Source organism: Verrucomicrobiia bacterium, assembly GCA_019634635.1.
GTDB lineage: Bacteria > Verrucomicrobiota > Verrucomicrobiia > Limisphaerales > UBA9464 > UBA9464.
In genome coordinates, this window is sequence record JAHCBB010000002.1 from 1 (window position 1) to 56,745 (window position 56,745).

At 66.1% G+C, this 56,745-nt stretch carries 51 protein-coding genes (1 of these 51 only partly in view); 20 read left to right on the forward strand and 31 right to left on the reverse strand.

The window, feature by feature from the left end; all coding sequences use genetic code 11:
• The 3 genes from KF791_01360 to KF791_01370 form a co-directional block, all read right to left on the reverse strand.
• The coding region (locus KF791_01360; GenBank protein MBX3731221.1) for a hypothetical protein at positions 1-296 on the reverse strand (296 nt) is incomplete at its 3' end.
• A gap of 16 nt (positions 297-312) precedes the next feature.
• A complete protein-coding gene (locus KF791_01365) occupies positions 313-2,316 on the reverse strand; it encodes a DUF2075 domain-containing protein (GenBank protein ID MBX3731222.1) in 2,004 nt (667 codons plus the stop codon).
• A 3-nt stretch (positions 2,317-2,319) separates the two neighbouring features.
• Entirely contained in the window at positions 2,320-2,553 is a 234-nt protein-coding gene (locus tag KF791_01370; protein MBX3731223.1) for a helix-turn-helix transcriptional regulator, read from the reverse strand.
• A 291-nt stretch (positions 2,554-2,844) separates the two neighbouring features.
• Here KF791_01370 and KF791_01375 point away from each other — a divergent pair, with 291 nt between their 5' ends.
• Genes KF791_01375 through KF791_01385 form a run of 3 tightly spaced genes read left to right on the forward strand, consistent with a single transcriptional unit; the run spans position 2,845 to position 4,582 of the window.
• On the forward strand, positions 2,845-3,156 hold the full coding sequence (locus KF791_01375) for a hypothetical protein (protein ID MBX3731224.1): 312 nt from the start codon (positions 2,845-2,847) through the stop codon (positions 3,154-3,156).
• Positions 3,126-3,449 (forward strand): DUF87 domain-containing protein, encoded by a 324-nt coding sequence (locus KF791_01380; GenBank protein ID MBX3731225.1) that lies wholly within the window; start codon positions 3,126-3,128, stop codon positions 3,447-3,449. The genes KF791_01375 and KF791_01380 overlap by 31 nt, the downstream gene beginning before the upstream one ends.
• A complete protein-coding gene (locus tag KF791_01385) occupies positions 3,446-4,582 on the forward strand; it encodes an AIPR family protein (GenBank protein ID MBX3731226.1) in 1,137 nt (378 codons plus the stop codon). The genes KF791_01380 and KF791_01385 overlap by 4 nt, the downstream gene beginning before the upstream one ends.
• Before the next feature lie 188 nt (positions 4,583-4,770).
• On the opposite strand, the gene KF791_01390 is transcribed toward KF791_01385, so the two are convergent.
• Both KF791_01390 and KF791_01395 read right to left on the reverse strand, forming a co-directional pair.
• Positions 4,771-4,968 (reverse strand): type II toxin-antitoxin system HicA family toxin, encoded by a 198-nt coding sequence (locus tag KF791_01390; protein MBX3731227.1) that lies wholly within the window; start codon positions 4,966-4,968, stop codon positions 4,771-4,773.
• A gap of 4 nt (positions 4,969-4,972) precedes the next feature.
• On the reverse strand, positions 4,973-5,182 hold the full coding sequence (locus tag KF791_01395; protein ID MBX3731228.1) for a type II toxin-antitoxin system HicB family antitoxin: 210 nt from the start codon (positions 5,180-5,182) through the stop codon (positions 4,973-4,975).
• Between the two features lie 298 nt (positions 5,183-5,480).
• Between KF791_01395 and KF791_01400 the strand changes: the two genes are divergently transcribed.
• Positions 5,481-6,131 carry a hypothetical protein gene (locus KF791_01400; protein ID MBX3731229.1) on the forward strand — a complete coding sequence of 217 codons (651 nt, stop codon included), beginning with the start codon at positions 5,481-5,483 and terminating at the stop codon, positions 6,129-6,131.
• A gap of 1,023 nt (positions 6,132-7,154) precedes the next feature.
• On the opposite strand, the gene KF791_01405 is transcribed toward KF791_01400, so the two are convergent.
• Together KF791_01405 and KF791_01410 are read right to left on the reverse strand one after the other, a co-directional pair.
• A complete protein-coding gene (locus tag KF791_01405) occupies positions 7,155-7,955 on the reverse strand; it encodes a prepilin-type N-terminal cleavage/methylation domain-containing protein (protein MBX3731230.1) in 801 nt (266 codons plus the stop codon).
• Between the two features lie 425 nt (positions 7,956-8,380).
• Positions 8,381-9,475, reverse strand: a complete 1,095-nt coding sequence (locus KF791_01410; protein MBX3731231.1) for a family 20 glycosylhydrolase — start codon at positions 9,473-9,475, stop codon at positions 8,381-8,383.
• A 335-nt stretch (positions 9,476-9,810) separates the two neighbouring features.
• Here KF791_01410 and tig point away from each other — a divergent pair, with 335 nt between their 5' ends.
• The 6 genes from tig (at position 9,811) to KF791_01440 (ending at position 17,656) form a co-directional block, all read left to right on the forward strand.
• Positions 9,811-11,124: a trigger factor gene (gene tig, locus KF791_01415; protein MBX3731232.1), complete on the forward strand. Its 1,314-nt coding sequence runs from the start codon at positions 9,811-9,813 to the stop codon at positions 11,122-11,124.
• A 183-nt stretch (positions 11,125-11,307) separates the two neighbouring features.
• Entirely contained in the window at positions 11,308-14,772 is a 3,465-nt protein-coding gene (locus KF791_01420; GenBank protein MBX3731233.1) for a DUF1553 domain-containing protein, read from the forward strand.
• A gap of 26 nt (positions 14,773-14,798) precedes the next feature.
• A complete protein-coding gene (locus KF791_01425; protein MBX3731234.1) occupies positions 14,799-16,259 on the forward strand; it encodes a DUF1501 domain-containing protein in 1,461 nt (486 codons plus the stop codon).
• Positions 16,260-16,266: 7 nt separating this feature from the next.
• Positions 16,267-16,500 carry a DUF2905 domain-containing protein gene (locus KF791_01430; protein ID MBX3731235.1) on the forward strand — a complete coding sequence of 78 codons (234 nt, stop codon included), beginning with the start codon at positions 16,267-16,269 and terminating at the stop codon, positions 16,498-16,500.
• Positions 16,497-16,721 carry a DNA gyrase inhibitor YacG gene (yacG, locus tag KF791_01435; protein MBX3731236.1) on the forward strand — a complete coding sequence of 75 codons (225 nt, stop codon included), beginning with the start codon at positions 16,497-16,499 and terminating at the stop codon, positions 16,719-16,721. Before KF791_01430 ends, yacG begins: the two co-directional genes overlap by 4 nt.
• Before the next feature lie 131 nt (positions 16,722-16,852).
• A complete protein-coding gene (locus tag KF791_01440) occupies positions 16,853-17,656 on the forward strand; it encodes a PhzF family phenazine biosynthesis protein (protein MBX3731237.1) in 804 nt (267 codons plus the stop codon).
• A gap of 41 nt (positions 17,657-17,697) precedes the next feature.
• Here KF791_01440 and KF791_01445 read toward each other — a convergent pair whose 3' ends face one another.
• The 4 genes from KF791_01445 to KF791_01460 form a co-directional block, all read right to left on the reverse strand.
• The gene (locus KF791_01445; GenBank protein MBX3731238.1) at positions 17,698-18,393 is read right to left on the reverse strand and encodes a GNAT family N-acetyltransferase; all 696 of its coding nucleotides are present in this window, start codon (positions 18,391-18,393) and stop codon (positions 17,698-17,700) included.
• Between the two features lie 210 nt (positions 18,394-18,603).
• A complete protein-coding gene (locus KF791_01450) occupies positions 18,604-21,132 on the reverse strand; it encodes an ATP-dependent Clp protease ATP-binding subunit (protein MBX3731239.1) in 2,529 nt (842 codons plus the stop codon).
• Between the two features lie 128 nt (positions 21,133-21,260).
• The gene (locus KF791_01455) at positions 21,261-22,355 is read right to left on the reverse strand and encodes a protein arginine kinase (GenBank protein MBX3731240.1); all 1,095 of its coding nucleotides are present in this window, start codon (positions 22,353-22,355) and stop codon (positions 21,261-21,263) included.
• Positions 22,352-22,882 (reverse strand): UvrB/UvrC motif-containing protein, encoded by a 531-nt coding sequence (locus KF791_01460; protein ID MBX3731241.1) that lies wholly within the window; start codon positions 22,880-22,882, stop codon positions 22,352-22,354. The genes KF791_01455 and KF791_01460 overlap by 4 nt, the downstream gene beginning before the upstream one ends.
• Positions 22,883-22,945: 63 nt before the next feature.
• Between KF791_01460 and KF791_01465 the strand changes: the two genes are divergently transcribed.
• Together KF791_01465 and KF791_01470 are read left to right on the forward strand one after the other, a co-directional pair.
• Positions 22,946-23,821, forward strand: a complete 876-nt coding sequence (locus KF791_01465; GenBank protein ID MBX3731242.1) for an SDR family oxidoreductase — start codon at positions 22,946-22,948, stop codon at positions 23,819-23,821.
• A gap of 22 nt (positions 23,822-23,843) precedes the next feature.
• Complete coding sequence (locus tag KF791_01470; GenBank protein MBX3731243.1) at positions 23,844-24,746, forward strand: ROK family protein; 903 nt, start codon at positions 23,844-23,846, stop codon at positions 24,744-24,746.
• On the opposite strand, the gene KF791_01475 is transcribed toward KF791_01470, so the two are convergent.
• The gene (locus tag KF791_01475) at positions 24,701-25,369 is read right to left on the reverse strand and encodes a hypothetical protein (protein MBX3731244.1); all 669 of its coding nucleotides are present in this window, start codon (positions 25,367-25,369) and stop codon (positions 24,701-24,703) included. The genes KF791_01470 and KF791_01475 overlap by 46 nt on opposite strands.
• Before the next feature lie 10 nt (positions 25,370-25,379).
• Positions 25,380-26,675: a Gfo/Idh/MocA family oxidoreductase gene (locus KF791_01480; GenBank protein ID MBX3731245.1), complete on the reverse strand. Its 1,296-nt coding sequence runs from the start codon at positions 26,673-26,675 to the stop codon at positions 25,380-25,382.
• A 246-nt stretch (positions 26,676-26,921) separates the two neighbouring features.
• On the opposite strand from KF791_01480, the gene KF791_01485 reads away from it, so the two are divergent.
• Together KF791_01485 and KF791_01490 are read left to right on the forward strand one after the other, a co-directional pair.
• Entirely contained in the window at positions 26,922-27,419 is a 498-nt protein-coding gene (locus tag KF791_01485) for a hypothetical protein (protein MBX3731246.1), read from the forward strand.
• A gap of 17 nt (positions 27,420-27,436) precedes the next feature.
• Positions 27,437-28,381: a proline racemase family protein gene (locus KF791_01490; protein ID MBX3731247.1), complete on the forward strand. Its 945-nt coding sequence runs from the start codon at positions 27,437-27,439 to the stop codon at positions 28,379-28,381.
• Between the two features lie 613 nt (positions 28,382-28,994).
• On the opposite strand, the gene KF791_01495 is transcribed toward KF791_01490, so the two are convergent.
• Positions 28,995-29,516, reverse strand: coding sequence for a hypothetical protein (locus KF791_01495; GenBank protein MBX3731248.1), 522 nt, complete (start codon positions 29,514-29,516; stop codon positions 28,995-28,997).
• Between the two features lie 796 nt (positions 29,517-30,312).
• Between KF791_01495 and KF791_01500 the strand changes: the two genes are divergently transcribed.
• Complete coding sequence (locus KF791_01500) at positions 30,313-31,932, forward strand: NPCBM/NEW2 domain-containing protein (GenBank protein ID MBX3731249.1); 1,620 nt, start codon at positions 30,313-30,315, stop codon at positions 31,930-31,932.
• A gap of 83 nt (positions 31,933-32,015) precedes the next feature.
• Complete coding sequence (locus tag KF791_01505; GenBank protein MBX3731250.1) at positions 32,016-33,239, forward strand: PD40 domain-containing protein; 1,224 nt, start codon at positions 32,016-32,018, stop codon at positions 33,237-33,239.
• A gap of 109 nt (positions 33,240-33,348) precedes the next feature.
• Here the strand turns inward: KF791_01505 and KF791_01510 are convergent, their stop codons facing one another.
• The 4 genes from KF791_01510 to KF791_01525 form a co-directional block, all read right to left on the reverse strand.
• Positions 33,349-34,557: a fuconate dehydratase gene (locus tag KF791_01510; GenBank protein ID MBX3731251.1), complete on the reverse strand. Its 1,209-nt coding sequence runs from the start codon at positions 34,555-34,557 to the stop codon at positions 33,349-33,351.
• A gap of 194 nt (positions 34,558-34,751) precedes the next feature.
• The gene (locus tag KF791_01515) at positions 34,752-37,901 is read right to left on the reverse strand and encodes a vitamin B12-dependent ribonucleotide reductase (GenBank protein MBX3731252.1); all 3,150 of its coding nucleotides are present in this window, start codon (positions 37,899-37,901) and stop codon (positions 34,752-34,754) included.
• A gap of 620 nt (positions 37,902-38,521) precedes the next feature.
• A complete protein-coding gene (larA, locus tag KF791_01520; protein ID MBX3731253.1) occupies positions 38,522-39,790 on the reverse strand; it encodes a nickel-dependent lactate racemase in 1,269 nt (422 codons plus the stop codon).
• Positions 39,791-39,847: 57 nt separating this feature from the next.
• A complete protein-coding gene (locus tag KF791_01525; GenBank protein MBX3731254.1) occupies positions 39,848-40,951 on the reverse strand; it encodes an SMP-30/gluconolactonase/LRE family protein in 1,104 nt (367 codons plus the stop codon).
• Between the two features lie 179 nt (positions 40,952-41,130).
• Between KF791_01525 and KF791_01530 the strand changes: the two genes are divergently transcribed.
• Together KF791_01530 and KF791_01535 are read left to right on the forward strand one after the other, a co-directional pair.
• Positions 41,131-44,091, forward strand: a complete 2,961-nt coding sequence (locus KF791_01530) for a c-type cytochrome (protein ID MBX3731255.1) — start codon at positions 41,131-41,133, stop codon at positions 44,089-44,091.
• A gap of 34 nt (positions 44,092-44,125) precedes the next feature.
• Entirely contained in the window at positions 44,126-45,058 is a 933-nt protein-coding gene (locus tag KF791_01535; GenBank protein MBX3731256.1) for an NAD-dependent epimerase/dehydratase family protein, read from the forward strand.
• A gap of 31 nt (positions 45,059-45,089) precedes the next feature.
• Here KF791_01535 and KF791_01540 read toward each other — a convergent pair whose 3' ends face one another.
• From KF791_01540 to KF791_01600, 13 genes are all read right to left on the reverse strand, one after another.
• Positions 45,090-45,836, reverse strand: coding sequence for a polyprenol monophosphomannose synthase (locus tag KF791_01540; protein MBX3731257.1), 747 nt, complete (start codon positions 45,834-45,836; stop codon positions 45,090-45,092).
• 245 nt (positions 45,837-46,081) lie between these two features.
• A complete protein-coding gene (locus KF791_01545) occupies positions 46,082-47,137 on the reverse strand; it encodes a PilT/PilU family type 4a pilus ATPase (protein MBX3731258.1) in 1,056 nt (351 codons plus the stop codon).
• Between the two features lie 113 nt (positions 47,138-47,250).
• Positions 47,251-48,024 carry a tetratricopeptide repeat protein gene (locus KF791_01550; protein ID MBX3731259.1) on the reverse strand — a complete coding sequence of 258 codons (774 nt, stop codon included), beginning with the start codon at positions 48,022-48,024 and terminating at the stop codon, positions 47,251-47,253.
• On the reverse strand, positions 48,021-48,929 hold the full coding sequence (locus KF791_01555; protein ID MBX3731260.1) for a hypothetical protein: 909 nt from the start codon (positions 48,927-48,929) through the stop codon (positions 48,021-48,023). Before KF791_01555 ends, KF791_01550 begins: the two co-directional genes overlap by 4 nt.
• Positions 48,930-48,939: 10 nt before the next feature.
• Positions 48,940-49,140 (reverse strand): DUF2997 domain-containing protein, encoded by a 201-nt coding sequence (locus tag KF791_01560; GenBank protein MBX3731261.1) that lies wholly within the window; start codon positions 49,138-49,140, stop codon positions 48,940-48,942.
• A gap of 109 nt (positions 49,141-49,249) precedes the next feature.
• Entirely contained in the window at positions 49,250-49,717 is a 468-nt protein-coding gene (locus KF791_01565) for a hypothetical protein (protein MBX3731262.1), read from the reverse strand.
• A 284-nt stretch (positions 49,718-50,001) separates the two neighbouring features.
• Positions 50,002-51,567, reverse strand: a complete 1,566-nt coding sequence (locus KF791_01570) for an AAA family ATPase (protein MBX3731263.1) — start codon at positions 51,565-51,567, stop codon at positions 50,002-50,004.
• A 19-nt stretch (positions 51,568-51,586) separates the two neighbouring features.
• Positions 51,587-51,784, reverse strand: a complete 198-nt coding sequence (locus KF791_01575; GenBank protein MBX3731264.1) for a hypothetical protein — start codon at positions 51,782-51,784, stop codon at positions 51,587-51,589.
• On the reverse strand, positions 51,781-52,761 hold the full coding sequence (locus KF791_01580) for a radical SAM protein (protein ID MBX3731265.1): 981 nt from the start codon (positions 52,759-52,761) through the stop codon (positions 51,781-51,783). The genes KF791_01575 and KF791_01580 overlap by 4 nt, the downstream gene beginning before the upstream one ends.
• A 54-nt stretch (positions 52,762-52,815) precedes the next feature.
• Positions 52,816-53,052, reverse strand: a complete 237-nt coding sequence (locus KF791_01585; GenBank protein ID MBX3731266.1) for a hypothetical protein — start codon at positions 53,050-53,052, stop codon at positions 52,816-52,818.
• 3 nt (positions 53,053-53,055) lie between these two features.
• Positions 53,056-53,643 (reverse strand): RNA polymerase sigma factor, encoded by a 588-nt coding sequence (locus KF791_01590; protein ID MBX3731267.1) that lies wholly within the window; start codon positions 53,641-53,643, stop codon positions 53,056-53,058.
• A gap of 209 nt (positions 53,644-53,852) precedes the next feature.
• Positions 53,853-54,287, reverse strand: a complete 435-nt coding sequence (locus KF791_01595; protein ID MBX3731268.1) for a PIN domain-containing protein — start codon at positions 54,285-54,287, stop codon at positions 53,853-53,855.
• Positions 54,284-54,532, reverse strand: a complete 249-nt coding sequence (locus KF791_01600; GenBank protein MBX3731269.1) for a ribbon-helix-helix protein, CopG family — start codon at positions 54,530-54,532, stop codon at positions 54,284-54,286. The genes KF791_01595 and KF791_01600 overlap by 4 nt, the downstream gene beginning before the upstream one ends.
• A gap of 146 nt (positions 54,533-54,678) precedes the next feature.
• On the opposite strand from KF791_01600, the gene KF791_01605 reads away from it, so the two are divergent.
• Both KF791_01605 and ubiA read left to right on the forward strand, forming a co-directional pair.
• Complete coding sequence (locus tag KF791_01605; GenBank protein ID MBX3731270.1) at positions 54,679-56,319, forward strand: RNA polymerase sigma factor; 1,641 nt, start codon at positions 54,679-54,681, stop codon at positions 56,317-56,319.
• A gap of 117 nt (positions 56,320-56,436) precedes the next feature.
• A protein-coding gene (ubiA, locus tag KF791_01610; protein ID MBX3731271.1) for a putative 4-hydroxybenzoate polyprenyltransferase crosses the window boundary here: on the forward strand, positions 56,437-56,745 show its 5' portion. The gene runs 630 nt beyond the window's last position; only the first 309 of its 939 coding nucleotides appear in the window; it begins with the start codon at positions 56,437-56,439; its stop codon lies off the right edge, out of view.

Consider the following 56,745-nt stretch of genomic DNA (forward strand, 5'->3'; position numbering starts at 1 on the left):
CTGGCGTGCCGTTCGCGGCGTTGCGCCGCGAACAGAGCCACACGCACGATTCCGTCCGGCGGGACGCGTGCGCTCTGCAGTCCCGCCTCGCCGCCGCCTGCGAGCTGAAGCGTCTGGCCCGGCTGGACCGCAGCGCCCTGCCAGACGCGGAATTCCTCCCCGGGTGGCACGCCCTGCTGTTCCTCTTTCCGGGTCTGCACCCTGACAACGCCCTCGACCACGGCCACGGCATCGAGCAGGTGCCCACGGAGCAACTGGGACTGCCCGGTTTCGCCGAACTCCTGTCCCGCCGCCACACTCGCAGCGGCTCGTTCAAACCTCGCAGAGTCCGCAGGTTCGGAGGTGATCGGCAATTCTGTCAAACCGTGGCGCGTCGCGAGTGCGGTCGTCGGCGTCGCCGTGGGGAATCCAAACGATGCTCCCTTCACGTGCTCGCGTGAGGAGGACGCGGTAGGTGTTGAGCAGATACGCGCGGTCAACCGGCGAAACCACATCCTGCCACTTTGAGCCTGCAAAATGTCGGAACTCCCAGCCGGACACGGCTGGATCGAGAGACAGATCTCCGCCCCAACAAACTCCCACCCAATCCAGTTCGAGGCCCTGGCACTCGAATTCGGACGCCGCCACTTCGAGTTGGTTCGACGAACGAACATCCGGCGGATGGTTCAGGAACCAATGCACATACAGATCACGGTTCCCTTGGCGAAATCCCGACGAAAGCTCCAAGCCGTGAGCGCGAAGTCGGATGGCACCTGAACTCGCAACCAAGCCGCATCGCCGTAAACCTCGCGTCCGCTCGCGAAGCCAATTGCGCGCGACCGCCAGTTCCCTGGTCATTGTTAACGGGAAGTCTTCCAGTTGCCCCATCAAGGACTTCGCTCGCCCGGTGTCTGCTGCCAGCACAGCGTTCACCCACTCCGTCAGTTTCTGGACACGAAAAGCGCGAAGGTTCACGTCCAGATGCAGCGACGGTTCTTCGCGCACCGCAACGCTCCCGCGCTGGTTGTCTGCAAACAACTGGTGGCCGGCCACGCTGGCATCTCCAACGAGCGCGCCGGGAGAGACAGCCACCTGCCAGTGTGGGAAATGGTCCCGGATCGTTCGCCCCCATTCGGAAAGGCCGGCCTCGCCAACATTGATTTCCTGTCCACCGCCAACGAGGGCAACCACCGCCGCCCAGTCCTCGTGGCGGTCCATGATGCCCAAAACCGTCGCGGGCTCTGACTCGCTCCTCCCGGTATTCTTTTCGTTCTGCTTCGCGTTCCACGCCCGCTGCGCCTCATCAAACACAACCATGTTCTCGGCCGGGGGTTCTCCCGGTTTGGCAAGGCCATCGCGCACGAACTCATGCACGTTTTGGATGAAGGTGCCGCTTGTTCTGTCTTCTCCCCCTTGCTTTGAGCGGCGCTTGAAGTCCCGCTCAATGGCCGCCCGCACAATCTTGACGAGAGGACCGTTGCCGGAGAGGAACACGCCCGGCGTACGTCCACCTGCCCGCAGGGCTGGGTTGTGAACCACATTGAGACCAGCGAGTGTCTTGCCTGCCCCTGGGATGCCGGTAACAAAGCAAACGAGCTTTTGCCGGTGAGCTTGCGCGTCCCGGATGATTTCGAGAAGCCGCGCCGACGTTGCGGTGAGATTCGTTGCTCCCGCGTGCGAGTGGGCTATCTCCCGAACATCGTGACCGGCAAAGAGCGCCTCGGCGGCTTCGATGATCGTCGGGACTGGCCGGTAAGCGGAGCTATCCCAGCGGGCAACATCAAGCTGCGACCCGCCGGAAGTTTCCGCTGCGAGCCCCACCTCGATCACATGAGCCAGTTGGCTCTCATTCGCAGAAACGACTGGCCGCACGACTTCCGTGCTTGCCGCACTCCTGCCTACTGGCGCCGCGCCAGCGCGCAGTGCGATGGCCACGGGGATGATACGCCGGTTCCGGCTTTCCTCGTGAAAGTCCCGAAGGTCCAGCGCGTAGTCTTCTGCCTGCTGGCGAGCGTCGGCCTTGTGTTCCCGCTCCTCCGTCTTGAACTCCAGGCAAAAGATCACGTCAGCCGCGAGGATTACCGCGTCAATCCGCTTCTGCCGCCTTGGGATCGGATACTCCAAGAGCACGCCCCACCGGGCGCTGGTTGGGACGCTGACCGCGAGTGCCGCCGTTGTCGCGCGGAGGGCCGCAATTTGCTTTTCCCAAGCACGCGTTTGCCGCTGCTTCAAATTGGTGAAGCCCTGCTGGGCACTTCTTGACGCCAGCACGCCCAAGACTCGCGAAGGCTCATCCGCGAGAAATTCGGCAAAGGTCGCGCGGTAGAATGCCGGCATACCTCACTTCTCCATGCCCAGCAGCCACGCCGGAGAAACCCCGAGAACCTTGGAGAACGCACGGACCTCGAAGTCGGACACGTAGCGGCTGCCACCTTCGATTTTTGAAATGGCGACGCGGTCAAGCTGGATTCCGTACGCGGCGAGTTGGCCCGAAAGCTCGTCTTGAGTAAGCGGTGGATTCCGGCGGCGACGTGCTAGTTTAACACGTTCACCGACTAAATTGACTAGCTGCATTCGAGGCATCTTTCAGCCACTTTGCGTGACTGCGCCCTGAAAAGTGTTCTAGATTGGAACATCGCCTGTGACCCAGGAAACATGGCAAAACGTTGGCTTCGTTCTTTGGAGCCAAGACTTCCGGTTCGGCTTCAACACGGATGGATTCAAGTCCCGTGTCGGCGACTTGGTGGCGGTGCAGATGGAAGTGCCGGATGAGGCACGGACGGGGACGCAAGGGATTTATGTCTGGGGCCGGGTGGTCAGCATCAGCCGCTACAACCCGTTTTCCCCTACGAAGCGGCGCAAGAGTTGTCGAACGAAGGTCTTTCCCTGCAGGACACGATCCTCTCCAACAGCCGGGACCAGTTGGAGGCGGGGGTGCTGATTCTCGGCAGCACGCCGGCGGACGGCGGGTTCAAGAACCTCTTCCCGCTGACGTATCCGGTGCAGCCGACGGCGGAGGTGCTGCATCCGCCAGCGGCGGCGATCAAGGAGTTGCTGGCGGGCGGGATTCCCGGCCACACGCCGCTGCATATCGGCACGCTGATCGCGCGGCGGGACGTGGCCTCGCCTTTTCCGCCGACCGCGTCGTGGCCCGAAAATTCGCCATCCTCGCCATGACTGATGGCGGCAAGACGGTGGCAGCCCGGCGGATTCTGCGGGAGTTGATTGACCGGGGTTACCCGCTGCTGATCCTGGACCCGCACGGCGACTATCTCGGGCTTTGGCAGAAGCGTGAGGTCTTCCAAGGCACGACGGTACGACTGCTTTATCCGCATATCGCGATGACGGAGCAGAACCGGCACATCGTGGAGATTCTGATCAACAAGATGACGGAGGGACTGACGGAGCCGCAACGGGAGGTGCTGGGGGAGTCGCTGTCGGAGGTGGCCAGAGCGCCTTGGCCTGGATGAGAAATTTCCAGATTGGCAACGGCGGGCAAACCACGGCCAGCGTCTATCATGCGAAGAAGAAGGAGCGGTTGGACATCGCGCAAGTGGTGGTCCAGGTGAAGCTGACCGTGTTGAATGAGCCGCAGCGGATTGGCGAACTGGTCCCGCAGATCGCCCGCTACGCCAACCGCCAGAACAAGGTCAACGCGGCAGACTTGGCGGCCAACGGGCCGTTTCACCACAACTTGGAGAAGCTGTCCCGCAGTGTCTGGGCGCCGGCCATCGGTGGCCTAGCCAGCGGAACACACTGGCATTACGAGCGGGCGCGCGGCTCGTATCTGGACGACAAGGCGCGCCAGGGCACCCCGGCGCGGCGTCGGGACTGGGAGAAGCAGAACCCGAACCACCAGAAGTTCACCAAGACGGACCTCGCCAAATATGAACACTCTTGGCTGGGACTGCCGCATTTGGTGTGTCTGGGCGCGGAAAAGAATTTCAACCGGATGGCCGAACGGATGGAGGAGGATGGCGAGCCGGTGGTGGACCAGAACTATTTCAAACATGCCGTGGCCAAGGCCATCCTCTGGCGGGCGGCGGAGAAGTTGTTCGACACGCTGGAACTCGAGGGTTACCGCGCCAACAGTGTGGCCTACGCGGTGGCATTGCTGGCGGAACGTTCCGGGCGGCGCATCAATCTGGATCAAATCTGGAATGAACAACGGTGCTCGACCGCCTTGTGCGAGACGCTGAAGGAAGCGGCCAAGGCGACCCATGAACATATCACGCGTCAGGAAGGCAACCCCGGGGAGGCGTCCAAACGTGAAGCCTGCTGGCGGGAGCTCAGTTCGCGGGAGATCGAGCTGCCGACGGAATGGGAGGCGGAACTGGCGGAGGCCGCGTTTGTGCCCGCGAATTCCGAGGAGGAAGCCCTGGCCGCCGAGTGGGAGCGGGTGCGCCACGATTTCGTCAACGACGCGCGGACCTTGGGGGAGTTGGAGGCCGTCACCGGGAAGGCGTGGGTGGTCACGCGCCGCGGTGATCCGGTCTATTTCTACGCCGAGAAGCCGTGGGAGCAGTTGCGCAACTCGCGCGGCATGGGGCTGAAGAAGTTGCGCGGGCTGGTGGAGATTTATGCCGCCGCCGCCCGGCGGTGAGTTCCAATGCCTCTGCGTTCAGTGCGTTCTTTTGCGGCCAGTGGATTTCGTCTGGTTCGCGGTCAACCCACCCCTGACCCCTCCCGGGAGGGGAACTTCGGCTTTCGTGTGGTTCGTGGTTAAATTGTTCCCATGCCTGACCTGTTCAGCAAAGCCGGGCAAACACAGAACGGGGCCGCGGTGCGAGATCAGATACCAAAGTCCTTCGGCGTGAGGCCGGATTGCCGGATGATGGAACGGGTGGTGCCGATGGGCAGTTCCTTCTTCGGGTGGGGAACGATGGTGATGCGCCCGGTGGCGTTGCGGTATTTGGCGTGGCTGCCTTTCTGGGCGACAAAGGCGAAGCCGTGCTGTTGCAGCACGCGGATGACGTCCGTTGAGCCCAGCCGTCTAGGCATTCACCGGCTCCTGGCCGACGTTGAGATCGGTGACGGGCGTGTAGGCGGATTCGGGTTCGCCCTCGAAGTAAAGTTCGACGGCTTCCTTGAGGTTGGCCACGGCCTCCTCACGAGTGGCCCCGAAGCTGGAAACGTCCACATTGAGGCACTGGCTGACGAAGAACTCGTCCTCGCGGTAAACGACATAGGCCATTTGTTTCATGCGACGAATCTACCAGCGGCAAGGTGGAGTGGCAACCGGGTGGATGTGGCGTTCGCGGGGTGGAAACAATCCAGGCAAACGGGCAACGACTGATGGACGCTTATCAGCGCGGATGAGCGGAGATGAGCGGTCCAGATCCTCTGCGTTCTTTGTGTTCTCTTGCGGCCATCAAATCCGTGTTCATCGGTGTGCATGCGTGGTTGAAATGCAGCCTTCCCCAACCCACCCCCGGCCCCTCCCAGGAGGGGAACTTCAGCTTTCGTGTGGTTCGCTAGGGTTTCGTGGTTAAGCTGCTCCCATGCCTGATGTCTTCACCCAAGCCAGGCGGTCCGAGGTCATGGCGCGCATCCGGTCGCACGGGAATGCGGACACGGAGCTGGCGCTGGCGAAGCTGCTGCTGGCGAATGGAATCAGCGGGTGGAGGAGGCAGCTTCAAGTGCGGATTGTGGAACGCGGAACGCGGAGTAGCAGCCGAGGCAATGAAGCCCAAACTGCGAACCGGAAATCAGTCAGAGCCTCTTCACGTCGGCTGCTGCGAGTGAGGCCGGATTTCGTCTTTCGGCAGGTGCGGCTGGCGGTGTTCGTGGACGGCTGTTTCTGGCACGGATGTCCCAAGCACGCGACGCAGCCGAAGGGCAACGCGGCGTTCTGGCGGAGGAAGCTGGCGGCGAACCGGGCGCGGGATCGCCGGGTGAACCGCGTCCTCCGCGCCGCCGGCTGGTGCGTGCTGCGGATTTGGGAACACGAGTTGAGGCAAAGCGAAATCCTCCTTCGCGCAAGGCTTCGGAGGACCGGGCGGAAAGCGGGAATGCGCGGACGGGGAAACTTTCAACCTTCAACTCTCAACCTTCAACCTCGAACGAAATCGGAACGCGGAACCTCGCCTGTCATCCGGCGGATTCAGCGGGCGATTGCAGAAAACCAGCAGGGACAGGACAGCTATCCGTAGATCTGGCGATGGCGGGTGGCTGATGGATCCGGGGATGCTGTCTTCATGCGCCAGCGTCGTCTGAAGGCTCCCGCCTCATTTCCGGTCGCCCATTGTCACTGCATGTCGCGGGTGGTGAAGCGGCGTACATTGACCTCAATCCGGTGCGGGCCGGATTGGTGGAGGATCCCAAGGACTGTCGCTGGTGCGGGTACAGGGCGGCGGCCGCCGGGGATGCCACGGCCCGTGCGGCCCTGGCCGCGGTGGTGGCGATGGCCCAACGACGGCCGGAGGTCGCTCAAGAACCCGGGCAGGCGTTGGCGACGTATCGGATGTGGCTCTTCGGACAGGGGGAGGGGAGCAAGGAAGAGCTCCGGACGGTGGATCGGCGGGGAAGGGATTCTCGCGGGAGGCGGTGCTGGCGGTGTTGGCGGCGCGGGGGAAGGTCTCTTTGCCGGAGTACCTGCAACTGCGGGTGCGGTACTTCGCCGACGGGGCGGTGTTGGGAACGCGGGAGTATGTGGACGGGATGTTCCACGCCCTGCGGTAGCGCTGGGGCACTCACCGCCGCAACGGCGCCCGGCCGATGCAGGGCCTGGCCGGCGACCTGTGCGTGCTGCGGGATCTGCGAAAGCAGGTCTTTGGCTGAGGGGCGATCGGATGCGGACTCAAAAGCCCCATCAAGTCGCAAGGTGAGCTGACTCTGGAAATGCCTCAAGCACTCCAGCCTGTCCCTTGCCCGTCCCCGGGGAACCTTCCTCCGACACCACCTCCAAGGGCGCCATCCAGATTCCGTGGGACCGCCCCCTGCCCTCGGCCCTGATCACGACAAGGGTTCGGTTTCGCGTGGCGGCGTCCCGATTGGTCGCGGAACGGAAACCATCCGCAAGGCGGTGCTCCGCGGCTCCGAAGATCCGACGTGCTGGTCCCATCAAGTCGTCCCCGGGGCTCGCCAACAACTGCCCTGTCCCTTGGCCCTGAATTCTGGTCTTCGCCGGGAGCGGGTGAAGCCCGTGGAGCTGCGGGGAATTCGCTGGCTTGGTTTCAGGACCCGTTGTCGATGCGCCAGCGTCGGCGGTGATCCGGAGCCGTGCCGTAGAATTCGTTGGTTCGAACCGTCTCAACGTGCTGGTCCACGAACAGCATGTTGAACCGGGCGCGAGGGTGGGAAAGTGGAAGGAGGGGGCCGTAAATGGCAGCGATGGTCCTGCTGCCACCGCTGAATGCAAACACCCCGGCGGTCCTCCCGCTTCCCTGCCACCTTTGCAGCTCCGCATCGCCCAGGGCATACATGTCTGCTGGCGCGACCACATCGGTGTCCTTCACCCACCGGCTCGGACTTTCGGGAACATGGGCGTCTCCAAGGCCTCCCCTCCCGTGGTTCCCCGGGTTCGCACGCGTGTAGGCGTAACTTCCACCGGCGACCACGATGCTCGGTCCGACGCTTGGAAAGGGGTGGGAGCCATCGAAGTAAACTCCCTTGTAGCTTGGACACCGGAAGATCATTTCACCCCATCCGGCGTTTCCGGCATTTGGCGCCAACGCATCGAACCAATAGAGGCAGTTCTTCGCATTGCCGGCCGGTTTCACTGCCATCGCCGGGAAATAGCCGAAGTCGTTCACGTAAAGCTGAAGGGCCAACCCCTGCTGCCGGAGGTTGTTCCAGCATTGGGCCGAATGTGCCCTGGCTTTGGCCCAAAGCAGGGCCGGCAGTAGCATCGCTGCCAAGATGGCGATGATGGCGATGACCACGAGCAATTCGACGAGCGTGAAAGCGTGTACCCGGGAACCTCGTATAGCCGGGAAGCTCGGAGTCCTCCGGTCCAGGACAAAATGTGAGTGCATCACGAGAAGGGAAGAGTTCACATTGGGAGTCGAATGACGCCTGGGCTCTGTCAAGCGCATTCCGGATTTCGTCGCGACTTGTTGAATTGTTCCACGACGCCTCGCGCATGCCAGCGCGGGGCGGCTCCCTCAGCGTTGGCTGTTGCCTGTGGTGTGCAGGCAGGGATCTTGCTGGTCATTCGCGGTGATTTTGGCGTCGTGGGACGTGCGGCGACCTCCAGCGTCTGGAGGGACCGTCCGGAGCCTTTGCCCCCGAGGGGCATTGTGTTCGCGGCGGGGTCGCATCCCCTCCCGCGTTACGTGTTCACGCAGGCGGCGCAGGCTTTGAGTTAACCGAGCCCCCCGTGACCGGTCCCTCGGTCACCCTCCCCGGCGGCACGCCTTCAATTCCGTGACAGGCGGATGCTGCCGTTCCATGGGTCGCGTTATCGGAATTGGGCCACTTCCTCGAACATCCGCACAAAGCACGCGGACTCCGTCCTGCCGGCACCAGAGCCGGGCGAGGCCGGCGCATGGGTGCGGCTGTTGAACTGGTTGAGGAATCCTCCGGATCCCGACCAGATGGTCTGCGCCACTCCCCGGAGATGAGACCGCATCTCCGGCGTGGACACCTCCCGGAACCGCACCATGTCCCGAACCTGGGCGGCGGCGGCATCCGGATTCCTCCAGGAACAGCTCACCACATCGAGCCCCTTCATGGCGAAATACACCGGCGTCGGGTCGGCGCGCTCGTAATGCCAGTCGCAGATGACCACGTCCTTGGGAATCAGATCCACCGCGGCATGGGTGTCGTTGAGGCTCGCCTCCCATTCACCCAGCCCGGTGAGCTGGCCATCCAGCAACCGGTCGCCCCACAGCCAGAGCTGCCGCCTAGACCCCCGGAGGTGGTCGCGAATGGCCCGGACTTCGTCGGCAAAGAGTTCCGCCTTGTTGCGTCCCCGGCAGCGCGGGCATTGGTCCTCGCCGATGTAGAACACCTCGTCGAGCCCGGCGTGGAAGGCGTCGCTCCCGAAGGCATCGCAAACCTCGTCCACCAGCGGAAACACCACCTCGTGCACCTGCGGATGCCGCGGGCAGTAGCTCTTGCAGTAGAGCCGGTCGGGATTGGGCCACACGTACGTTTCGGGAAGCTTCACCAGCGGCGTCTCGTCCAACTCGGGATGCACCCGCAGCAGCGTTCCGCAGCGCGACTGCCAGGACTGGTGTCCCAGCAGGTTGACCAGGGGAATGATGCGGATCCCGTGCGTGCGGCAGGCGGCGGCGATCTGTTGCGCCTGCTCCCTGGAAAGCCCGTCGGGATCCGCCATCTCCGGGCGGCTGGTGAACTGGAATCCGTAGTCCACCCGCAGGATCAGCGTGTTGACCGAGCGCGGTGCCAGTTCCTCCTCGATGAACCGGTTGAAGTCGCCGATGCGAGTGCCCGAAGGCGCGGCGATGCAGAAGCCGCGGACCGGCAGTTTGGCATCCAGGGCCGATTCCTCCGCAGCCATTCCGGAAAACACCGTGGAAAGCACCGCCATCCACAGCACCCAGCCCGGCCTCATCGCCCATGACGTGTTCTTCATGCGGAGAGCCTCGCCAAGGAGTCCCCGGTTCGTCCACGGTCCCGTTGCTTTCCCGTCCGGCCTGGGATGGGATGGGATGGGATGATGGCGATGAGGGACGGGGAATTGTTGCGGGCCTGTGCGCTCTCGCCCAACTCCAGCCCGAAGCGACTCCCTCAAAATGAGAACTGTACTTGAGGCAACCCCGTTCTTGACCGGGGTTCCCGGGCGTTCCTAGAGTCCAAGTTCTTTGCTGTCGGCGGTCCAAAGGATCCCCGCGGTCGTCCATGTCTGTCGAAAAAATCAAATCCGTGAACGTTTCCGTTGAGAATCTGGGTTCCTGCAAAAAGTTGCTCCGTGTCGAGGTGCCCGTCGAGAAGGTCATGCAGGTGTTCGAGGACATCACCCGGCAGGTCTCCCGCATGGCCCAGCTGCCGGGATTTCGCCCGGGCAAGGCGCCGGCCCACCTGGTGGCCAGGAATTTTGAGTCGCGGATTCGCGAGGACACCCGCCGCCGGCTCTTCGACGAGAGCTTCAAGGAAGCGACCAAGGAGCAGAACCTGCGCGTGGTCACCACCCTCAACGTCGAGGAACAGTCGTTCGGACGCGGGCAACCCTTCGGCTACACGGTCACGCTGGAGCACGCGCCGGAGTTTGAACTGCCGGAGTACAAGGGCCTGTCCGTCCGCCGCGAGGTGGCCGCCGTCACCGACGCCGACGTGGAACGCGCCCTGGAGACGTTGCGCGAGCAGCAGGTGCGGTACAATGAGGTGGCCCGCCCCGCACAGTCGGGGGATGTCGTCGTGGTGAATTACGCCGGCACCTGCGATGGCAAGCCGCTCACCGAGTTCAATTCGACGGCCAGGGGTCTCACCGAGAAGAAGGACACCTGGATGCTGATTTCAGACTCGTTCTTCATTCCCGGGTTTACGGTCCAGCTGATCGGCACCGTTGCCGGTGACCGGCGCGAGGTCCGGGTGACCTTTCCGCCGGATTTCGTCATCGCCGAGCTGGTGGGCCGGGAGGGCGTTTACGACGTCACGGTCAACAGCGTCCGGGAAAAGGAACTGCCGGCGCTGGACGACGAGTTTGCCAGGGCCCTCGGGGCTCCGGACTTCGCGCAATTGCGGCACGGCGTGCAGCGGGACCTTGAGAACGAGGCGCGGTTCCGGGCGAAGCAGGCGGTCCGTGACGAAGTTCTCACGCAGTTGGTGGAACCGCTGACCTTTGAACTGCCCGAGAGCCTCGTGTCCACACAAACGCGTCAGCTGGTCTACAACATCGTCAACGAGAACCAGCGGCGGGGCGTACCGAAGGAGGCCATCGAGGAGAAGAAGAACGAGATCTTCCGGAACGCGCAGATCTCCGCCCAGGGCAGGGTCAAGGCGGCATTCGTGCTGGGCCGCATCGCCGAACTTGAAAAGATCAAGGTTTCCCGTGAGGAACTCGGGCAGCGGATTGCCCGGCTGGCGGAGCAGAATGAGACGACCCCGGAGAAGATGGTGAAGATCCTCGAGGAACGTAACGGGCTGCCGGATCTTCATCAGGAGATCCTCACCGGCAAGGTGCTCGACTTCCTGGAGTTGAACGCCCGGGCGGTTGAACCGGCCCCGCCGGCCTCCTGACCGGGACCATCGCTCCACGGGTTCGAAGACCCGGCGCCGTTGAGACGTCCCATCCGCGCCGGGGCCGCGGTCATCCAGTTGACGTGGCAACCGGTGTTTGAGAGTTGGCTGTGACCGGGGTATTCTTCCCGGGCAGGCACGCTCCGCCATCACGTCGTCATGATCCGCTCACTCCCCCTCCGGATGGCCTTCGTCGCCGCGATTGGAACGGCCGGGCTCTTCGGAGTCCCCGCGAATGCGGCCGGCGGGTCTGACCCCGTGGAGTTCAACCGGGACATCCGGCGAATCCTCTCCGAAAATTGTTTCCAGTGTCACGGACCCGACGCCGCGCAGACGGGCGGACGCCGGGCGCTACGCCTGGACCTGCCGGAAGCCGCCCTGGCCCGCAAGGGGGATCGGGCTGCCATTGTCCCGGGCAATCCTGGAGCCAGCGAAATGCTCCGCCGGATCCGGTCCGCAGATCCGGACGACCGGATGCCGCCGCCCGAGTCCGGAAAAATTCTGGAGCCTGCCGAGGTGGCCCTGATCGAACAGTGGATCCGGGAGGGCGCGGTCTATTCCGCCCACTGGTCGTACGTTCCCCCAAGGCGCCCGGTTCCCCCGCCGGTCGGGGCGGCCGGATGGGTGCGAAATCCCGTGGACCGCTTCATTCTTGCCAGAATGGAGCGGGAAGGGTTTGCCCCTGCGCCCGAGGCGGATGCCCTCACGTTGGTGCGTCGCGCCGCGCTCGATCTGACCGGGCTGCCGCCGACGCTGGATGAGGTGGACCTGGTGGTCGCGGACCACGAACCGGAGGCCTACGAACGCTGGGTGGACCGGTTGTTGAAGAAGGAGGCCTATGGGGAGCACTGGGCGCGCCTCTGGCTGGACCTGGCGCGGTACGCGGATTCCAGCGGGTATGCCGATGATCCCCCGAGGACCATCTGGGCGTTCCGGGACTACGTGATCCGCTCGTTCAACGCCAACAAGCCCTTCGACCAGTTCACCCTGGAGCAACTCGCCGGCGATCTGTTGCCGGATGCCGGAGACGAGGAGTTCATCGCGACCGCCTTCCACCGCAACACGCTGACCAACAACGAAGGCGGCACCAACGACGAGGAGTATCGCAACGTCGCCGTTGTGGACCGGGTCAACACCACCATGGCCGTGTGGATGGGCACCACCATGGCCTGCGCCCAATGCCACAACCACAAGTACGATCCCGTGACTCAGGAGGAGTACTTCCGGCTGTTCGCCATTCTGAACAACACCGAGGATGCCGACCGCGGCGACGAGAGCCCGGTGCACCCCCTGTTCACGCCGGAGCAGCAACAGCAGCGCCAGGCCTGGGAGGCGGAGATCGCGTCCATCGAGCGCGAGTTGACCACCCGGACCCCTGAACTGGACCGCGACCAGGCTGCCTGGGAGGGGCAGTTCGAGTCTCCGATTTCCTGGGAGCCGTTGCGGCCGGAGCGCGTCGTGAGCGAGGCCGGAGCCCTCGTCACGCTGGAGGAGGAGGGCACAGCCAGGTTCGCCCGCGGGGGAACGAAGGACACGTACACCCTGGAGTTCCCGTCATCCGAGGGCGGGCCGATCACCGGGATTCGTCTGCATGTCCTGCCTGACCCCGGACCTCCCGGCCAGGGTGTCGGCCATGCGGGCGGCAACTTCGTGTTGAGCCGCGTTCAGGCCGCGGTGGCGTCCGCGATCTCCAACCCGGCCAGCGGCCGCTTCCTGCGCATTGAGCTGCCCGGCCGCGACCGCATTCTTTCCCTTGCCGAGGTGCAGGTATTTTCCGGAACCGACAACGTGGCGCCCGGCGGCCAGGCCCGGCAGAGCAGCACCGCCTTCGATGGCCCGGCCCGCCTGGCCATTGACGGCAACACCGACGGCAATTTCGGCGGCGCGCGATCCACGACGCATACCGAGACGAGCGCGGATCCCTGGTGGGAGGTGGACCTGACCACCGGGCGCATGGTGGACCGTGTGGTGGTCTGGAACCGGTCCGACGGGTTTTCCGACCGGCTGGCGGGGTTTCGGGTGCTGCTGCTTGATGAACACCGGCAGACGGTCTGGGAGTCCACCGAAACGGCTGCGCCGGAACCGCAGGTGGTGCTGCATCCCAACGAGACCGTGCGTCAGATCCTGTTTCAGGCGGCGGCGGCCGACTACTCCGAAGACGGGTTTGATGCCGGGTTGGTGGTCAACAATCCGGATCCTGCGGTGCGCGGCTGGGCCGTGGCTCCGCGGTTGGGGGAGCCTCACTGGCTGCACCTGGTCCCGGCGGCACCGGTGATCGTCGGTCCCGGATCCAAATGGGTGCTACGGCTGGAGCACCAGTCCCGCGTGGATCACGCGACGCTGGCCGGGATCCGGCTGGAGCGCACCTCGGACGACCGGTCCCTGGCATTTGCCCGGACGCCGCCGGCGGTCTTTGCGGCCTTGAAGGTTCCTTCAGAATCCCGGACCGCGGAACAACGCGAGGCCATCGGACGCCATTTCCTCTCGATCGCCCCCGCACTCGAGGACCGGCGGTTGCAATTGGCGGAACGACGGCGGCAGTTGGCGGCACTCAAGCCGTATACGACCGTCCCGATCTTTCGCGAGCTCCGGGGTGAACAGCGACGAAGCACCCGGTTGCAGCGGCGCGGCAACTTTCTCGACCTTGGTCCCGAGGTCGTTGCCGCGTTGCCGTCTGCTTGGGCCCCTGAAACAGGCACGAACGCGGTGGACCGTCTCACGCTGGCCCGCTGGCTTGTGGACGCCGGCAATCCCCTGACGGCCCGTGTCGTCGCCAACCGCCTCTGGGAGGCGGTGTTCGGGCTCGGGCTGGTCCGGACCAGCGAGGAGTTTGGATCGCAGGGCGAACCGCCCTCGCATCCGGAGCTGCTGGACTGGCTGGCCGTGGAACTGATGGAGACCGGCTGGGATCTCAAGCAGATGCTGCGATTGCTCGTGACCTCGGCGACCTACCGGCAGTCTTCACGGGTGACGCCGGAGCTCGAAGCGCGGGATCCCGACAACCGGCTGCTGGCCCGCGGGCCGCGGAACCGGCTCTCCGCTGAAATGATCCGGGACCAGGCCCTGGCGGTGGGTGGTCTGCTCAGCCCCCGGATGTACGGGCCGCCCGTCAAACCGCCGCAACCCCGGCTGGGGCTGAGCGCAGCGTTTGGCAGCGGCACCGACTGGGAGCCCAGCATGGGCGAGGACCGGTATCGTCGGGCACTCTACACCACCTGGCGGCGGTCGAATCCGTACCCGTCCATGGCCACCTTTGACGCCCCGAACCGGGAGGTCTGCCTCGTGCGCCGCGAACGGTCGAACACCCCGCTGCAGGCCCTCGTGACGCTCAATGACCCGGTGTACCTGGAGGCGGCCCAGGCATTGGCCCGGCGGATGGCCTCGGCCGGCGGGTCGGCAGCGGACAAGGCCCGGCATGGGTTCCAGCTTTGTCTGGCCCGGCCACCGGGCGACGGGGAGCTTGCCGGCCTGCTCGCGCTTCATGAGCGCACTCGGGAGCGGTTCGAATCGGCTCCGGACCAGGCGAAGACTCTGGCCACCCGCCCGCTCGGTGACGCCCCGGAGGGCGCGGACCTTGCCGACCTCGCGGCGTGGACCGTCGTGGGCAATGTGCTGTTGAACCTCGACGAAACGCTGATGCCCCGCTGACTTCGGCCGTGCGGGGTCCAACGATCATGAATCCGAAACTCGAACGACTCCAAGCCCTCACCCGGCGCCACTTCCTCGGCCGTTCAGCCCACGGACTCGGGGCCCTGGCCCTGGGGTCGCTGCTCCGTCAACATCTCCCCGCAGCGCCAGCCGCCGGTGCCATCCCCGCCGACCTCCTGACCTCGCGGGCACCCCAGCATGCCGCCCGTGCCCGCCGGGTGATCTACCTGCACCTCACCGGCTCCCCGCCGCACCTGGACCTGTTTGACTACAAGCCGGAGCTGGTGAAGCGCGACGGACAGGATTGTCCGGACGCCTTCCTCAAGGGCCGGCGGTTCGCCTTCACCTCGGGCACACCCAAATTGCTGGGAACCCCGCGAACCTTCACACGGCACGGTCACGGGGGCGTGTGGCTTTCGGACGCCATCCCGCATCTGCACCGGGTTGCGGACGATCTGTGCGTCATCAACTCCATGAACACCGACCAGTTCAACCACGCCCCGGCGGAACTGCTCGTGTACACCGGGTCTCCGCGGCCCGGCCGCCCGTCCATTGGCGCGTGGGTGACCTACGGCCTCGGGACCGAAAACCAGAATCTTCCCGGCTTCGTGGTGCTGATCTCCAGCGGGGTCCAGCCCAACGGGGGCAGGAATTCCTTCGGCAGCGGCTTCCTGCCCTCGGTGTATCAGGGCGTGCAGTGCCGTTCGAAGGGGGAGCCCGTGCTGTTTGCTTCCGATCCCGAAGGCATGGACCGCGATCTGCGCCGGGACAGTCTCGACACCCTCCGCGATCTCAACGAGATCCAGTCACGGGAGCTGGGGCATCCGGAAACGCGCACGCGGATCGCCCAGTATGAACTGGCGTTTCGCATGCAGATGTCGGTGCCGGAGGTGATGGACATCGCCCGTGAAAGTCCGGCGACGCTTGAGGCCTACGGGGCCCGGCCCGGGGAGGCCACCTTCGCGAACAACTGTCTGCTCGCCCGACGGCTCGTCGAGCAGGGCGTCCGTTACGTCCAGCTTTTTGACTGGGGCTGGGACTTCCACGGCACAGGACCGGGGGAGGACATCCGGGATGGCCTTACCGCCAAGTGTGCCACGATGGACCGCCCGGTGGCCGCCCTGTTGACCGACCTCCGCCAGCGCGGGCTGCTCGACGAGACGCTGGTGGTGTTGGGCGGCGAGTTTGGCCGCACGCCCTTCCGTGAGGGGCGCACGGCCAAGGGCAGCATTCTTGGCCGCGACCATTACCCGGACTGCTATACCATGGTGCTGGCGGGTGGCGGCGTGCGGGGGGGGATGACGTACGGGGAATCCGACGAGCTCGGGTTCAGCGTCGCGCGTGACAAGGTCAGTGTGCATGATCTCCAGGCCACCATGCTGCACCTGCTCGGCTTCAACCACGAGCGGCTCACCTTTCGGTTCCAGGGACGCGATTACCGCCTCACCGACGTCGAGGGAGAGGTCGTGCAGGGAATCCTCTCCTGAGGTGCCGATGGTCCATTTCTCCATGGAACCCCTCGGAAAATGGCCGATGCTTTCCGGCGCGTCGCTGGTGGTTCTCGGCGCCCTCTTCTGGTGGCTGGGACCTCGGTTGGGCCATGCGATCGGCTGGCTCCCGGGAGATCTCAGCTGGCGACGGGGCAACGTGTCCATCCACGTCCCCATCGTCACCAGCCTTGTCCTCAGTGTGGTGCTCACCCTGTTGCTCCGCCTGTTCCAGCGATGAGCGACGATTCCGCACTTCGGATTCGGTGCCCCCAATGCCGCCGGCAGGGGACCTGGTTTGCGGGACGCTGGGGCCCGTTTTGCAGTGAACGGTGCCGGTTGCTGGATTTGGGCCGCTGGTTCGACGAGGAGCAACGGATCTCGCGTGAATTGAGGCCCGGAGATTTTGAGGGATTCGACGAACTGCCCCCCGGACCGGATCTGGACCGCAGGGAAGAGTAGCCCGACGGCCCGTTTCCTGACGCCCCCGCCGCAACGACCACCGGAATGGACCGCGAACCGGAAGCGGCGTCAGAATGGGCTGGCGCGATCGTCGGGAGTGCCGGGGCTCCCGGGGTCGGACAGATTCCTCGATGACGATTCCGTATTTTCATGTGGATGCGTTTGCTCGTCGGGCCTTCTCCGGTAACGCGGCGGGAGTGTGCTGGCTTGCGGAATGGCTTCCGGACGCATTGATGCAGTCCATCGCCGCCGAGAATTCACTTTCGGAGACCGCCTTCATGGTGCCCCGCGGTCCGGTGTTTGACCTGCGCTGGTTCACGCCGGCGGTCGAGGTGGATCTTTGCGGACACGCAACCCTTGCGGCGGCGCATGTGCTGTTCGAGCACCTCGGCTGGCGCGATCCGTGGGTCCGGTTTCAGACCCGGTCGGGGGTGCTGGGCGTTTCGCGGGAGAACGACCGGCTCACACTCGATTTTCCCGCGCGGCCTGCGACGCCCTGCGAGGCGCCGGAAATGCTGGTCGCAGGACTGGGAGTGCGCCCAATGGTCACCGCCAGGGCGCGCGACTATCTGGCCGTGCTCACGTCGGAGCAGGCCGTGCGCGCGCTCCGGCCGGACCTGGCGAAACTGGGGCATCTGGACTGCCTGGGGATTATCGCGACCGCACCGGGGGAGGATTGCGACTTCGTCTCAAGATTCTTCGCCCCGGGCGCCGGGATTTCCGAGGATCCCGTCACCGGCTCGGCCCACTGCACGCTGATCCCGTATTGGTCCCGGCAGTTGGGACGTCCCAAGCTCCGGGCGCTTCAGGTCTCTTCCCGGGGCGGGGAACTGTTCTGCGAGGATCGTGGAGAACGGGTCGGCATCGGCGGCCACGCGGTCACCTACGCCCACGGTCTGATTCAAGTGCCGGACCCCGGTCGCTCGGCTGCCTGAAGGGAGCGCCACGGTTCCGTCGGGACCGGAGGCGCACGCCGTCATTCCGCAAGCAGGCGCCGGGCTGCCGGGGGGAACCGGTCCATGTCCACAAGGGTCAGGAAGTCAATCGTTCCGAATTCCCGGTCAATTGCGGGTGGGCCGCAGATCTTGGATCCGAAGGAAAGATAGGCGCGGAGCAGCTTCGGAATCTTGGGCGGACTGGGCGCGACCACGTCGAGGGGGCAGCGGAAACGCTCCGTGGGGAGGGTTCGGAACCCGGGTTCCACCAGATGCTCTTGCCGCAGATTTTCGTAGGCCGCCGCGCCGACGGCCGGGTCAAGAGACGTCAGCGAACTGCAACCCACGAAGTAGCGCGTCCCGTGCCGGCGTCCGTACCGCGCAATCCCCTGCCACAGCAGTCCGAGGACCGGCAGGTTTCGATGCTCGCTGTGCACGCAGGCGCGCCCCAGTTCGACGATCCGGTCCCGATGAGGCAGGAACGGCGTGAAATCAAATTCCTGCTCCGAGTAGAATCCCAGGTTGCGCGCCGCGCTCGCCCCGCTCTGGAGCCGGTAGGTGCCGACGACTTCGCCGGTGGCCTTGTTCTCCACCAGCAGGTGGTCGCAGACGGCGTCGAAGGGATCCTCGTCCCGGAGGGTGGTGTAGGAGTGTTCGAGCCCTTCGTTCAGCTCGAGGTTGAAAACGATGAAGCGGAGCGTCTGGGCCGCGCGAATGTCTTCGGCGGACTCGGCCATGCGCATCCGGTACGGAGTCTCGGCGGCCGAGCGCGCCAGCATCCGGGAGCCCAATTCACCCCGCTCTGGGGGGAACGGCGAAGTCTCCGGAGACGGCGTCATCCTGCGCATGGATGCAGGTTGCCGGTCCGATTGGCAAGCCTGCACGTGAAATCTGGGAAACGATCCCGGGAAGGCCGGCTCACGGGCTCCCCGGGGGGATCTCCGGAGTCAGGATGCCAGGGCGCCTTCCGCCGCCCCCTCGGTGGTCGGTTTCTCCTGGGTGAACAGGAGCTTTTCCTTGTCGGCCGACACATACACCGGCTCCCCCTCGGTCAGGGTGCCCCGGAGGATCTCCTCGGCGAGCGGGTCCTCGAGATACTTCTCCACCGCGCGTCGCATCGGCCGGGCGCCATACTGCGGGTCGAAGCCCTTCTCGATCAGGAATTCGCGGGCCTTGTCGTCGAGTCGCACCGGCACGTTCCGGCGGGCGATGCGCTCGAGGATCTTCTTCACCTCGAGCTCGAGGATTTGGATCAGTTCCGGCTTGCCGAGGGTCCGGAACACGATGATGTCGTCGAGGCGGTTGAGGAACTCCGGACGGAAGAACTTCTTGGCCTCATCGAGGATCCGTCCCCGCATGACGTCGTAATCGTGGCCCTCGCTTTGCTTCACGAAGCCCATCGTCGCCGTTTTGCGGAGCACGTCGGATCCCACGTTCGAGGTGAGCAGAATGATCGTGTTCCGGAAATCCACCTGACGGCCCAGGGAGTCGGTGAGTTTGCCCTCCTCGAGGATCTGGAGGAGCATGTTCATCACGTCGGGGTGGGCCTTTTCAATTTCGTCGAAGAGCACCACGGAGTACGGCTGCCGCCGCACCTTCTCGGTCAGCTGGCCGCCCTCCTCGTAGCCGACATATCCGGGCGGCGAGCCGATGAGGCGGCTGACGCTGTACTTCTCCATGTACTCGCTCATGTCGAGCTGGATGAAGCTCTGGGCCGATCCGAACATCTGTTCAGCCAGCGTCCGGGCCAGCAGGGTCTTGCCCACACCGGTCGGCCCCAGCAGGGCGAAGCAGCCAATCGGGCGCTTGGGATCCTTGAGGTCGGCCCGGGCGCGCCGGAGGGATCGTGCCAGCGCGTTGACCGCGTCCTTCTGGCCGATGACCGCCTTTTCCAGCTCCAGTTCCACGGTGAGCAGCTTCTGGGTCTCCGACTGGCCCATGCGCTGGAGCGGGATGCCCGTCCACTTGGCGACGACCTGGAGGATGTCGTCCTCGCTGACCTTGACCCGCCGCTCCTCCTTCTGGGTCTTCCAGTCGCCGAGGATCCGGTCGAGCTGTTCCTTGGTGGCCTTTTCGCGGTCGCGGAGCTGGGCGGCGCCCTCGAAATCCTGGTCCTTGATGGCCTGTTCCTTCTGCTGCTTCAGGGCCTCGATTTCCGCCTCGATGTCCTTGACGTTGGGCGGCCGTTGCATTGCGCCGATGCGGGCCCGAGCCCCGGCCTCATCCATCACGTCAATCGCCTTGTCCGGCAGGTAGCGCGCGGTGATGTAGCGGTCGGACAACCGCACGCAGGCGGTGATGGCGTCCACAGAGAACTCCGCCTTGTGATGGTCCTCATACTTCGTCTTGAGGCCGTTGAGGATCGTGATGGCGTCGTCCACGCTGGGCGGCTCGACCTTCACGGTCTGGAAGCGCCGCTCAAGGGCGGAGTCCTTTTCAATGTACTTGCGGTACTCGTTGAGCGTCGTGGCCCCGACGATCTGGAGCTCACCGCGGCTCAGCGCGGGCTTGAAGATGTTGGAGGCATCCATCGTGCCCTCCGCCGAACCGGCGCCGACGATGGTGTGGAGCTCGTCAATGAAGAGGATGATGTTCCGGGCCTTGCGGATCTCGTCCATGACCGCCTTGATGCGTTCCTCGAACTGGCCCCGGTATTTGGTGCCGGCGACCATGAGGGCGAGGTCCAGCGTGATGACCCGGCGGTCGGCCAGCAACTCCGGCACGTTGCCGCGGGCGATCTCCTGGGCGAGCCCTTCGACGATCGCCGTCTTGCCCACCCCGGCCTCGCCAAGGAGGACCGGATTATTCTTGGTCCGGCGGCAAAGGATCTGGATCACCCGCTCGATCTCGGGCTGCCGACCGATCACCGGATCCATCTCACCTTTGCGCGCCAGTTCGGTGAGGTCGCGTCCAAAAGCCTTCAAGGCCGGCGTTTTCACCGCCTTGCGGCCCTCCTCCGACTTCCCCGCCTTGACCGGTTCCGACGGCGCCTCGCCGCCCTCGTCGCCCTCGCCGGGCTGGAAGCCGGGGTCGAGCTCCTTCAGGATTTCCTGCCGGCATGCCTCGATGTCCACGTCGAGGTTCTTCAGCACGCGCGCGGCGACGCCATCCCCTTCCCTCAGGAGGCCCAGCAAAATGTGTTCGGTGCCGACGTACGTGTGGTTGAGCGCCTTGGCTTCCTTGGCGGCGAGGGCGAGCACCTTTTTGACCCGGGGCGTGTAGGGGATGTTGCCCGAGGACTTCGTCTGTTCGCCGCTGGTGCGGACCTCCTTCTCCACCTCCTGGCGCACGTTTTCGAGGTCGAGCCCCATGCGCTGCAGCACGTTGACCGCCACACCCTGGCCCAGCTTGATCAGCCCGAGCAGCAGGTGTTCCGTGCCCACGAAATTGTGGCTGAACCTGTCGGCCTCCTTGCGGGCCAGTGCGAGCACCTGCTGGGCGCGGGGCGTGAAATTATTCAAGTTCTCATCACTCATGGCATCGAGGGGACCGGCCGCCGGATGGGCCGGCGTCCATTGTGGGGGGCAAGTTGGGGATTTGCGGGCGGAAGGTCAAAAGTTCTTCGGAATCCATCGGCAGATGCCAGGGGTCCGGCTTCACCTGGTCACTCGGGTTTGGCCCCGATCACGGGCGGCCCGGGGAGCGGCACGGACTCCATCCGCTCCCGGAGCATCGTGGCGCGGACGGTGTCGCGCTGTTCGGCGTCGAGCTTGGACGGATGAGCGGTCTGGAGATGGGCCGGCTGGCTCATCAGGAAGAGCTCGTCCACAAACGCCCGCTCGACCGCGCCGAACATGCCGAGGTCGGCGCCCAGGCGGAGCAGGCTGAGCAGATTCATGGTCTCCTTGGAGGAAATGCTGTGGGCATGCCGCAGATTGCCGTACGCGCGGCCGATGTGGTTCAACAGCACGGTGGGCTTCTTCTCGAGCTGCGCCAGGCGCGCATTGCCCTCGTGTTCGATGATCTGGAGCACCACCTTGTTGAGGCGTTCGACGATTTCGGCCTCCGATTCACCCAGCGTCTGCTGGTTGGAGACCTGGAAGATGTTGCCCAGGGCTTCGGTGCCCTCGCCGTAGAGCCCGCGGACCGCAAGGCCCAGCTTGTTGACCGCCTGGATGATCTGATTGATCTGCTCCGCAAGCACCAGGCCGGGCAGATGGAGCATCGCGCTCACCCGGATGCCTGTGCCGAGGTTGGTGGGGCAGGCGGTCAGGTAGCCGTAGGTGGGTGAGAACGCGAATTCGAGCTGTTCCTGAAGGGCGTCATCCACGGCGTCGAGCGCCACCCAGGCCTGCCGAAGCTGCAACCCGGGACGCAGCGCCTGCATGCGCATGTGATCCTCTTCATTGACCATCACCGAGAGGCTCTCCTCGCGGTTGAGCACCAGGCCGCTGCCCCCGCTCTTGAGCGCGTGTTCGCGGCTGATGATGTGTCGTTCCACCAGGAGTTGCTTGTCAGAAGCGGTCAGCTTGTCCATGCCCTCGGCAAAGGGCGCCGGGTCCATCTGGGGAAGCGCGGCCACCACGGGCATCAGCAGTTCGAGGGCCTTCATCCGCTCGGCCTTCCGGGCGTGGCCCGGGAATGGGACCTGGGTGAGATTGCGGGCGAGCCGGACCCGGGACGACAGCACGATTTTGTCGTGCGGACCCCTACGCCGGCAGGCGTCGGCTGCGGGGGTGAGGAAGTCCTGAATTTTCATGGCTGGCCGGCGGATTCGCTGGAGCGCGCCTCCTGCGCCTCCCGGTACTGCTTGATCTGGTCGCGAAGCGTCGCCGCCGACTCGAAGTCCTCGCGGCGGATCGCCGCCTGGAGGTTGGTTTCGAGGTGGGTGAGTTCGGCCTGTCGGACCGCCGCGCGCTTCAGCGAGGGAGGCACCTTGCCCCGGTGTTCGGTGCCCTTGTGCATGCCCTTGAGCAGCGCCCCAAGCCCCTCGGCGAACACCTCATAACAGTGCGCACAACCCAGCCGCCCGGTCTTTTTGAAATCAGCTTGTGCGAACCCGCAGGCGCTGCAGACCACCTCCGCGCCGGCCGCGGCAGAGGCTTCCTCCATCTTTTGGGTGGCTCCCAAGCCCAGCAAAAGGTCGGCAATCGAAAACGTCGTGGGGTCGTTGACCCCCCGCTCCTTTGCGCACGGCTCACAGAGATCCACCTTCTTCACCTCGTTCTCGACGATCTGGGTGAGATGGACGGAGGCCGGATTTTTCTTGCAGAACTGGCATTGCATACCGTTGTGCACGAACACTCCGGGCGAAGGCCGGTGAAGTCAAGGTGACCGCCCGGCGGCCGCATGCCGCGCGGCTTGAATCGGGGGCGGCGTCTGCGGGAGGCTGTGCCCGTGGACGGACGTCTGGAGGGCAGGGTCGTGGTGGTGGTGGGCGGCACCGGCGGCCTGGGCCGCTCCGCGGTCCTCGCCTGCCTTCGCGAGGGCGCCAGGGTTCTGGCCGTCGGACGCAACCCCGACCGAAGTGCGTCGCTGGCTGCATCGGGTCCGGCGGTGCGGATCCTGGTCGGTGACGCCACGGATCCCTCGGTCGCGACGGAGGCCGTGAGGCTTGCCCGGGAGTCCTGGGGCCGGCTGGATGCGCTGTACCACGTGGCCGGAGGCAGCGGGCGCCGCTACGGGGACGGCCCGCTGCATGAGATCAGCGATGGTGGCTGGGACGACACCCTGCGCCTCAACCTGACCTCGGTGTTCTACTCCAACCGGGCCGCAGTGCTGGCCTTTCGTGAGCAGGGCTCCGGAGGCAGTGTGGTCAACTGCAGTTCCGTGCTGGGATTCTCCCCGTCGCCCCGCTTCTTCGCGACCCACGCCTACGCCGCAGCCAAGGCCGCCATCATCGGGTTGACCCGTGCGGCGGCGGCACAGTATGCGGCGGAGGACATTCGCTTCAATGTGGTCGCACCCGCCCTGGTCGCGACCTTGATGTCGCAACGCGCCCAGGCCGACGAAGGCATCCTGCGCTTCATCCGTCACAAGCAACCCCTCGACGGCGGTCGCATCGGAGAGGCATCCGACCTGGACGGCGCGGTGATCTGGCTGCTTTCGGATGAGAGCCGGTTTGTCACCGGACAGGTCCTTGCGGTGGATGGCGGCTGGGGTGTTTCCGACGGCAGCGGCATGGATGCTGCCGCGCCAAATCCTTCGTTGGTAGGACCGGATTAAACCCGGCCGCGAACCTCCTCCGATGACTCCCGCGTACCTCCTCGGGCTCGATCTGGGTGGCACCAGTGTGAAGGCCGTCGCGGTGACCCCGGCCGGGCAGACGCTGGATCAGTGGCAGGAGACCTTCGATCTGGCGTCGCCGATGGCCTTCGCGACCGCCGTTCGCACGGCACAAGCGCGCGCGACGGGCACGCTGGGATCTGCTGCAGCGGTCGGGGTGTCCGCCCCCGGGATTGCCGCCACGAACCGCCGGTGCATCGCGGTGATGCCCGGGCGTTTTGATGGCTTGGAAGGGTTGGTGTGGGGGGAGTATCTTGGGCGGTCTGACGCGGTTCCCGTGGTGAACGATGCCCAGGCTGCCCTGCTGGGCGAGGTCTGGTGCGGCGCGGCGCGCGGTGCCCGCGATGTCGTGCTGATCACCCTGGGGACCGGAGTGGGCGGCGCGGCTTTGGTGGACGGACGGATCCTGAGGGGCCATTCCGGCAAGGCGGGACACCTCGGGCACATGTCGCTTGACCCCGACGGCTCGCCCGATATCTGCGGCACCCCGGGCAGTCTCGAAGACGCCATCGGCAACCACAATATCGCGAAGCGTTCCGGCGGCCGCTTTGGAACCACGCATGAACTCGTGCGGGCGGTTCAGGCCGGGGATCCGCTTGCCATTGAGGTCTGGGACCGATCCGTCCGGGCTCTGGCGGCTGCGGTGGTGTCCATCGGCAATGTGCTGGATCCCGAGGTGGTCCTCATCGGAGGCGGCGTGGCGCGCAGCCGGCATCACCTCATGGAACCGCTGGCAGCATGGCTTCGGGAGTGGGAGTGGCGTCCGGGGGGACGCGGGATGCGCCTGGCGGTGGCCACTCTGGGCGAGTGGGCGGGCGCTTATGGGGCCGCCTGGGCGGCGGGCCCGGGTTCCGAGCGTGCCTGAAGCCGTAGTCGCACCCCCTCCTGCACCCGGTGCAGGCTGGCACCGATCCCGGCGCCGAACCCGATTCCGTACAGGGCGCCCCATGCCAGTTTCCCGGCAGTCCCTCCCAGGGAATCGTACGCGGCGCTTCCGGTGAAATAGCCAACGGTGTTGCCGATAAAGAGGTGGAGGGCGACGTCCGGCCACGCCCGTGCCGTCCCGAATGTCCGACAAAGCACCAGCGCGAACGCCGCAGTTCCTCCCACGGCGCCGGCCACTTCTCCGGTCCGGTTGCGCAGCGCAAACCAACCGGCCATCCACACCGCCGCATAGGCGGAAAAGGCGATCGCAAACGCCGCCAGGAACCGCATCCGGTTGCCGTGGCCCACCACGAGTCCGGACAGCCCGGCGCCGGACAGCAGGATGAAGGCGGCTGCCCAAACCAGATAGGCCCCGGCCTCACCGCCCATCCGGTACAGTGCCGGCCCGGCGACCGCCCAACTCCCAAACACCAAAAGGCTCGCGACACCGAATCCCAAGGCGCCAAGCAGTGTGGACCTGGCGGCCGACGCCTGTGTTGCGTTGACCGTTGCCCCGGCGCTGCGCGCCACCACCGCATCCGGCTCGAGCCCGAGGAATCTCATGGCTCCGGAGTCAAAGCGACCAGCCTGACCGATAATGATGGTAGATGTACTGTTCAGCGGCGGGCACGCCCCGGGCTCGCATGCTGGCGGCATCCCACTGGATGCGGCGTCCGGTGCGGAACGCGACATTGCCAAGGGATCCAATTTCCGTCAGGAGCGCCCCGTACGTCAGCGGAGAACCGGTGGTCCCCACCCCCTTGCAGGCCTCGATCCACTCTTCGTGGTGGCCGATGGAATCGGGAATGGTTTGCGGCGGTGCTGGAAAGTCCTTGAAGCGGTCCTCCGGCAGCAGGATCCGCCGCCCGTAATCCGCGAGGAGCATGCCGTCGCGTCCCACGAAGAGCGTCCCGCCGCCCCACGCGGTCAGGTCGGGCGTGCCCGGGACCTGCGGTCGGGCCGCGCCGCTGTACCAATGCATCACAACGGGCGGTTGCTTGCCGCGTGCGGCAAACTCGTAGCGCACCCGGAGCATCGGTGGCGCGCAGTGCGCATCCGGAGGCGGCCCCGACGCCTCAACCACCAGCGGCAGCCCGAGGTCGAGCGCCCAAACGCTCAAATCCATGTGATGGCAGCAAAAGTCGGTCAGCGTGCCACCCCCCCAGTGCCACCAGCGGCGCCAGTTGAAGGGGACCCATTCCGGGCTGTACGGCACCCAGGTGACCGGTCCGACCCAGAGGTCGTAGTCCAGCCCGGCCGGCACCGGTTCCGGGGGAGGCCAGGGCTTGGTCTCCCAAACGGTACCGGCCCAGTGATGCACTTCATGCACCGGGCCAATGGCGCCGGACCGGATCAGTTCGACGACGCGCCGATAGTTCCCGCTCGAGTGGATCTGGTTGCCCGTCTGGGTGACGAGACCCGTCCGCCGAACTTTGGCCGCCAGCGTCCGGAGCTCCGAAATGGTGTGGGTCACCGGCTTCTCGAGGTAGAGCGGACGCCCGCTGTCGAGTGTGGCCATTGCGATCACCGCGTGCGTGTGGTCCGGCGTGCTCACGACCACGGCGTCCACATCGGCCTGCTCCAGCAGGCGGCGCCAATCGGCATGTCTCCGGGCCTGCGGAAACTTGGCGCCTGCCGCGGCGAGGCTGGCTTCGCTCACGTCCGCGAGGGCGACAATGTTCTGGCCCGACACGCCCGCCAGGTTCTCACCACCCCGGCCCGCCACTCCAATGACGCCCACATTCAGCTTCTCGTTCGGCGAAACCCGGCGGCGCGCGGCGCGGGAATCGGATGCACAGCCTCCGAGCAACGCGAAACCGGATCCTGCGGCGGCCTGCTGGAGGAACTGACGGCGGGAGGAGGTGCGCACGCCCGAGTCTGGCCGCGCCGGAAGGTTTGCTGCAAGAGCGCGGGATGGGCCCCGGACGCCGAACCGGGGCCCATCGCTTGCCGGCCCGCCTCCTGGAACCGCAGATGGCGTGGGTGCCGCTCCTCCGGGGCCGGCTGAACGAGGACACCGCCGACCCGAAATCGGCAACCCCTGGGGCCACAACCCGCGGACCCGCCGCGGACCGAAGGCTTGCACACGGAATCAATCCGGGTAAATCCGCAGGTCATGCAGTCCCATGAGCTGTTGCGCGAGGTGTTGAAAAGCACCAGCGCCAAGCAAGTCGCCCACGATCTGGGGATCTCGCTCTCCCTGGTGTACAAGTGGACCGAACGTCCGGAATCCGAGGCGTCCGGTGCGGGGAATCCCATCGAGCGGGTGGATCAGCTCATGCAGTCGTCGCGCGACCCACGGATCATCCACTGGCTCTGCCAGCGTTTTGGGGGGTTCTTCATCAAGAATCCCAAGGCGCAACGATCGCATCCCGACTTTCTCGTCCCGGCCACCAACGAGATTGTGCAGGAGTTTGCCGATCTCCTGGCGGTCATTGCCGCCGCGGCGGGTGACAACCGCGTGGATGCCTCCGAGGCCCTCAAGATCCGGGGGCGATGGGAGGAGCTGAAGTCCGTCACCGAAACGTTTGTGGCCTGCTGTGAGCATGGGAATTTTTCCGGACTCAAGGAACCGGGCGCCGGCGCCGCGGGGTCGAAGTCGGAATCCCGCTGATCTCCCCGACGGACCCGATGCCTGCGCCCTTCTGCCGTTGCGTTGAGGTCGTGGACTCGCACACCTGCGGGGAACCCACCCGGGTGATCCTTACCGGGGGGCCCGACCTGGGGGGAGGCACCCTGGAGGCCCGGCGGGAGGTGTTTCGCACCCGCCATGACCAGTTCCGAAATGCGGTGATCGGGGAGCCGCGGGGTTCGGACGTCCTGGTTGGCGCCCTGTTGGTGCCACCGTCAGACGCGTCCTGCATCGCGGGGGTCGTGTTCTTCAACAATGTCGGTGTGCTTGGAATGTGCGGCCACGGTTTGATCGGGCTGGTCGCCACGCTCCGGCACCTCGGCCGGCTGCCCCCGGGACTTCATCGCTTCGAGACCGCCGTCGGGACGGTCACGGCCACCGGACACGACGACGGCTCCGTATCCATCAGCAGTGTTCCCTCGCAGCGCAAGGCCCGCGCTGTCGCCGTGAGCGTGCCGGGCATCGGGACCGTGACCGGTGACGTGGCCTGGGGCGGCAACTGGTTCTTCCTGGTCCACGAACCGGTGGAACCCCTCGAGCGGGGCAACGTCGCGGCGCTCACCGATCGCGCCCGGCGCATCCGGCACGCCGTGAATGCGGAAGGGTTTCCCGAGGTGGACCATGTTGAGCTGTTCGGCGCCCCGCGGACCCCCGGGGGGTGCTCCAGGAATTTTGTGTTGTGTCCGGGCGGCGCCTACGACCGATCACCATGCGGCACCGGCACCAGCGCCAAGATGGCCTGTCTGGCGGCGGAGGGCCGGCTTGCCGAGGGCGATGTGTGGGTCCAGGAGGGGATCCTGGGCACCACGTTCACTGGACGCTTCGAATGGCTTGACCGCGGGGCGGGCCTCATCCGGCCCACGCTCACCGGCAGCGCACACGTCACCGCCGAAGCCACCCTCCTGCTCCACGAGTCCGATCCCTTTTGCTGGGGCATTCCCTGAGGCACATGGCGCCCATCGGTTGATGCCGTTCACGAGCAGCAACCGCTCCACCTCGTCTTCAACGCTGAACGCCACGTTGATGGCGCCACCATGCACGAATTCTTGCAGGGCCGGCGGTCCCAATTGCGCCCGGACTTCACGCGCCCCAGCGTGATGTTTGTCGTCGGCGATCAGCAATGCGATGCCAACCATCCCAAATCCGAACTCGGTGTGCAGGAATCGGGGTCCATCCCGCGCACCGAAGAACCCGGTGCGACGGGACATCCATCCGCTGGGCGGATCAGCCAGATCCGGCGTTCGGGCCACCGGCGAAGCCCGAAGCCGGTGGCCCAGGACGGTGGTGTCCCAGCCCCCGGCCGGAAGCCGCGGCCGGCCGGCCTCAGACCGGCGGCAGTCCGCCATTGTTCGGGTGCGACCCCATTGCCTCCTCCTCTGGCGATATCGGCGTACCCATCTCTCTCGTTCCACAGCACTCCTCCGCCCCCGCCCAGTCGTTGCTCCTGCTCTGCGTACAAGGCACAGGAATGGCGCGGCGCCGCTCAGCTCGGAAGCCGCTTTGGCGCTGTGCGGAGGGAAGCGGGGCCGGAGGCAGGCGATGGAGAGGCGGGAGATCTCAAGGACCGTCTGCCGCCTCGTCTGAGGAGCTGCGGCCCCCGGCCGAATGACGCAGGTATCGCAAATCATCCAAGTCCTTCGCGCGCGCGGTTGCAGCCTTGTTCTTGAGAAGGAGTCCGAGGCCGAGAAAGAAGACCGGCACAGGCTTCGCTCCGGGTTCGACCGCCATCTCCGCGCTCACCCGCTCGCCCCATGCCTCATGAAATCCGACGCCGTCAATGGAACCGAGGAGATCAATCCGGTTGGGGGGGCGGCCGAATTGGACCGCGATCGCATTGTCGAGCAGTTCGTCGGGAGCGTTGATTCCCGGAATGTCACCGTCCCAAAACTCGGTGAGGGCGGCGTAGAGCGCCTTCACGTTGGGCTCGGAGCGGTCGTAAAGGAAGTCCACGTCGCCAGTGTAACGCGCATACCCATGGAAGATGACGGCTTCGCCGCCCACGATAACGTACCGGACTTCGTGACGGTGAAGCAGGGCGATGAACAACCGGGTGTCCGCCGAAAAGTGGTCCGGGTCTATTTTCTGCGGTGGCATGCTCGCACGTCCGGTTTGGAAGGGCCATGGACCCTCGCCTTGAGTTCACGGGCGGCGCGTTGGCGCTCCTGGGATGAGAGTGCCACGTGCTGGCGGATATCCCATGCGTCCGCAGCAGCAAATCCCCGGGCTTTGTTCACGATCCGTTCCACGCCACAAGGCTAGCAAGTCGCTGCATGCCAACCATCCAAAAAGCAAAAACGGCCGTCCCGAAGCTCGACAAAGCCGACCGGTTTGGGCGAAGGGACTGTGGGTGGACTCCACTGAACTCAGCGAAGCGGGTCGTTCGGGAGCGGCGGGAAGCTCTGCCGGCGGCTGCCGCATCCACTGTCGGGGCTTTCGGAGAGCTCAATCCCGGCGTGCGGGCCATCGGCGAAACCCGATGCCGGCGGGCCCGGACGGCGGCGGCATCCCAGACGCCGGCCGGAAGCTGCGGTCGGCCGGCCGGCCGCGGACCGGCGTCAGTCTGCCAGTGATTGCTTCAGGGCCCGCAGGTCCGTCGGGAAGGACGACGTGGGCGTTGTCATCGCCGCTCAGGCTGCCCGACCCTGCGGGACCCCGTTCCGCACGTTTGCCGAAAGGACACGAAACAATGCTCTCGTCAGGTGCCGCGGGCCGGCACAAGAGACCACCCGGCGGCCACAACAGCCCGCGGCGCCATGGCCATGAGCCAACTGGGCCAGTCTGGCGTAAAGATATCAAAAGTTTAGGTGCGACCCCATGGGTTCCGGCAGGAAACGGTCCTGTCCTGTCGGAACCCACCTTCGTTAGAATTCGGCCCATGATCCGCCGCTCCGGTGCCTCCGCCTGGTTCGCCTCCCGCGTCCTCAACCTGCTGGCCCGCTGGCTCCTGATTCCCGTGGCGGTTGGCGCAGCGACGGCGGCGGAGATGGAACTGACGCTCCAGACCCGGGACCCCGAAACCGGGGAACTCCGGCACACCCCCGAGCGGGTGGATCCACGACGCGTGGGAATCATCGCGGTGGATGTCTGGAATTTTCACTGGTGCAAGACCGCCACCATGCGTGTGGACGCCTTCGTCCCGCGGATGAACCGGGCTCTGGATGCCGCGCGCGATCTCGGAATGACCGTGATGCTCTGTCCGAGCGACGTGGTGGACAACTATGCAGGCTTTCCCCAGCGCGAGGCCGTTCTGGCTCTGCCGCTGGTGGAGGTGCCGGTCGTCCAGGAGGTCACCTGTCCACCCGTGCCGGATGCCGGGGGCTGCGCCTGCGACCGCGAACGCTGCGGCGGCAACTATGGCTGGGACGCCATGCACCCCGACCTCCGCGTGGGAGACGACGATTGGATGCCGGACACCCAGGCCGAGGTCTTCGCCATCTGCCGGATGCGGGGCCTGACGCATTTGATCTATGTCGGGTTCCACACGCAGGTCTGCCTCCTCGGAAAGCCGATGGGGTTGCGGGCGATGAAGTCCGCCGGACTGCAGTGCGTCCTGGCCCGCGACATGACGGATGCGCACCCGGGTTACGATCCTGCCCGTGGGTTCACACCCGACCTGAACACCGACCAGGTCGTGCAGCACTTCGAGCGGCACCTGGCGCCGACGATCAGCCTCCAGGACGAACTGGTGCGGCTGGGACGGTGGGACGGCGGGTGGGTCGTGGACCCGGTGCGCATCGCGCCATGGGGCACCCGGATGCGGCCACATGTTTTCGAACATCCCGTGACTGTCACGCTGACTGCGCCGCTGCAGCCGGACCCGGTGATTCGCTACACCCTGGATGGCACGTCTCCGGGCCCGACGTCCCCCGTTTACCAGGGGCCATTCACCCTGACCCGCACCACTCGGATTCGAGCGACCGCGTTTCAAGGACATCGCGCCGCTGGTCTGGAGTCGGAGGCCTTTTTCGCCAGGCTGGGACCGTTACCGCCCCTGCCGGATGTCCACCTGGCGGACCTCGAACCGGTCCGCAGTACCGGATTTGGCCACACGTACGGTGGCGAGGTTCGTTACTCCGGCACCACCCGGCCGCCGCAGAAGGACCGGTCCAACGTGGGGCAGGAGCTCAGGATCAATCGCCAGGTTTACGATCGCGGCTTGGGTGTCCACGCTCCATGTGCCCTGACCTACGCGGTCCGGCCGGAGTACCGCCGGTTCGTCGCGCTCGCCGGTGTGGATGAGTACCTGATCGGTTTGGGGAATGGCTCAAACCTCGCCCGTTTTCCCAGCGTGGTCTTCAAAGTGTTCCTCGATGGGCGCGAAGTGGCCGCAAGCCCCGTGATGCGCATCCAGTCCCCGGCGTGGCGCTTTGACGTCGCGATTCCGGAGGGCACGCAAACCCTTCGCCTCGTGGCCACGGATGCCGGCGATGGCAACCGCGAGGATTTTGCCGACTGGGTTCACGCCGGCTTCGTGGGGTCACCGGGTCCGCGATGAACGCCGGCAACCCTTCGTCCCGTTGCGGCACTCCGGGCGTGGACCACTCTGCGGACGTCTGGAGCCGGCGGCGGTTTCTGGTGATGGGTCCCGTCATCGCTGCGGGCGCCGGGCTGTCGGCATGCCGTGTTCCCGAGCTGCAACGCGCCTCCGCGAAGCCTCCCGGGCGCCTGATGTTCACCTCGCGGGGTCGCACCGTCGTAATTCAGGCTGACGGCACCGGGGAGCGTGTCCTCAGTTTCCAGGCACCTGACCAGGTCACCTGGCAACCGGGGCCGTTCCTGTCGGATGGCCGGCGTCTCCTGGTGTTGAGCATGGAGGCCCGGCGCGACGGTCCGGGCCGGCCGTTTTCCGAGTACTACCACCAGACTCCGACGCACATCTGGCTGTACGATCCGGACCGGGAGACGCTGATGGAGATCGTCACGATGGACCGGCTGGCCGTGTTTTACACCCCGGCCCTGCTGCTCTCCGACCAGCGCCTGCTGGTGCAGGTGGTCCAGGATGCAGGCGGGCAGATCCTCAGCATGAACCTGGACGGCAGCGACGCCCGGGAGTTTACGCGGCTGGGCGAAGGGCTGCCGTACGGCTTGAGCCTGAGTCCGGATGGACGGCGCGTGGCGTATCACCTTGCCAGTCCGACCGGCTACCAGATCTGGACGAGCAACACGGCGGGTTCCGACCGCACGCTGGTGGCGGCGCATCCGGATCATTTGTACTTCGGCCCGGCGTGGTCGCCGAACGGGGAATGGCTGGCGTTTTCCGACTGCCACTTCCGGGGCGATCCGGGACATGACTGGTGCGATGTGGTCCTCGCGCGCCCGGACGGCGCGGAACAGCGCGTCCTGACCCCGGGTCAGGCGATGTGGTTTGCAGCCACCTACGGGAATCCGCAGGAACGTGGGGGTGGATCGAATCTTGTGGGCTGGACCCGGGACGGGCAGATCCTCTTTCCGCGAAGGCTTCCCGGCTCGCGTGTCGCCTGGGAGTACCAGGCCGGGCGTCCCGACACCGATCATTTCAACCGCGACTACAAGCCGGAACTCGCCTGCGGTGGCGTCGAGATTTGCCGGTTGGATCCAACCAACGGTCGCGGGACCCGGTTGACGCAGGGCGGGTCCCTGGCTTGGGACTTTCGCGCGGTGGAATCGCCCGACGGGAGCATGATTGCCTTCTGTCGTGCCGGCACGGGCGGCCTTCCGGCCCTCTGGGTGATGGACTCCAACGGTGGGAACGAGCGTCTGTTGACTCGCGGCCTTGAGGGCGGGGGGGCCGAGCATCCCCGTTGGATGCCGGAGCCATCGTGAAGCTGCCGATTCCCCCGGAAGGGCGCTCAGCGGTCGCTGCAGCGGGAACGATCCGGCGGTGCGTCAGCCCTGCCGCGGAATACGGTGGTGGACTTCCCAACAGGAATGGTCACCGGCCCGGATACCGGTGGGCCGCGCGACTGGAGGCCAACATTTCCGTGCTGAATCCTGGAACCGCCGGCGCCTGGTAGCGACCGCCCTGGATCCGGCAGGGATCCACGAAGTGCTCGTGCAGGTGATCCACGTATTCGCACAGGCGGCCGTCCCAAGAGGCGCCCACGGCGACGTAGTCCGCCATGGCGAGGTGTTGCACGAATTCGCACAGGCCGACCCCACCAGCGTGCGGGCAAACTGGAACTCCAAAATGAGCCGCCAGCAGGAGGATCGCCAGGTTTTCATTCACGCCCCCGACGCGGCAGGCATCCAACTGGCAGTACCGGATGGCCCGCGACTGCATCAGCTGCTTGAACAACACCCGGTTCATCCCGTGTTCGCCGGTGGCCACCCCGATGCCGAGCGGTTCGAGGGCCCGGGCAATGGCGGCATGGCCAAGGACGTCGTCGGGGGAGGTGGGTTCTTCGATCCACAGCGGACGAAACGGCGCGAGCTCACGCATCCAGGCGATGGCCTGCGGGACCTCCCAAACCTGGTTCGCATCCACCATCAACTGCCGCTCCCATCCGATTTCCTCGCGGATGATGGTCAACCGACGCCGGTCGTCCTCCAGATCCCGGCCCACCTTCACCTTCAAGTGATTCCAGCCATCGGCGATGGCCTCCCGGCAGAGCCGGCGGATCTTGTCATCGGGATATCCAAGCCATCCGGCGCTGGTGGTGTATGCCGGGTGCCCCTCGGCAATGAGCCGGGCGACGCGGTCCGCCTTGCCGGGCGCCGCCCGGGCGAGCAGGTCCACGGCGGCTTCCGGGGTCAGGACGTCGGTGAGATAACGGAAGTCCACACACCGGACGAACGCTTCCGGGGTGAGATCCGCCAGCAACCGCCACAGGGGCTTGGCGGCCGACTTTGCCCACAGGTCCCAGAGCGCATTCACGACCGCGGCCAGCCCCAGGTGGATCGCGCCCTTGTCGGGGCCGATCCATCGGAGCTGCGAGTCGCCGTTCAGGTGCCGCCAAAAACTCCCGGGGTTCTCAATGAACTCGTCGAGCGTCCGCCCCACCACCAGGGGTTCATGGGCACGAATCGCCGCGCACACGATCTCGTTGCCCCGGCCGATGGTAAACGCGGATCCGTGGCCTTCGAGCGGCCCGTCGGTGTGCAGGACCACGTAGGCCGACGAGTAGTCCGGATCCGGGTTCATGGCATCCGAACCATCCCGCTCCCGCGAAGTGGGGAAGCGGATGTCCTCGATGGTCAACCCGGTGATGCGAAGCGGCACCCCCGGATCGTGGGATCAACCGGGTCCGCAGTTCCAGCCTTCCCCGGAGATTCCGGAGGCTGGGGGGTCGTGCGAAACGCCTTGCCCGGGCGGAATCCCGGGTCTCGAAGCCGGACTCAGGAGCATCCCAGGCTCTCGCCGCAGTTCAGGCACTTGAAGCAGGCGCCATTGCGGACGGCGATGTGGCCGCAGACCGGACAGGAAGGAGCATCGCCCTGATTCTGGAACGTGCTGGTCATGGTGCGGGCGGTGAGTAATGGCGACACCGGTCGGACCGTCCCGGGGAGCACCGGGGTGACCGGAGTGACTGGAGCGGGAGTTGGAGCGGCTTTGAGCAGGATTTCGGTGCCGTTGTCATCGGCAATCGGCAGCTCAGGCACCGGCCGGTTCACTTTTTTTTTAAGCTCCTCAATCAGGTCCGGCATGGGGAGCTCGGCCTGCGCCGCCGCGGCCGGGGAGGTCGCCTCACGATATCCCGGGATGAACTGACACCCCATCCAGCGGAAAACGTAGTCAATGATGGAGGAGGCGTTCCGGATGTCGGGATTGACCGTAAACCCGCTGGGTTCGAACCGCTGGTGTGCAAACTTCTTCACCAGGGACTCCAGGGGCACCCCGTACTGCAGGGCCATGGACGTCAGCGCGCCGATGGTGTCCATGAGGCCGCCAATGGTGCTGCCCTCCTTGGCCATGGTGACGAACAGTTCACCCGGCTGACGGTCGTCAAAGAGCCCGACGGTGAGGTAGCCCTCGTGGCCCGCGATGGAGAACTTGTGGTTCACGGCCATCCGGGTGTCGGGCAGGCGGCGGCGCGCGGGCTGGACGGCCTGCTGGTTCAACCGGGAGAGCTCGGCCTCAAGCTCGGCCACGCGGGACTCCACCGGCTGCGTCGTCACACCCGCCGTTGTCGCCACCGCGGACTTGTCCCCGCCCTCGCTGGTCTTCTTCGTGTTCAGCGGCTGGCTGCGCTTGGAGCCGTCGCGATAGATGGCCACGCACTTGAGGCCCAGCTTCCAGGCATCCACATAGGCATTGCGGATGTCCGCAACGGTCGCGTCGGCCGGCATGTTGACCGTCTTCGAGATCGCGCCCGAGATGAACGGCTGCGCCGCGGCCATCATGCTGAGGTGCGCGCGGTAATGGATGCTGCGGTGTCCCTTGTGGGGCTTGAAGGCGCAGTCAAAGATGGTGAGATGCTCCGGCTTGAGGCCGCTGGCGATCACGGCACCGTCGTCCCCGACGACATCCTCGATGGTGTCATGGCTGGCGATGTGCTGCTCGATCGCCGCGATCGCGGACTCCGTGTATCCGAGCCGGCGCAGGGCCTCGGGCACGGTGCGGTTGACGATCTTCAGCATGCCGCCACCTGCCAGCAGCTTGTACTTCACCAGGGCGATGTCGGGCTCCACTCCGGTGGTGTCGCAATCCATGAGGAACGCGATCGTGCCCGTCGGCGCCAGCACCGTGACCTGGGCGTTGCGATACCCGTGCGCGCGGCCCTTCGCGAGGGCGGTATCCCATACCCGCCGTGCCTCGTCCTTGAGGAACGCGAAATCGCGGCTGGGCTGGATCTCTTCCACGGCGTCGCGGTGCTGCCGGATGACCCCGAGGGTGCTGGCCACGTTGTCGGGCTGGACGGGACGGCTCACGCCGGAGCACCGGGAGTCGCGATAGCCTGCAAACGGCCCGAGGATCCTGGCGATCTCGGCACTCTGCTCGTAGGCGTGCCCGGTCATGATCGCCGTGATCGCCCCGGCGAGGGCCCGGCCCTCATCGGAGTCGTAGGCGAGGCCGTAGCTCATGCACAGGGAACCGAGATTGGCGTAGCCCAGGCCGAGGGTGCGGAAGATGTGGGAGTTTTCGGCAATCTGGCGGGTCGGGTAGCTGGCGTTGTCCACCAGGATCTCTTGGGCGGTGATGAAGATCCGGACCGCGGCCTTGAACCGCTCGACATCAAAGGTGCCGTCCGCCGCCTTGAACTTCATGAGGTTCAGCGAGGCGAGGTTGCAGGCGGTGTTGTTGAGGAACACGTACTCGGAGCACGGATTGGTGGAGTGGATCGGCTCCGTGCCCTTGCAGGTGTGCCACTTCTGGATGGCGCCGTCGTACTGGAGCCCGGGGTCGCCGCAGACCCAGGTGCCCTCGGCCACGAGGTCCAGAAGTTGGCTGGCATCCTTCTTTTCCAGCGGCTCGCCGGTGGTGGTCGAGCGGGTCCACCATTCGCGGCCGTCGAGGGCCGCCTGCATGAACTCGTCGGAGACCCGGACCGAGAGGTTCTCGTTCTGGTACATCACCGAGCCATAGGCCTCGCCGTTGAAGGAGCCGTCGTACCCCTGCTCGATGAGCGCCCACGCCTTCTTCTCCTCCCGGGCCTTGGCGGTGATGAACTCCTCCACGTCGCCATGGAGGTCGCGGATCGTGTTCATCTTGGCGGCCCGCCGGGTCTTGCCCCCGGATTTCACGACATTGGCCACCTGGTCGTAGACCTTGAGGAAGCTCATGGGACCGCTCGGACGCCCGCCGCCGCTGAGCTTTTCCTTGCTGGAGCGGATGGGCGTGAGGTCGGTGCCGGTGCCGGATCCGTACTTGAACAGCATGGCCTCGGAATAGGCGAGCTCCATGATGCTCTCCATGTTGTCCTGGACGGACTGGATGAAGCAGGCGCTCCCCTGAGGGTACTCATACTGGGTGTCGGCCCGCCGGGCCTCGCGGGCCCTGGGATCCCAGTACCAGTTGCCGCGATCGCTGTGCTTGCCGACGCCGTACTGATGGTACAGCCCGACGTTGAACCACACCGGCGAATTGAAGGCGCCATGCTGGTTCAGGCAGAGCCAGGTGAGTTCGTCGTAAAAGACCTCGCCGTCGGCCTTGGAGAAATAGCCCCCCTGGATCCCCCAGTCGGCGATCGTGCGGGTGACCCGGTGGATGAGTTGGCGGACGGACTGTTCGCGTTCGGATTTGGCGGGGTCGCCGTAAAAGTATTTCGAGCAGACCACCTTGGTCGCGAGCAGTGACCAGGATTTTGGCACCTCGACACCCTCCTGCTTGAACACCGCCTTGCCCGAATCATCGGTGATCTCGGCTGTCCGGCGCTCCCACTCGACCTGGTCAAACGGATTCACCTTGGAGTCACTGAAGACCCGGGTGAGTTTCAACCGCGCTGCGGACCGCGTCGCGGCCCGGCGGGGCGGAGTCAGTGGAGGGGTTCCGCGACGGGCACGCTTCATGGGAGCAGGCGACACGACGGCATCTTGGGCGTCAATCATGGCAGGGTCGGAGTTTTGGGTGGTCGGCGTTCGATTCAGCACGTCCGGGAGGCGGCGGACCTTCTGGTGGTCGTGCCGCACCCCGACGGGCCGGAATTCTCTAAAAACTGGGCAAAAAACGGAGGACCGACAAGGCGATCACCACCCAATCTGTTGTGGGTGGCGAGCGAGACTGACCCCACAGATTGCGGTTGCAAGGCGATTCTTACGGATTTTCAAGCTCGAAAGGCAACCCCTTGGAAATTGAGGAGTTCCAGCGGATGGATGGACGATCATGAGTTCGGCACTGTGGAGGTTTTGTGGGGCGGGCCGAGGCAAAGTTGTCACCGGTTGTTCACATCCCGTCGGGCCCCATGGACCAGGGAATTTTCGGCCAACGGGTCAACAAAAAAGCCGGGGAGGGCCCCGGCGGATCAAGCGAACCGTTTTTGGTGCGATGGCACCGGTCAGTCCGGACGCTCAGACTCCTCGATCAGCTCCTTGACGAGGTACATGTACACGCCCCAGAGGACGCAGCAGAACAGGAAGATGAGGATTGCGGTCAGCATGGTGTCAGCCTACGGAATTGCTGCGCGGGTCGTCAAACCCGTTGGGGACGCCGTGGGATCCTTCCGGGCCGGTCAGGCGAGGTAGGGGATGGTCAGGGGGCCTTGGGGCAGCACGGCGACCCGGCTGTCGGGGCCGCGGCGGTCGAGTTCGTGGCGCACTGTGGCTCCGATGTCCGGACACGGTTCAAGATGGGCTGCCCGCAGGATGTCGTCGGGAATTCGTGAGTGGACCTGCACTCGGGCGCGCCGCTGGATGAGCGCCTGGATCTGGGCCTGCCATTGCTCGGGTCGGACGAACCCGGGAGTCGCCAGCAGGGTCAGGATCTCTTCGGGCGAGCGCGCTTCGCGGAGGAAGCGGTCGAGCGGGCTTTTCGCCGGAACGCCTTCGCGGCATTCGGCGGCCAGCACGATGGTACCCCCTTCGGCGACGATCCGGGCCGCGGCGCTCATGCCCTTCACCCCCTGGTAAAGATTCATGTCGAGCGGGTAGCCGGAATTGGTGGTGACCACGACGTCGAAGGGTTCCTTGACCTTTTGCATCGCGGAGGCGCGGACGAACTCCCGGCCCGCCCGGTGCGCCTCGATCAGGTCCCCGGCAAACACACCGGTGATCGCCCGTTGTTCGTTCAGGGTGACATTGAGCAGGAAGCTGGGTCCCGCCCTCAGGGCGATGTCGCGCAGTTCCTCCCACAGCGGGTTGCCCTCGCAGACGCCGAAGGTGGCCCGCGGGTCGCCGATGTGATGCGCCCCGTGGTTGCTCATCACGGTCTCGACGTGCGCGACCCCGGGCATCAGCCCTTTCGGCCCGCCGCTGAAGCCGGCAAAGAAATGCGGTTCAATGAAGCCCGTGACGATGCGCAGGTCCGCCGAGACCGCCTCGCGGTTCAACCAGGCGGGCGTTCCGGTTCGGGTCCTGCCCAATTCCACGCAGGCGGCGTGGTTCTCAGGCTCATGGTTGATCACGCGGTAGCCGTCCACCACAGCCGGGGTGAGCATACGTTCCAGCTCCTCGCGGGTGTTTGGCCGGTGCGTCCCCAACTGGTTCAGCAGGGTGATCTGTTCCCGCTGCACCCCCGCAGCCTCGAGGCTGGCGAGCAGCCACGGAATCAACCGGTCATTGGGGGTGGCCCGGGTAATGTCTGTGAACAGGATGCAGATCCGGGCCCCGGGATGCAGCCACTCGCGCAGCGCCGGCGCTCCGATTGGGCGCTCCAGGGCCTCGCGGACGGCGGCGCGTTCATCGGGCAGGCCCGCGCGAAAGGAGGGCTCGATGACCGTGGTCCGGTCCTCGGGGAACTCAACCGTCAGGTGGCCCTGACCGTAGGCGAGCGGGATGTTCATGGGAGGGGACCGGGCTGCCGGCCGTCCGGTGGGCGCAGGCCGGTCAGCGGCCAGCGGTCAGCGGGACCACGCCCGATAGCCTTGGGTGAGTGTCCGGACCCGCAGCAGGTACATGTCGGCGGTGATGTACAGGGTGCCCCCGTCGTCGCCCCAGGCGCAGTTTCCGGTGGCCTCACCGGTCTGCAGGGTGCCGAGATGCCTGCCCTCCGGACTGAGAATCAACACGCCCCCCGGTCCGGTGGCCCACAGATTGCCGCGGACGTCCACCTTGAGCCCGTCCGGCAGACCCTTGCCCCCTGCCGCGGCAAGCGGGGCCGTGTCGAAGAACACGCGCCCGTTGGTGACGGTGCCGTCGTTCTGCACCTCATACGCCATGACCACCGGTCGGGCGGGATCCGAAACATTGACGTAGAGCGTCTTCTCGTCCGGCGAGAGGGCGATGCCATTGGGAAAGGTCAGGTCCCGGGTGATCAGCACGATTTCACCCGAGGGACGGCGCAGATACACACCATTGAACGCCAGCTCCTTCAGCGGACTGGCGTTCAAGCCCTCAAGCCCGTAGGGCGGATCCGTGAAATACAGGGCTCCGGAACGATTGAACACGAGGTCGTTCGGCGAGTTGAACCGGCGGGGGCCGAACCGGTCTGCCAGCGGTTCGAACGTGCCAATGACCCCCTCCTTCTTCACCAGGGTGGCCACCTGACGGTCACCGTGCTGGCACAGGACGAGACGCCCCTTGTGATCGGTCGCGAGCCCGTTGGATCCCTGTTCCCGGAACCGGATCAGACTGCCGGTGTAGCCGCTCGGCTCGAGGTACACGCTCAATCCGTCGCGCTCGGACCACCGGTAGACCCGGTTCTCCGGGACGTCGGAGAAGACGACCGCCTTTTCGTTGCGCAACCAGACGGGGCCTTCGGACCAGTTGAAGCCGTCGGCGAGCCGTTCCATGTGCGCCCCGGGGGCCAGCAATGCGTCGAGGGCGGGGTCCAGCCGCTCGATCGCACCGTGTGCAGGGTAGACGATCGGTGCCGGCTTCGACGCCTTGCCTTTGCCGGGATCAGCGGGGGCCTCCGTGGCCTCTGATGCCGCGTCGAGGTGCGGGACGAGAGCGGCGGCGATCACGAGCAGCAACAGAGCCTTGGGAGTGCTGGAGCGTTTCATGGAACTTTGGAGACCGTACCCGGGGCGCTTCCCGGGGGTCAACGATCGGCATGCCGGGATCGGGCCTGGGCGTGAGAGGGCCGGTCGCCGGGGTCCATCAGCTCGCTTGAGCTGCCGGGACGCCGCCCCGATTCGGGGAAGGTCTGGAAGGCCGCAGGGGACGGTGGCATGGTCACCGGGTGAACCGGTCCTGGAGCCTTCGCGGCCTCGCCCTGCTCGGGCTGATCTCCGGCATATTTGCCGGGCATCGGTTGCGGGCGGTGGTCAGTGAGGATGCCCTCCCGACGGCCGCGGAGTGGATTTCGGCGGGGACCCAGCGCACCGGGGCCGTGGCGTACTTTCGGCGCGCCTTCACCGCGGAGCCGGGACTCGTCAAGGCGGTCCTGATCGCCGGCGCGGATCAGGCGGCGGCCATCTACTTGAATGGCTCGCCGGTCGGCACGGCATCCGGAATCACCCAGGCCGTCACCCTGGACGTGACCCGGCTCCTGCAGCCGGGGCCGAACCTGCTTGCGGTCGCGGTCACCAACTCCCAGACCGCCGGCCTTCCCGTGCTGCGCCTGATGCTCGAACTCGCGCGGTCCGATGGACGCCAGCAATGGGTGGTGACGGACGGTTCCTGGCAGGCGTCCACGGCGTCCACGCCGGAATGGTCGGCCCCCGGGAGCGCCGGCGCCGGCTGGAGGGCGGCCCATGCGCATGGGCCTGCCGGATTCGAGCGCTGGGGCAACCGCTTTGCGGCCACGGTCACCGCCGATGCCTACAACAGTTGGATGCTGGCCCGGGGCACCGATCAGGCGACCGCCCCGGCCTCGCTGTCCGTGCCGCCGGGATTCTCGGTCGCGCTTCTCCGCACGGCCCAGACGGGTGAGGATTCGTGGATCGCCCTGGCCTTTGATCCGCAGGGCCGTCTCACCGTGGCCCGGGAGCAGCAGGGCCTGCTGCGCTTCACCCTGGACGGCGACACGGTTCGCCGGGTCGAGGTCATCGAGAATTCGCTCAAGGAATGCCGCGGGCTGCTCTACGCCCATGACGCGCTGTATGTGAATGCCAACAACAGCAAGGGATTTTACCGGTTGCGGGATACCAACGGGGACGGGCAGTTCGACGAGCAGCGCTTGTTGCTGACGACCGAGGGGGGAATTGGCCACGGGCGCAACCAGCTCCGGCTGGGACCCGACGGACTGATTTACCTGGTCCATGGCGACGATGTCGCGTTGGCGAAGACCCTGTCGGCGGATTCGCCGGTGCAGCAGGCGGCGAACGACACCCTTCTGCCGGCGCTGGATCCCAAACAACCGCAGAAGTTGTCGCGCTTCGTGCAGGTGGGCCATGTGCTCCAGACCGACAAGGACGGCTCGTTCTTCCGCCTGTTCGCGACCGGACTGCGCAATCCGGTGGCGGTTGCCTTCAACGAGGACGGCGAGCTGTTCACCTATGAGGCGGACATGGAACGGGACATCGGAGCCCCATGGTACCGGCCGACGCGCATCCTGCATGTCGTGCCCGGGGGGGACTATGGGTGGCGGCGCGGCACGGCGAACATCCCGACCTGGGCGCCGGATACCCTGCCCGGCACCTTGGACATCGGGGTGGGGTCGCCGACGGGAGTCGCGTTTGGCACCGGGAGCCGGTTTCCCGAGCCGTATCAGAGTGCCCTGTTTGTTGGCGACTGGGCCTACGGACGCATCCTGGCGGTGTTCCTCAAGGCGGCTGGTGCCACCTACGAGGGGCGGTGGGAGGAGTTCCTGGGTGGACGCCCGCTGAACGTGACCGACCTGACCTTCGGGCCCGATGGCGCCCTTTACTTCGTCACGGGAGGACGCGGCACGCGCTCCGGACTTTACCGCGTTGCCTGGACGGGTCCGCTGCCTGCAGGGGGACCACCGGCAGGGGCGGCGGATGGCGCTGCAGTGGAAGCGCGGCGCGTGCGCCGGGAACTCGAATCGTGGACGCCCGGGCCGGGTCCGGACCTGGCGACAATCTGGAACCGCCTGGGCGATCCGGATCCATGGATTCGGAATGCGGCCCGTCGCGCGCTGGAGCGGCGTCCGTTCGACGAATGGTCGCAGCGAGCGCTGACCGAGACCAATGCCACGGTGGCGGTGCAGGCGCTCATTGCGGTGACCCGGCTCGCGGATCGCGCGGCGCAGGCGCTGATCCTGGCGCGACTCGAGCGTCTGCCGCTGGCGACGATGTCGCGCGAGGACCGGTTGGCGGCGTACCGGGTGTACGCTGCCACGCTGGCGCGGCACGGATGGCCGGGCGATGAGGCTGCGACGGCCGCGGCGCGCCATCTGGCACCCCAGTATCCGGCGGGGGACCGCGAATCGGACCAGGATCTCAGCCGTCTGCTTTCCCATTTGCGGGCCCGCGAGACTCTGGAGCGAACCCTGCCCCTGCTGACGTCGGCCGGGGACTCCGACGACCGCCTGCATTATTTGATGTGGTTGTGGGGGTTTCGTGATGGCTGGAACCTCGACCGCCGCCGTGCCTACTTCGGCGCCCTTCGGGCTGCGGAACAGGAGCACGGCGCCCGGGATTACTACAACACCCTGGCCTTCCTGAGGCGCACCCTCACGAACTCGCTCAGTTCGGCGGAGCGATTGGCGCTTGGAGAACTTGTGACCGCCGCGCGGCGCCCACCCGCCACCCTGGTCGCCGCCGCTCCGGTGGTGCAGGCATGGCAGCTTGAAGACTTCGATTTCAACGCGGTGCGCAGGCCCTCGTCGGCGGCGGAGGGACGGAAGGCGTTCGAGTTGGCGGGCTGCATCCAGTGCCATCAAATGAACGGGGAGGGCGGGGTCACCGGGCCCGACCTCACCTCGGTCGCGTCACGGTTTGGCCCACGGGACCTTTTGGATCACATCCTCAATCCGGCCAAGGCCGTGGACGAGAAATACCGGCAGGTGATCGTGACCCTGGAGGACGGCTCCACGGTGACCGGGATTGTGGATCAGGACGGCGATCCGCTGGTCCTTCTGCCTCCGGAGGCGGGGGCGGCCCCGGTCGAGTTGGCGCGTGCCCGGATCCGGGACCGGAAGGACGATCCCGGGTCGCCCATGCCGTCCGGCCTGCTCGACACCCTGACACGCGACCAGGTCCTCGATCTCATTGCCTACCTGTCCGGGGCGAAATGACCGGCGACGTTTTTCACAGTCGAGGAGTTTCCTGATGCAGCACCTGCTGATCACCGGCGGCGCCGGATTCATCGGCAGCCATCTGGCATCCGCAGCCTGCCACGCCGGCTGCAGGGTGCGGGTCCTGGATGACCTGTCCTCCGGCCGCGCCGCCAACCTGTCGGGCCTCCCTGTGGAGGTGTGCGAGGGCAGTGTTCTCAATCCCGAACGGGTCCGCCGCGCGATGGACGGCGTGACCGTCGTGGTTCACCTCGCCGCTTTCGTCAGTGTCGCCGCCTCGATGGAATCTCCGGAGGCCTGCGTCGGCACCAACGTGCTGGGCACCCTCCACGTGCTCCACGCAGCGGCATCGGCCGGTGTGGGGCGCCTCGTCTTTGCCAGTTCGGCCGCGGTGTATGGGGACCACCCGGCGCCGCGGAAGCAGGAAAGCCTGCCCCCGGACCCGAGGAGTCCGTACGCCCTGACCAAGCTCGATGGCGAATTCTACTGCGGTCTGTATCACGGACGGAACGGGCTCCGTACGGTGGTGGCGCGATTCTTCAACGTGTATGGACCAAGACAGGATCCGGCGAGTCCGTACGCCGCGGCGGTGCCCACCTTCATCAACCGGGCACTGGCGGGTGAGGATCTGGTCATATACGGGGACGGCGCGCAAACCCGCGACCTGATCGCCGCACCCGACATTGCGGCGGGCCTGAGGCACCTGGTGGACCATCCCGGCCTGGAGGGTGTGTACAACCTCGGGCATGGACGCGGCATCTCCATCATGGAACTGGCGGAGACCATCGTCCGCAAGACCGGCAGCCGTTCACGAATCCGTCATGAGGCGGCGCGTCCCGGGGAGGTGCGCCACTCGATCGCCGACGTGGACCGCATCCGGGCCACGGGTTGGTCCCCGGAGGTGGAACTCCATGAGGGTCTGGAATCCACGATTGGCTGGCTTCGCTCGGAACGCCGTGGGGTCTGAATTCCGCGGGCCACCGGCGCCCCGCGATGGACTAACGGGCAGTGTCCGGGACCGGGTGTCGCCGCAGTCCGTGTTCCAGCCAGAGTGTCCAGACCCTCCAGAGGGCCTCCCAGACAATCTCCCGCGAGATCTTCGAGGTCCCTTGGAACCGGTCGGTGAAAACGATGGGCACCTCGGCGATCCGCATCCCGCGGCGCCAGACGCGGTGGGTCAGTTCAATCTGAAAACTGTAGCCGTTGGAACGGACCGTTTCCGGCGCGATCACTTCCAGCGTGCGACGTCGGAAACACTTGAAGCCACCCGTCGGGTCGGTGACCTGCATGCCGGTGATGACCCGGACGTACTGCGCCGCCAGCAGGCTCAGGAGGAGCCGGTTCAGCGGCCAGTTGATCACGCGGATGCCGTCGCGATATCGCGAGCCCAGAACGAGGTCCGCATGCTCCCGGACGGCCGCATCGAGAAATCGGGGGACATCCGCGGGGTCATGGGAGCAGTCGGCGTCCATCTCGAAGACGAACTCGTACCCCCGGGCCAGTGCCCACGCGAAGCCGGCAAGATAGGCTCGTCCGAGGCCGTCCTTTTCGCCCCGGTGCAGCACGTGTACCTGGGGGTGATCTGCCGCAAGTTTGTCAGCGACCGACCCGGTGCCGTCGGGGGAGTTGTCGTCCACCACGAGAAGGTCCAGGGGCACGGGTTGCGCGAGGAGCCGGCGGACGAGTTGGGGCAAATTCTCCCGTTCGTTGTACGTGGGGACGACGATGAGGGTGTCTGCCGCCATGCCTCGGGAAACCGTGGCGGGGCGCCCGGCCGGGAACAAGGGCTTTCGGAAGGGGCGCTGCGGGCCTTTTGAGGCGGACCAGGCCCAAAACAATGTCCCGAATGCCGGCACCTGAATTCTGGTTTTCGGCCCCGCTCAATCGGCCCCGAAATGGGTCAGACCTCTCGCAGGCCCGGGAGGGTCAACCGTGCGGATGGCGGCCCAATTCCGTTCTCGGGCGACCCGTTCAACGGCGGGTGTCCGATTCAGGCATTCGGCCGGAACCGCTCGGCGTTCCGCGCACGGCTGACGGCGGTGTCGTAGCTGATGAGGCAGCGCGTGTAGAGGTCGTGGAGGCAGTTGTCCATGAGCACCATGCCCTCCCGTGCGCTGGTCTGCATGATGTTCTGAAGCTGGTGCAGCTGGTTCTCGCGGACGATGGTCCGGATGGCGTTGTTGGCCAGGAGCAGTTCGTAGGCGAGGATGCGGCGGGTGCGGTCCATGCCGGGCAGCAGTTCCTGCGCGATGATGCCCTGCAGCGAGCTGGAAAGCTGAAGAATGACCTGCTGCTGCATGTTTCCCTCGAAGGCGCCGACAATGCGCTCAAGCGCGTGACCTGCGCTTGGAGCGTGCAGCGTGCCGATCACGAGATGGCCGGTTTCCGCCGCGGTGAGTGCCGTGGCGATGGACTCGTGGTCCCGCATCTCACCGACGCAGATGACGTCAGGATCCTGCCGCAGGGCGTGGATCAGCGCGCGGTTGAACGAACGCACGTCGGTGAGTACTTCCTGTTGCACCACGATCGCCCGGTTGCTGCTGTGCACGAATTCGATGGGATCCTCGATGGTGAGGATCTTGCACCGCCGCTCGCGGTTGATCAGGTCAATGATGTAGTTGAGCGTGGTGGTCTTTCCGGCGCCGGTCGGACCGGTGACCAGGATCAGGCCGTTCGGCTTGCGGGCCAGTTCGTCAATGCGGGCTGGCAACATCAGTTCCTCGCGCGTTGGGATGCGTTCGCCGCAAAACCGGCAGCTCAGTTCGGTGGCGCCGTTGCGCTGGTAGAAGCTGACGCGGATCCGGCCCGCCACCGGATGCCGCACGGAGATGCACAGCTCCCAATCCCGTTCCTGCCTGCGCCGCTGCAGCTCGTTCATCATTGAGAACGCCATCGCGGTGCACTCCTCGCCCGTGAGGGCGTCGGCGTTGGCGAGGATGATCTCGCCGTTGACCCGAAAGGCCGGAGGCACATCCCCGATCACGTGAAGGTCCGATGCCCCCGACTCGTGTGCCTCGATCAGCAACCGGTCGAGATACGGGTGCATCGCGGCGCGGCCCGAGTCCGGCAGCACCCCCGGAGCAAGAGCGTTCACCACCAGGCCGTAACGATCGGCGGGCGGCAGCGAATCATCGGAAGACATGGAGGAAACCGTTGGAATCAGCCCCGGAACAATTCCCGCCACCGGCCGGCGAGCCTGCTGAAGGCGCCGCGGTTCTGCAGGGCCGCCAACTGGCTGCTGGCGGTACGGCAGTTCGGATCCAGATCGAGCGCCTGCCGGAAGGACCGTTGCGCGCTGCCGGTCAAGCCCAGGGCGATCTGGCAGTCACCGCAGAGCAGCCACACAACGACGTTGCCGGGTTCCAGGGCCACCGCCTGCAGCGCGAGCTTCAACGCTGCCGCAAACTGGCGGTAGTACCGGCGGATGCGGGCCGCAAGCCACGCAATCAACCACTGGCCGCCAGCCAGCGAAATCGCCCGCTCGAAACAGTAGTCTGCGCGCTTTTCGCGCCGGGCCAGGAGCACGTCGCCGCGCGCCAGCCACACGTACGGCGTGTCGCCTTGTTCCTCAAGGCTGGCGTCGGAGAAGGCGATCGCCGTGTCGAGGTCGCCCAGTCGGCCGAGCGCGACGCCCTTCGCCGCGAGCAGTTCGGGCGCGGTGGGAAAGCGCTCCAGGGCCTTGTCGGCCCAGAGCTTTGCCTCCCGGAATTCGCCCAGCTCGATCAGGGCCCGCACCTGGCCGGTCCAGGCGGAGACGTTGTCGGGATTGTGCTCGAGCACCCGGGCATACAGCCGGAGTGCGGTATCAAACTCCGCTGTGGCGAAGGCGGCGTCCGCCGCCTCGAACCAGTGGGCTTCGCCGCGCCCGACCTGCAGCTCGGACCGGCCGGACTCCTCGTGGGCATCGAACTCGAGATTGCCAAAACGGCTCATGGTTGGACCTGCCGGTGAAAGAACCAGCGTTGGTACGGCCGGCCAATGAAATTTGCCCGCGTGACCTTCGCCGAATCGAGGTAGATCTGTTCCGCGATTCCGGACTGGCCGATGGCGCGCACGTCGAACTGCGGCCAGACGAACACCGCGTCGGCCCAAACTGTGAGCGCGGCACCCACGGGCATCCACGGTTGCAGGGGACCCCGCCGCAGTCCGACCCGCACCCCATCGGGGAGGAATTCGACGCGTTCCCCGGCCAGGGCAATCACCGGCCCGAGTCCGAGGCCGTCGCGAAACACGAACTCGCCGGAGCGCCAACCCGTCAGGCGATAGGCGATGACCGAGCCGGGCTTCAACAAATCCCAGCCGGCACGCGGCTTCACGATCACCAGCCGGCCCTGCACCCACAGCGGGCGGGCAAACTGATTCTGAAACGCTGTGAGCCCTGGCAGGTACACAATCCACAACGCCAGGAACCACAGCGCCAGCGGCAGGCCGATCCGCCACGTCAGCGTCAGCGCCGGCACGTCGGGATTGCCTGCGCGCTCCCGCAGCATCACGTAGCCCAGGCCGCTGGTGTGCGCCGAGGCCATCGCACCCAGTGCGAATCCGGTCATCCACGCGCGCCCGAGGAAGATCAGCACCACCAGCGCGGACGCCAGCCAGACGCCGAAGTGGATGCCGGCCAGGCGCCGGCGCCCCAGCGCGGCGTAGCCGTAGCCCGGCAGCAGCACGGCGAGCAGGAACTGCAATACCGTAAGTCCCCCCGCATTTGTTGCGAGCGGCAGCCGATCATAAAGCCGGCACAATTGAATGCCCGCCCAACCCAGTGGACCGGCGAACCCCTGCGGAAGCCAACGGTCCCGGGCGCGCGGTGGATAGTAGCTGGAGGGGTCGAGGCCCATGTCCGGCAGCTTAATGGTGCTGCCCGGTGCGCAGCCGCACATCTTCGTCAGGCTCGAAATAGCTGTCGGTGGGCCGGATCGCGCCGACCTCCCCGATCAGCTGCTCAAAGAGCTTCACCGCGTCCAGGCAGCCCTTGCCCTTGAAGCCGCTGATGTGGACCTCAACTTCGCCCCCCGGGCGGATCGTGATTTCGTATTCGCGGATGTTCATGGGACCATTGGGTTCGTGGTTCTGTTTCTGGCGGCTGGAATCCAACGGGCGATGGCCACCACGGGATCCACCCATCCCTGGCGGAGGGCATTTGATCGGAGGCGGCCTTTCAATTCTGCCAGTGCCGGACGGTCAACCGGACCGCATCCCCGGCTTCGACGTTTTCATCTACGATGTTCATGCCGCGAAGGGCCAGCTCGTCGCGGAGTTTCTGCAGCACGAATTGCTGCACCATCCGGCCGCCCAACGCTTCGCCGATCGTGCGCAGTTCCTCGTCGGTGTGTCCCGGGCCGGCAACACAGATCGAGGCGCGCCCGCGGGCGTCGCGTCCAAACGTTGCGATCACCCCGTCGCGAATGACGCGCAGACGCTGGTCGCGACCCAGCGAGCTGGTGATCACCTCGCTGCCGGGGACTTCGATCTCAACGCGGCCGGTGTCGGGGACCGCGTCCGGAATCGCGTGGCGGGCCTCGTCCATGAGCGTGAAACCCATGGAGGTTGCAGCGGCGAGCGCGGCGGCGCTGATGGCCGGCCAGGCGGCGATGACGATGGGGGTGAGGATGACGGTGGCGCTCATTTGCGGCTGAGATGACGGGACTGGGGCTTTGACCGGTCTGCGGTCAATTCGTCACGGCTGAGCCTTGGCAGCCTGGGAATCCACAGATCCCCGCAGGTTGAAGATTCCGCCGCGGACGGTGGCCGGTCTGGAACGACGCCGGTCCATGTTGCGGCAGGCAGAAGCCCATCCCGCCTGCCACGCCCACGACGGGGCGTGCCGCACGCGATCGCGCGGACCCGCGGTCAGGGACGCACTCGGCGCGACGTTGAGCGGTTGAGGTCAGCGGATTCCGCGGGTGCTGCCTACAGCTCGACCTTGCGGCGCGGTTCATCCTCCTGCGGCGCGCGGGGCACGCTGGCATTGCGGGCACGGCCCTCCGCCCAGATGCGCAAGCGGCTGATCTGCTCGTCCATCGTGCGGGCCAGCGGCACCGTCTGCCGCAGCGCGGCCAGGACGTGGCGGGTGGCGAGTGGTTCCTTTTCGGAGAAGGCCTCGTAGAGCGCGCTGTTGATCGCTTCCTCAACCTCCGCACCGCTGAAGTCATGCGCCGCCGCGTTGAGCGCGGGCAGGTCAAAGTCGTCGGGGTTGCGTCCACGCTTGACCAGATGCACGCGGAGGATTTCGGCGCGTTCGGGCCCGGCTGGCAGGTCCACGAAGAAGATTTCGTCGAGCCGGCCCTTGCGGAGCAATTCGGGTGGAAGGTGCGAAATGTCGTTGGCCGTCGCCACGACAAAGACGGGCGCTGTCTTCTCACTGAGCCACGTGAGGAACGTTCCGAAGACGCGCGCGGTCGTGCCACCGTCGGTGGAACCGCTGCCCGACGAGCCGGCGAACGCCTTGTCAATCTCGTCCACCCAGAGGATGGCCGGTGCGACCGACTCGGCGACCGCGATGGCGCGGCGGATGTTCTCCTCCGACGAACCGACAAGACTGCCGAACATCCGCCCCATGTCGAAGCGCAGCAGGGGCAGCTGCCACAGGCTCGCGACGGCCTTCGCGCACAGGCTTTTGCCGCAGCCCTGCACGCCGAGCAGGAGCACGCCCCTGGGCGCAGGCAGGCCGAATTCGCGCGCTCCCGTGGTGAAGGCGGCAGACCGCTTGTCCAGCCAGTCCTTGAGGATTGCAAGCCCACCGACCTGGGCGAAGGTCTCCTGCGCCGGATAGTACTCGAGCAGGCCGCTCTTGCGGATGATCTGCTGCTTCTCCGCGAACACGGCGTTCACGTCCCCGCCGGTGAGCCGGCCGTCCTGCACGATGATCTTGGCGAAGACGTTCTCCGCCTCCGACAACGTGAGGCCGAGCGCGGCCTGGACCAACCGTTCACGGCCAACATCGTCGAGCGCGATCTCGACCTGCTTGAGCGCGCGCAGGTCGGCGATGATCTTGTCCAGCAGCGCGGACAGGTCGTCCCTGGTGGGCAGCGGATAATCGAGGACGGTGATTTCCTTCTCGAGTTCGACGGGGATCTCAAGCGTCGGTGAGATGAGGATGATCGTCTTGAAGCTGTTCTTCAGGTGCAGCGCCACATCCCGCAGCTTGCGGATGGGCGCGGCGTTGGCGGACTTGTTGCACTTGGCGAGGAATGGATGGAAATCCTTGAAGATAAAGATCGCCGGCTCGACCTGCTCGATGACCTGGTCCAGGGCTGTGATCGGATCCTTGGTGGCGGCATTGCGGGATTTCTGGCTCTGCAGGCTGGTGCCTGCCGGTACGAGCCCGGTCGAGAACGACCATTCAAACGCCTTTTTGTTGCGGCGCGCGGCGATGCCCATGATCAGCGGTACAACGCGGCCTTCCTCGCTGGTATTGAGGTAGATGACCGGATAGCGGGCACGGATCAGGACCTCGAGGTTGGTGGCAAAGGACATTCGGGAAGCATGGAAGGGTTCAGTGCCTGGTTTCCAGCGGGGTCATCGCGGCCGGGCCAGGGATTGGCGGGGGGGCGTGGAGTCCGGCCGCTGCGGCACGCGCGGCGAGCGGGGCATCCTGCGGGTTGAGCCCAGCCAGCACAGCGGCGAGCGCCGGCGTGAGGTTGTTCGCCAGCACGCGGCCATCGGGGAGGAGGAGGAATTCGGATTCCGTCATGGCACGAGGTTGAGACGCATCGCCCGGGCCAGGTCAACGGCGCGCCGATGCTCGGCGACCGGAGGGGGGCGGCGCAGCTCCGGATGCCGTGCGGCAAACCAGGCCGGCCAGAAGCCGTCGCGCAGGCTCACCTTCACCCCGGGAAGTTCGGCGGCGAGCCATTCGGCCACGGGACGCCAGCAGCAGTCCACGTGCCCGGGCATGATCAGGTGGCGGACGATGAGGTCGGCATGGAGGTGCGCCCAGCGGACATTCTCGCGAACCACGGCGGTGTAGTCGCGGACCCTCGCGAGTCGTTGGGCGCAGCGGTCACTGCCGAACTTGTAGTCGGCGACCCAGACGTCGAACACGCCATCGAGCAGAGCACGGGCCTCGGCGGTTGCGTGGGCATTGGTCTTCCACACGAGCGTGACGTCCTCGGGAAGCAGGGACACGAACTCCAGGGCCGTGGGCAGGTGAATCGTCGGTTCGCCCCCGAGCAGCATGACGCTGCGGGCACCGGCGGCGAGCGCCGCGCGGGCGAGGGCGGCGAGTTCCTCAAGGTGGGAACCGGCGTGCGGAATCTCATTCCCGGGTCCGGGGAAGCCCGCGGAAGCCTCCTCACGCCGTCGGCCACCCACGGGAATCCCGGCGCGCGGATCCCAGCTCTGACGGCCGGAGATGCAGAAGTCGCAACGCAGGTCGCAGCCGCTGAACGTGACGGCGAAGACGGGGATGAGCGCCAGTTCATCGGCCACCTCGGTCTGCGCGAGAAAGACGCGCGCCTCGTTGCCGGCGTGGCAGGGACCGGTCCCGCCGGCGAGCCGGTTTGCACCACAACGGTGCGCGCAGAGGTGACAGTGCGCGAGGGCAGCATGGGCTTGTCGGGCGCGCTGGGCGGCCAGCGCCTGGCGCGAAATGACCGACGAACGGCGGCGCCCGGGGGAGGGCACGGCCGTTGGCGGGGATGGTGCAACGGACGCGGAAAACGCGATCATGGGGAATGACGTCCTCCGACGGTTCCGGCTCCGTGCCGGGCATTTTTCATTCGTTCAGCGGCGTTTCAGAAGCCGCTTCCACCACGATGGTGCGGCGGGTGCGGGCCGGCCCGCCAGCGAGGCTTCGAGCCGGGTGGCGAGCGCGGCGGGCGGCGGCGTCTGTTGCCGGTCGTAGCGCAGCAGTTCTTCGGGCGCCTCGAAGGTGACGGTGAACTGCCGGTTTGCGGCGGACGCCTGCTGGGCGGCGAGTTCAGCCCCAGTTTCGTTGCGCAAGCGCGAGCTCGGGTTCATGGATCAGGCGGATTGGGCGAAGGCGACGGTGAAGGCCTTGCGGGCGCGGTGCAGCTTGCCGCGAACAGCGTCCGTGGTCTGATCGGTGAGTTCGCCAACCTGCGCATAACTGAGTTCATCGTCGGCCACCAGGAGCAGCAGCAGCCGGTATTCCCCGGGGAGGGCGTCCAGGGCACGCTGGATGCGTTCGCCGAGCTCCCTGGTTTCAAGCACCCGCAGCGGATTCCCGGCCGGACTGGCGACCCGTTCGAAGATGGAGTCGTCAGGCGCCGTGCGGATGTTCCGGGCGGCCCAAGTCTGGCGCAGGTTGCAACAGTGATTGATCGCGATGCGATAGAGCCATGTGCGAATCTCTGCCCTGCCCTGGAATTCGCCCATCTTGCGGAAGGCTTTGATGAAGATGTCGTGGGCCGCATCCTCGGCCTGCGTCGGATCACCGAGCAGCCGCAGGGCGAGATAGTAGACCGGGCGGGAATGGGCTTCGTAGAGGTCTGCAAATCCTGCCGGCAGGGTCGCAGGGGGCGGCGACGACGCGGCCGTGGACGCGGAAACGTCCGCCCCCGTCAGCGTGTCAGGAACGGGTTCCGACATCGTCGTCACGCGCATTGGACCGGGCAGGCGGCGCGATGTCACGCGCGGGTGACTTCAGGAAGCGGTCCAGACACCGGTTGGGGCGTTGTCGGCCTGGCCTCGTCCGGCGAGGTGGACGCGCGGCGGATGTGGTTTTTGGCGGACGGAGGTGGCGGCGGCCATCGTCAAAAATACAGGGCTGCCCATTGGCTTTGCTTCAGCACCCTCTCCTACGTTCGCAGCAGGGGATTCTCCCACTGCAATCCCGGAAACCGCGCAAAGTCCGCGTCGTTGGTGAACAAGGTCGCGCGGTGCTCGATTGCGTGGGCCGCCAGGATGGCGTCGGACAGAACCGGCCCTGCCGCCATGGCCGCTGTCATCAACTCCATGACCCGGGTGAAGTGCGGCGGCCCGGGGGTCAGCACGCGCGCTTGCGGGAGATCCAGCCAGCTTTCCACCACCCGACGGGCATCGCTCAAGGCAACTTTTGCCGGTCCCAACCGTGGATTCGTTGCCACACGGATGAATCCAAACGCGACCTCGAGAGGGATTCCGATCAGTTCGTCGCCGTTCATCATCCGTTCCCACCAACCCCGGGCTGCACCGTGTTGCGCCATGTGGGGGTTATAGGCGTAGAGGAGCAGATTGAGATCGGGAAGAATCACGAGGAAAGCTCCTCCACCGTGTCCTCGTCCTCCCATTCGGTGGCGAGCCGGTTGAAGCTCTCTCGGGCGAGTTCTGCCGGAAAAGGTGCCGGAAAGAGCGGCAAAACTTGGACCTCACTCGAACGGCGCCCCAGAGCTCTCTTCACCGCCTGATTCAGCACCGACTTGAATGACTGGCCGGTTCGAGCTGCTTCTTCCCTTAATAAGGCCTCGGTATCGGCATCGATCGTAACCGTCGTTCTCACATGGCCACCGTATCACCACAATCTATGCTGTCAAGACAGCAATATTCCATCTCTGGGGTTCGGGCTGTGGGGGGAAAGCCGATGGGTTGGCGTCGCCCTGGGGAATTCCAGGTCACCTTTTTGATTCTCAGAACCACCCATGGGCGATGAGCATGACTCTCCAGTCCGCAGCGGTGACTTCCGACGAACAGCTTTGGCAGCAATCCCGGTCGGGCGATCGTGAGGCTTTCGGCCGGATCGTCGAACGGTACCAGTCGCTCGTCTGTTCGGTGGCCTACAGCGCCTGCGGCAACCTGTCGCGATCCGAGGATCTCGCGCAGGAGACGTTTGTGACTGCCTGGCGTCAGTTGGGGGCGCTGCGGGAACCCGCCCGGCTGGGTCCCTGGCTGTGCGGCATCGCCCGCAACCACGCGGCCAACGCCACACGTCGTGAGCATCGCCGGGGTGGCCCGACCGAATCCATTGACGCTGCCGCGGAAACGGAGGCACCCGATGCCGACCCCTCCGAGCAGGCGGCCTCTCAGGAGGAAGCCGCGATGCTGTGGCGCTCGCTCGCTGAGCTGCCAGCCACCTATCGCGAACCCCTGGTGCTGTTCTACCGCCAGGGACAGTCCGTGGCGGAGGTGGCCGGCCTGCTTGATCTTTCCGAGGAAGCGGTGAAGCAGCGGCTGTCACGCGGCAGGGTGATGCTGCGCGAGGAATTGACCACGCTGGTGGCGTCTGTTCTCACGCGCACCCGGCCGGGTCCCGCTTTCACCGCGGGCGTCCTCGCAGTCCTTCCGTTGGTTACGGCGACGACTGCGACCTCGACGCTGGCCGCGGGAGCCGTGGTCGGCGGCACCGGCAAGGCGGGTGCCGCTGGCATGGGCCTGCTGGCCGCACCCGGGTACGGCGCATGGCTGGGCCCGATCCTCGGACTGGGTATTGGCTGGATGTGTGCCCGCCTGGCCGCTTCGACTGCGCGATCACTCCGGGAGCGTGAAGTGATTCTCAGGTACGCCCGGCAGATGGTCATTTTCTGTTTCGTGATGAGCGTCGGCCTGGCCGGCGTCCTGAGTCAGGCGGGGAAACGGTATCCGGCCTCGCCTCTTTGGGTGTTCCTTGGGATTACGGCGTGGCTGGCGTTGCTGCTGGGGACGATCCTTTGGACGAGTTCCCGCGTGGACCGGGTCGTACACCGCATCCGTGAGGAAACGGGCACCGCCGACGATGCCTTTTGTGCATTGTTGGCAGCGAAGGGGGAGAAATTCCTCGGGTCCGTGCGCCGCGAATCGAGGGCCCGGTTCCTGGGGTTGCCTTTGTGGTGTCTGGCCATCCACTCCTTGGAGGCGGGCGGTCAACGTTCGCGGTCGGCGCGCGGTTGGGTCGCCGTGGGGGATCTGGCGATCAGTCCGTTGTTTGCCTTCGGCGGCGTGGCCATCGCGCCGATTGCGTTGGGCGGTGTGACGTTCGGGTTGCTGAGTCTGAGCCTGTGGGGGGTGGCCGTTGGCGTCCTGGCTTTCGGCAGCCTCTCCTTGGGATGGTCCGCGTTCGGGATCGCATCGGGCGGGTGGCGGGCCGCCTGGGGCGGCGGGGTGGCCCTGGCGCGGGACTACGCGGTGGGCGGATGGGCGTATGCGACAGAGGCCAACAGCGTCGCCGCCAAGCAGTGGTTCGCCGATCAATGGTTCTCGCCGTTCATGAAGTTCTTCGCCAGCCATGCCCAATGGCTGATCGTGGGGGTCGTGGTGGTTTCCCTGGTCGGGGTGTCGCGTCGCGTCGCGCAACGGCGCCGGATCTCCCGCTGAGAGTTGGACCGTCGCATTGGCCGTCTCATCGTGGTTTCGCCGGTGGATCCCGGCACGCGGGGCCGCGGTGGCCGGGCTTGATGCGGATCCGGCATGGGGGAAGGGTGGGCGTCGCGCATGTGGGCATCGCTTTCTCGTTGGGCAGGGTTCGTGAAGTTGAGCCATACCGTGTTTGCCCTTCCGTTTGCCCTCGCCTCGATGATGGTGGCGGCGCGGGAGACGCGCGGCTGGCCGGGGACCCGCGTGTTCCTGCTGGTGCTGGGCGCGATGGTGTCCGCACGCACGTGCGCCATGGCCTTCAACCGCATCGTGGACCGGCGGTTCGACGCCCTCAATCCGCGCACCGCCCGGCGTCATCTGCCGGCCGGCGAGGTCGGCCTTGCGGGCGCGGCGATGCTTTGCGCCGCGAGTGCCGCCGCCTTCGTG

What these genes read in the sequence shown, in the direction of transcription:
- KF791_01365 (MBX3731222.1), bottom strand. Translation starts at nt 2,316, where the DNA reads ATGCCGGCATTCTACCGCGCGACCTTTGCCGAATTTCTCGCGGATGAG.
- KF791_01370 (MBX3731223.1), bottom strand. Translation starts at nt 2,553, where the DNA reads ATGCAGCTAGTCAATTTAGTCGGTGAACGTGTTAAACTAGCACGTCGC.
- KF791_01385 (MBX3731226.1), top strand. Translation starts at nt 3,446, where the DNA reads ATGAGAAATTTCCAGATTGGCAACGGCGGGCAAACCACGGCCAGCGTC.
- KF791_01395 (MBX3731228.1), bottom strand. Translation starts at nt 5,182, where the DNA reads ATGAAACAAATGGCCTATGTCGTTTACCGCGAGGACGAGTTCTTCGTC.
- KF791_01400 (MBX3731229.1), top strand. Translation starts at nt 5,481, where the DNA reads ATGCCTGATGTCTTCACCCAAGCCAGGCGGTCCGAGGTCATGGCGCGC.
- KF791_01405 (MBX3731230.1), bottom strand. Translation starts at nt 7,955, where the DNA reads ATGCACTCACATTTTGTCCTGGACCGGAGGACTCCGAGCTTCCCGGCT.
- KF791_01410 (MBX3731231.1), bottom strand. Translation starts at nt 9,475, where the DNA reads ATGGCGGTGCTTTCCACGGTGTTTTCCGGAATGGCTGCGGAGGAATCG.
- KF791_01420 (MBX3731233.1), top strand. Translation starts at nt 11,308, where the DNA reads ATGGCCTTCGTCGCCGCGATTGGAACGGCCGGGCTCTTCGGAGTCCCC.
- KF791_01425 (MBX3731234.1), top strand. Translation starts at nt 14,799, where the DNA reads ATGAATCCGAAACTCGAACGACTCCAAGCCCTCACCCGGCGCCACTTC.
- KF791_01430 (MBX3731235.1), top strand. Translation starts at nt 16,267, where the DNA reads ATGGTCCATTTCTCCATGGAACCCCTCGGAAAATGGCCGATGCTTTCC.
- yacG (MBX3731236.1), top strand. Translation starts at nt 16,497, where the DNA reads ATGAGCGACGATTCCGCACTTCGGATTCGGTGCCCCCAATGCCGCCGG.
- KF791_01440 (MBX3731237.1), top strand. Translation starts at nt 16,853, where the DNA reads ATGACGATTCCGTATTTTCATGTGGATGCGTTTGCTCGTCGGGCCTTC.
- KF791_01445 (MBX3731238.1), bottom strand. Translation starts at nt 18,393, where the DNA reads ATGGCCGAGTCCGCCGAAGACATTCGCGCGGCCCAGACGCTCCGCTTC.
- KF791_01450 (MBX3731239.1), bottom strand. Translation starts at nt 21,132, where the DNA reads ATGAGTGATGAGAACTTGAATAATTTCACGCCCCGCGCCCAGCAGGTG.
- KF791_01455 (MBX3731240.1), bottom strand. Translation starts at nt 22,355, where the DNA reads ATGAAAATTCAGGACTTCCTCACCCCCGCAGCCGACGCCTGCCGGCGT.
- KF791_01460 (MBX3731241.1), bottom strand. Translation starts at nt 22,882, where the DNA reads ATGCAATGCCAGTTCTGCAAGAAAAATCCGGCCTCCGTCCATCTCACC.
- KF791_01465 (MBX3731242.1), top strand. Translation starts at nt 22,946, where the DNA reads ATGCCGCGCGGCTTGAATCGGGGGCGGCGTCTGCGGGAGGCTGTGCCC.
- KF791_01470 (MBX3731243.1), top strand. Translation starts at nt 23,844, where the DNA reads ATGACTCCCGCGTACCTCCTCGGGCTCGATCTGGGTGGCACCAGTGTG.
- KF791_01475 (MBX3731244.1), bottom strand. Translation starts at nt 25,369, where the DNA reads ATGAGATTCCTCGGGCTCGAGCCGGATGCGGTGGTGGCGCGCAGCGCC.
- KF791_01485 (MBX3731246.1), top strand. Translation starts at nt 26,922, where the DNA reads ATGCAGTCCCATGAGCTGTTGCGCGAGGTGTTGAAAAGCACCAGCGCC.
- KF791_01490 (MBX3731247.1), top strand. Translation starts at nt 27,437, where the DNA reads ATGCCTGCGCCCTTCTGCCGTTGCGTTGAGGTCGTGGACTCGCACACC.
- KF791_01500 (MBX3731249.1), top strand. Translation starts at nt 30,313, where the DNA reads ATGATCCGCCGCTCCGGTGCCTCCGCCTGGTTCGCCTCCCGCGTCCTC.
- KF791_01505 (MBX3731250.1), top strand. Translation starts at nt 32,016, where the DNA reads ATGGGTCCCGTCATCGCTGCGGGCGCCGGGCTGTCGGCATGCCGTGTT.
- KF791_01510 (MBX3731251.1), bottom strand. Translation starts at nt 34,557, where the DNA reads ATGAACCCGGATCCGGACTACTCGTCGGCCTACGTGGTCCTGCACACC.
- KF791_01515 (MBX3731252.1), bottom strand. Translation starts at nt 37,901, where the DNA reads ATGATTGACGCCCAAGATGCCGTCGTGTCGCCTGCTCCCATGAAGCGT.
- larA (MBX3731253.1), bottom strand. Translation starts at nt 39,790, where the DNA reads ATGAACATCCCGCTCGCCTACGGTCAGGGCCACCTGACGGTTGAGTTC.
- KF791_01525 (MBX3731254.1), bottom strand. Translation starts at nt 40,951, where the DNA reads ATGAAACGCTCCAGCACTCCCAAGGCTCTGTTGCTGCTCGTGATCGCC.
- KF791_01535 (MBX3731256.1), top strand. Translation starts at nt 44,126, where the DNA reads ATGCAGCACCTGCTGATCACCGGCGGCGCCGGATTCATCGGCAGCCAT.
- KF791_01540 (MBX3731257.1), bottom strand. Translation starts at nt 45,836, where the DNA reads ATGGCGGCAGACACCCTCATCGTCGTCCCCACGTACAACGAACGGGAG.
- KF791_01545 (MBX3731258.1), bottom strand. Translation starts at nt 47,137, where the DNA reads ATGCACCCGTATCTCGACCGGTTGCTGATCGAGGCACACGAGTCGGGG.
- KF791_01550 (MBX3731259.1), bottom strand. Translation starts at nt 48,024, where the DNA reads ATGAGCCGTTTTGGCAATCTCGAGTTCGATGCCCACGAGGAGTCCGGC.
- KF791_01555 (MBX3731260.1), bottom strand. Translation starts at nt 48,929, where the DNA reads ATGGGCCTCGACCCCTCCAGCTACTATCCACCGCGCGCCCGGGACCGT.
- KF791_01560 (MBX3731261.1), bottom strand. Translation starts at nt 49,140, where the DNA reads ATGAACATCCGCGAATACGAAATCACGATCCGCCCGGGGGGCGAAGTT.
- KF791_01565 (MBX3731262.1), bottom strand. Translation starts at nt 49,717, where the DNA reads ATGAGCGCCACCGTCATCCTCACCCCCATCGTCATCGCCGCCTGGCCG.
- KF791_01570 (MBX3731263.1), bottom strand. Translation starts at nt 51,567, where the DNA reads ATGTCCTTTGCCACCAACCTCGAGGTCCTGATCCGTGCCCGCTATCCG.
- KF791_01575 (MBX3731264.1), bottom strand. Translation starts at nt 51,784, where the DNA reads ATGACGGAATCCGAATTCCTCCTCCTCCCCGATGGCCGCGTGCTGGCG.
- KF791_01580 (MBX3731265.1), bottom strand. Translation starts at nt 52,761, where the DNA reads ATGATCGCGTTTTCCGCGTCCGTTGCACCATCCCCGCCAACGGCCGTG.
- KF791_01585 (MBX3731266.1), bottom strand. Translation starts at nt 53,052, where the DNA reads ATGAACCCGAGCTCGCGCTTGCGCAACGAAACTGGGGCTGAACTCGCC.
- KF791_01590 (MBX3731267.1), bottom strand. Translation starts at nt 53,643, where the DNA reads ATGTCGGAACCCGTTCCTGACACGCTGACGGGGGCGGACGTTTCCGCG.
- KF791_01605 (MBX3731270.1), top strand. Translation starts at nt 54,679, where the DNA reads ATGAGCATGACTCTCCAGTCCGCAGCGGTGACTTCCGACGAACAGCTT.